The sequence below is a fragment of the Actinoplanes sp. NPDC049668 genome (assembly GCF_044465445.1).
In the GTDB taxonomy this organism is placed as follows: Bacteria; Actinomycetota; Actinomycetes; order Mycobacteriales; family Micromonosporaceae; genus Actinoplanes.
This window is the reverse complement of record NZ_JBITLR010000006.1, coordinates 219,163-276,833: the sequence shown is the minus strand read 5'-3', so window position 1 is coordinate 276,833 and position 57,671 is coordinate 219,163. Positions and strand designations below refer to the sequence as shown.

49 protein-coding genes, 1 tRNA gene and 2 pseudogenes are annotated in these 57,671 nt (G+C 71.8%); 16 read left to right on the top strand and 36 right to left on the bottom strand.

Translation table 11 applies throughout. The annotated features are described in order from the left end of the window. Positions 1–434: 434 nt before the first annotated feature. The 4 genes from ACIBSW_RS25880 to ACIBSW_RS25865 all read right to left on the bottom strand — a co-directional run bounded on the left by ACIBSW_RS25880 (position 435) and on the right by ACIBSW_RS25865 (position 3,155). Positions 435–872 carry a DUF6232 family protein gene (locus ACIBSW_RS25880; protein WP_354718133.1) on the bottom strand — a complete coding sequence of 146 codons (438 nt, stop codon included), beginning with the start codon at positions 870–872 and terminating at the stop codon, positions 435–437. Between the two features lie 565 nt (positions 873–1,437). After that, positions 1,438–2,049 (bottom strand): hypothetical protein, encoded by a 612-nt coding sequence (locus tag ACIBSW_RS25875; RefSeq protein WP_354718135.1) that lies wholly within the window; start codon positions 2,047–2,049, stop codon positions 1,438–1,440. A gap of 156 nt (positions 2,050–2,205) precedes the next feature. Beyond that, complete coding sequence (locus ACIBSW_RS25870; protein WP_354718188.1) at positions 2,206–2,739, bottom strand: DUF3592 domain-containing protein; 534 nt, start codon at positions 2,737–2,739, stop codon at positions 2,206–2,208. Between the two features lie 339 nt (positions 2,740–3,078). Further along, positions 3,079–3,155: transfer RNA gene (locus ACIBSW_RS25865), tRNA-Thr, on the bottom strand. Between the two features lie 177 nt (positions 3,156–3,332). On the opposite strand from ACIBSW_RS25865, the gene ACIBSW_RS25860 reads away from it, so the two are divergent. Next, on the top strand, positions 3,333–5,039 hold the full coding sequence (locus ACIBSW_RS25860; RefSeq protein WP_404799478.1) for a metallophosphoesterase: 1,707 nt from the start codon (positions 3,333–3,335) through the stop codon (positions 5,037–5,039). 219 nt (positions 5,040–5,258) lie between these two features. On the opposite strand, the gene ACIBSW_RS25855 is transcribed toward ACIBSW_RS25860, so the two are convergent. Continuing rightward, positions 5,259–6,095, bottom strand: a complete 837-nt coding sequence (locus ACIBSW_RS25855; protein ID WP_354718138.1) for a regulatory iron-sulfur-containing complex subunit RicT — start codon at positions 6,093–6,095, stop codon at positions 5,259–5,261. A 261-nt stretch (positions 6,096–6,356) separates the two neighbouring features. On the opposite strand from ACIBSW_RS25855, the gene ACIBSW_RS25850 reads away from it, so the two are divergent. Continuing rightward, on the top strand, positions 6,357–7,769 hold the full coding sequence (locus tag ACIBSW_RS25850; RefSeq protein WP_354718140.1) for a hypothetical protein: 1,413 nt from the start codon (positions 6,357–6,359) through the stop codon (positions 7,767–7,769). A gap of 226 nt (positions 7,770–7,995) precedes the next feature. Here the strand turns inward: ACIBSW_RS25850 and ACIBSW_RS25845 are convergent, their stop codons facing one another. The 5 genes and pseudogenes from ACIBSW_RS25845 to tmk form a co-directional block, all read right to left on the bottom strand. Then, a complete protein-coding gene (locus ACIBSW_RS25845; protein ID WP_354718142.1) occupies positions 7,996–8,601 on the bottom strand; it encodes a hypothetical protein in 606 nt (201 codons plus the stop codon). Further along, a complete protein-coding gene (locus ACIBSW_RS25840) occupies positions 8,601–8,897 on the bottom strand; it encodes a hypothetical protein (protein WP_354718144.1) in 297 nt (98 codons plus the stop codon). The genes ACIBSW_RS25845 and ACIBSW_RS25840 overlap by 1 nt, the downstream gene beginning before the upstream one ends. A gap of 1 nt (position 8,898) precedes the next feature. Further along, positions 8,899–9,225: a YbaB/EbfC family nucleoid-associated protein gene (locus ACIBSW_RS25835; RefSeq protein WP_354718146.1), complete on the bottom strand. Its 327-nt coding sequence runs from the start codon at positions 9,223–9,225 to the stop codon at positions 8,899–8,901. A 100-nt stretch (positions 9,226–9,325) separates the two neighbouring features. Continuing rightward, a complete protein-coding gene (locus ACIBSW_RS25830; protein WP_354718148.1) occupies positions 9,326–10,519 on the bottom strand; it encodes a DNA polymerase III subunit delta' in 1,194 nt (397 codons plus the stop codon). 382 nt (positions 10,520–10,901) lie between these two features. Next, a pseudogene (gene tmk, locus ACIBSW_RS25825) lies at positions 10,902–12,956 on the bottom strand (dTMP kinase); the annotation flags it as partial. A gap of 242 nt (positions 12,957–13,198) precedes the next feature. Here tmk and ACIBSW_RS25820 point away from each other — a divergent pair. Next, complete coding sequence (locus ACIBSW_RS25820; protein ID WP_354718152.1) at positions 13,199–14,404, top strand: amino acid deaminase/aldolase; 1,206 nt, start codon at positions 13,199–13,201, stop codon at positions 14,402–14,404. A gap of 4 nt (positions 14,405–14,408) precedes the next feature. Here the strand turns inward: ACIBSW_RS25820 and ACIBSW_RS25815 are convergent, their stop codons facing one another. After that, complete coding sequence (locus ACIBSW_RS25815) at positions 14,409–15,038, bottom strand: TetR/AcrR family transcriptional regulator (protein WP_184998019.1); 630 nt, start codon at positions 15,036–15,038, stop codon at positions 14,409–14,411. A 137-nt stretch (positions 15,039–15,175) separates the two neighbouring features. Between ACIBSW_RS25815 and ACIBSW_RS25810 the strand changes: the two genes are divergently transcribed. After that, positions 15,176–16,489 carry a D-arabinono-1,4-lactone oxidase gene (locus ACIBSW_RS25810; protein ID WP_354718154.1) on the top strand — a complete coding sequence of 438 codons (1,314 nt, stop codon included), beginning with the start codon at positions 15,176–15,178 and terminating at the stop codon, positions 16,487–16,489. Between the two features lie 42 nt (positions 16,490–16,531). Here ACIBSW_RS25810 and topA read toward each other — a convergent pair whose 3' ends face one another. The 6 genes from topA to ACIBSW_RS25780 form a co-directional block, all read right to left on the bottom strand. Further along, positions 16,532–19,354: a type I DNA topoisomerase gene (gene topA / locus ACIBSW_RS25805; protein WP_354718156.1), complete on the bottom strand. Its 2,823-nt coding sequence runs from the start codon at positions 19,352–19,354 to the stop codon at positions 16,532–16,534. A 194-nt stretch (positions 19,355–19,548) separates the two neighbouring features. Beyond that, positions 19,549–20,379 (bottom strand): hypothetical protein, encoded by an 831-nt coding sequence (locus tag ACIBSW_RS25800; RefSeq protein WP_354718158.1) that lies wholly within the window; start codon positions 20,377–20,379, stop codon positions 19,549–19,551. Between the two features lie 16 nt (positions 20,380–20,395). Beyond that, positions 20,396–20,926: a hypothetical protein gene (locus ACIBSW_RS25795; RefSeq protein ID WP_354718160.1), complete on the bottom strand. Its 531-nt coding sequence runs from the start codon at positions 20,924–20,926 to the stop codon at positions 20,396–20,398. 86 nt (positions 20,927–21,012) lie between these two features. Next, positions 21,013–23,379: a sodium-translocating pyrophosphatase gene (locus tag ACIBSW_RS25790; RefSeq protein WP_354718162.1), complete on the bottom strand. Its 2,367-nt coding sequence runs from the start codon at positions 23,377–23,379 to the stop codon at positions 21,013–21,015. 320 nt (positions 23,380–23,699) lie between these two features. Beyond that, complete coding sequence (locus ACIBSW_RS25785; RefSeq protein WP_354718163.1) at positions 23,700–24,140, bottom strand: ATP-binding protein; 441 nt, start codon at positions 24,138–24,140, stop codon at positions 23,700–23,702. After that, positions 24,137–24,508 carry an STAS domain-containing protein gene (locus ACIBSW_RS25780; protein WP_184998025.1) on the bottom strand — a complete coding sequence of 124 codons (372 nt, stop codon included), beginning with the start codon at positions 24,506–24,508 and terminating at the stop codon, positions 24,137–24,139. Before ACIBSW_RS25780 ends, ACIBSW_RS25785 begins: the two co-directional genes overlap by 4 nt. Before the next feature lie 141 nt (positions 24,509–24,649). On the opposite strand from ACIBSW_RS25780, the gene ACIBSW_RS25775 reads away from it, so the two are divergent. After that, a complete protein-coding gene (locus ACIBSW_RS25775; RefSeq protein ID WP_354718165.1) occupies positions 24,650–27,010 on the top strand; it encodes a DEAD/DEAH box helicase in 2,361 nt (786 codons plus the stop codon). Between the two features lie 54 nt (positions 27,011–27,064). Here the strand turns inward: ACIBSW_RS25775 and ACIBSW_RS25770 are convergent, their stop codons facing one another. The 10 genes from ACIBSW_RS25770 to ACIBSW_RS25725 all read right to left on the bottom strand — a co-directional run bounded on the left by ACIBSW_RS25770 (position 27,065) and on the right by ACIBSW_RS25725 (position 33,964). Beyond that, positions 27,065–27,655: an Rv3654c family TadE-like protein gene (locus tag ACIBSW_RS25770; RefSeq protein WP_404799459.1), complete on the bottom strand. Its 591-nt coding sequence runs from the start codon at positions 27,653–27,655 to the stop codon at positions 27,065–27,067. A gap of 128 nt (positions 27,656–27,783) precedes the next feature. Next, complete coding sequence (locus ACIBSW_RS25765) at positions 27,784–28,191, bottom strand: TadE family type IV pilus minor pilin (RefSeq protein ID WP_354718169.1); 408 nt, start codon at positions 28,189–28,191, stop codon at positions 27,784–27,786. Next, a complete protein-coding gene (locus tag ACIBSW_RS25760; RefSeq protein WP_354718190.1) occupies positions 28,188–28,370 on the bottom strand; it encodes a DUF4244 domain-containing protein in 183 nt (60 codons plus the stop codon). Before ACIBSW_RS25760 ends, ACIBSW_RS25765 begins: the two co-directional genes overlap by 4 nt. Positions 28,371–28,389: 19 nt before the next feature. Further along, the gene (locus tag ACIBSW_RS25755) at positions 28,390–29,040 is read right to left on the bottom strand and encodes a type II secretion system F family protein (RefSeq protein WP_404799458.1); all 651 of its coding nucleotides are present in this window, start codon (positions 29,038–29,040) and stop codon (positions 28,390–28,392) included. Then, positions 29,037–29,246, bottom strand: coding sequence for a hypothetical protein (locus ACIBSW_RS25750; protein ID WP_354718171.1), 210 nt, complete (start codon positions 29,244–29,246; stop codon positions 29,037–29,039). The genes ACIBSW_RS25755 and ACIBSW_RS25750 overlap by 4 nt, the downstream gene beginning before the upstream one ends. Then, positions 29,243–30,214, bottom strand: coding sequence for a hypothetical protein (locus ACIBSW_RS25745; RefSeq protein ID WP_354718173.1), 972 nt, complete (start codon positions 30,212–30,214; stop codon positions 29,243–29,245). The genes ACIBSW_RS25750 and ACIBSW_RS25745 overlap by 4 nt, the downstream gene beginning before the upstream one ends. Next, positions 30,211–31,521, bottom strand: a complete 1,311-nt coding sequence (locus tag ACIBSW_RS25740; RefSeq protein WP_354718174.1) for a TadA family conjugal transfer-associated ATPase — start codon at positions 31,519–31,521, stop codon at positions 30,211–30,213. Before ACIBSW_RS25740 ends, ACIBSW_RS25745 begins: the two co-directional genes overlap by 4 nt. Beyond that, on the bottom strand, positions 31,518–32,615 hold the full coding sequence (gene ssd / locus ACIBSW_RS25735; RefSeq protein ID WP_404799457.1) for a septum site-determining protein Ssd: 1,098 nt from the start codon (positions 32,613–32,615) through the stop codon (positions 31,518–31,520). The genes ACIBSW_RS25740 and ssd overlap by 4 nt, the downstream gene beginning before the upstream one ends. Before the next feature lie 212 nt (positions 32,616–32,827). Next, positions 32,828–33,043, bottom strand: a complete 216-nt coding sequence (locus ACIBSW_RS25730; protein ID WP_354718176.1) for a hypothetical protein — start codon at positions 33,041–33,043, stop codon at positions 32,828–32,830. Between the two features lie 348 nt (positions 33,044–33,391). Next, on the bottom strand, positions 33,392–33,964 hold the full coding sequence (locus ACIBSW_RS25725; RefSeq protein ID WP_354718177.1) for a dihydrofolate reductase family protein: 573 nt from the start codon (positions 33,962–33,964) through the stop codon (positions 33,392–33,394). Positions 33,965–34,327: 363 nt separating this feature from the next. On the opposite strand from ACIBSW_RS25725, the gene ACIBSW_RS25720 reads away from it, so the two are divergent. After that, on the top strand, positions 34,328–35,149 hold the full coding sequence (locus ACIBSW_RS25720) for an HAD family phosphatase (RefSeq protein ID WP_184998033.1): 822 nt from the start codon (positions 34,328–34,330) through the stop codon (positions 35,147–35,149). Between the two features lie 313 nt (positions 35,150–35,462). On the opposite strand, the gene ACIBSW_RS25715 is transcribed toward ACIBSW_RS25720, so the two are convergent. Further along, positions 35,463–35,942 carry a PH domain-containing protein gene (locus ACIBSW_RS25715; protein ID WP_354718179.1) on the bottom strand — a complete coding sequence of 160 codons (480 nt, stop codon included), beginning with the start codon at positions 35,940–35,942 and terminating at the stop codon, positions 35,463–35,465. A gap of 48 nt (positions 35,943–35,990) precedes the next feature. Further along, entirely contained in the window at positions 35,991–36,734 is a 744-nt protein-coding gene (locus ACIBSW_RS25710; RefSeq protein ID WP_354718181.1) for an oxidoreductase, read from the bottom strand. 227 nt (positions 36,735–36,961) lie between these two features. On the opposite strand from ACIBSW_RS25710, the gene acs reads away from it, so the two are divergent. The 6 genes from acs to ACIBSW_RS25680 all read left to right on the top strand — a co-directional run bounded on the left by acs (position 36,962) and on the right by ACIBSW_RS25680 (position 46,108). Beyond that, a complete protein-coding gene (gene acs / locus ACIBSW_RS25705; RefSeq protein ID WP_354718182.1) occupies positions 36,962–38,947 on the top strand; it encodes an acetate--CoA ligase in 1,986 nt (661 codons plus the stop codon). A gap of 293 nt (positions 38,948–39,240) precedes the next feature. Next, entirely contained in the window at positions 39,241–41,583 is a 2,343-nt protein-coding gene (locus ACIBSW_RS25700; protein WP_354718194.1) for an immune inhibitor A domain-containing protein, read from the top strand. A 98-nt stretch (positions 41,584–41,681) separates the two neighbouring features. After that, positions 41,682–42,041, top strand: a complete 360-nt coding sequence (locus ACIBSW_RS25695; RefSeq protein ID WP_354727740.1) for a hypothetical protein — start codon at positions 41,682–41,684, stop codon at positions 42,039–42,041. Positions 42,042–42,213: 172 nt separating this feature from the next. Then, the gene (locus ACIBSW_RS25690; protein WP_354727742.1) at positions 42,214–44,598 is read left to right on the top strand and encodes an immune inhibitor A domain-containing protein; all 2,385 of its coding nucleotides are present in this window, start codon (positions 42,214–42,216) and stop codon (positions 44,596–44,598) included. A 106-nt stretch (positions 44,599–44,704) separates the two neighbouring features. Then, complete coding sequence (locus ACIBSW_RS25685; RefSeq protein WP_354727744.1) at positions 44,705–45,169, top strand: hypothetical protein; 465 nt, start codon at positions 44,705–44,707, stop codon at positions 45,167–45,169. A gap of 18 nt (positions 45,170–45,187) precedes the next feature. Further along, on the top strand, positions 45,188–46,108 hold the full coding sequence (locus ACIBSW_RS25680) for an alpha/beta hydrolase (protein ID WP_354727746.1): 921 nt from the start codon (positions 45,188–45,190) through the stop codon (positions 46,106–46,108). On the opposite strand, the gene ACIBSW_RS25675 is transcribed toward ACIBSW_RS25680, so the two are convergent. The 4 genes and pseudogenes from ACIBSW_RS25675 to ACIBSW_RS25660 form a co-directional block, all read right to left on the bottom strand. Next, on the bottom strand, positions 46,105–46,470 hold the full coding sequence (locus tag ACIBSW_RS25675; RefSeq protein WP_354727748.1) for a hypothetical protein: 366 nt from the start codon (positions 46,468–46,470) through the stop codon (positions 46,105–46,107). The two genes, ACIBSW_RS25680 and ACIBSW_RS25675, sit on opposite strands and share 4 nt — an antisense overlap. 635 nt (positions 46,471–47,105) lie before the next feature. Next, positions 47,106–49,271: pseudogene (locus tag ACIBSW_RS25670) on the bottom strand (SseB family protein); the annotation flags it as partial. Positions 49,272–49,535: 264 nt separating this feature from the next. After that, positions 49,536–49,829 (bottom strand): WXG100 family type VII secretion target, encoded by a 294-nt coding sequence (locus ACIBSW_RS25665; RefSeq protein WP_354727752.1) that lies wholly within the window; start codon positions 49,827–49,829, stop codon positions 49,536–49,538. A 25-nt stretch (positions 49,830–49,854) separates the two neighbouring features. Next, positions 49,855–50,175: a WXG100 family type VII secretion target gene (locus ACIBSW_RS25660; RefSeq protein WP_404799456.1), complete on the bottom strand. Its 321-nt coding sequence runs from the start codon at positions 50,173–50,175 to the stop codon at positions 49,855–49,857. Between the two features lie 257 nt (positions 50,176–50,432). Between ACIBSW_RS25660 and eccE the strand changes: the two genes are divergently transcribed. From eccE to rarD, 3 genes are all read left to right on the top strand, one after another. Continuing rightward, positions 50,433–52,340: a type VII secretion protein EccE gene (gene eccE / locus ACIBSW_RS25655; RefSeq protein WP_354727756.1), complete on the top strand. Its 1,908-nt coding sequence runs from the start codon at positions 50,433–50,435 to the stop codon at positions 52,338–52,340. A gap of 236 nt (positions 52,341–52,576) precedes the next feature. Further along, positions 52,577–52,960, top strand: coding sequence for a phage holin family protein (locus ACIBSW_RS25650; protein ID WP_354727758.1), 384 nt, complete (start codon positions 52,577–52,579; stop codon positions 52,958–52,960). Positions 52,961–53,126: 166 nt separating this feature from the next. Then, positions 53,127–54,071 carry an EamA family transporter RarD gene (gene rarD / locus ACIBSW_RS25645; protein ID WP_354727760.1) on the top strand — a complete coding sequence of 315 codons (945 nt, stop codon included), beginning with the start codon at positions 53,127–53,129 and terminating at the stop codon, positions 54,069–54,071. Positions 54,072–54,086: 15 nt separating this feature from the next. Here rarD and ACIBSW_RS25640 read toward each other — a convergent pair whose 3' ends face one another. The 3 genes from ACIBSW_RS25640 to ACIBSW_RS25630 form a co-directional block, all read right to left on the bottom strand. Beyond that, positions 54,087–54,794: a zf-HC2 domain-containing protein gene (locus tag ACIBSW_RS25640; protein ID WP_354727762.1), complete on the bottom strand. Its 708-nt coding sequence runs from the start codon at positions 54,792–54,794 to the stop codon at positions 54,087–54,089. Continuing rightward, on the bottom strand, positions 54,791–55,306 hold the full coding sequence (locus tag ACIBSW_RS25635) for a sigma-70 family RNA polymerase sigma factor (RefSeq protein ID WP_354727764.1): 516 nt from the start codon (positions 55,304–55,306) through the stop codon (positions 54,791–54,793). The genes ACIBSW_RS25640 and ACIBSW_RS25635 overlap by 4 nt, the downstream gene beginning before the upstream one ends. An 82-nt stretch (positions 55,307–55,388) precedes the next feature. Then, a complete protein-coding gene (locus ACIBSW_RS25630) occupies positions 55,389–56,183 on the bottom strand; it encodes an IclR family transcriptional regulator C-terminal domain-containing protein (RefSeq protein WP_354727766.1) in 795 nt (264 codons plus the stop codon). Positions 56,184–56,336: 153 nt separating this feature from the next. Between ACIBSW_RS25630 and ACIBSW_RS25625 the strand changes: the two genes are divergently transcribed. Continuing rightward, a complete protein-coding gene (locus tag ACIBSW_RS25625; protein ID WP_354727768.1) occupies positions 56,337–57,548 on the top strand; it encodes an MFS transporter in 1,212 nt (403 codons plus the stop codon). Positions 57,549–57,671: the final 123 nt, after the last annotated feature.

Here is a 57,671-nt window from a genome sequence, read left to right as displayed (position 1 = left end):
GTTGACCTGGTAAAAGACCCCCACGAGGGTTCGGCCTAGTCGGCCGCCCTCGGCTGAACTCGGCGCCGATCCGGGTCGCGGCAGTGCCCCAGGCGAAGCTGACCGTCGGCATCAAGGGAGTCGCGCATCCGGCAGTGGGTTCGCATCTGAGGGCTCCTTCCGTGCTCCTCTGCGAGGAAGGAAGGGCCGCGGCCGGCGACTCGAGAGAATTCCCGCCTCGCACTCCCGTCCGGACCCCCGGGAGGCAGTAACGGCACCCGGTTGCCGCCGGGTGCCGTCTGGTTTCCCCCTCGAACTCCGACCACGGTGCTCGTTTCGAAGTACAGCATGGCCACTAGTCTGCCCGCTACTGCTCAACATGCCATGTCGCAGATTGCGAACAAGCTGACTGCGTCCGGCGGCATGCGGCGCGGGGTTTCATCGCGCCGCATGAATCACGAAGCGGTCAGCCGATGCGGCGCCGCCGGCGACCGCGCATCCCGAATGGCGCGACTGAGCGCCCGGGTGACCTGGTTGAAGACCCGCTCGTCAGCGGTGGCGTAGATCGTCACCCGCGATCCGCGATAGGTGGCCTGAACCTCCCACCGCGAGACCTTCCGCCGCCCGCCGAGGACCACTGTGGTCACCGCGGCGGCGAGCGCGACCGGGATCACCGAGTAGGCGGCGGAGGGCGTGACCATCAGCCAGGCCGTCGCGAACGCCAGTATCGCGCCGACGACGAGCACCGTGCGGATGCCGAGCCCCGTGGCATCACGGCGGACCCGGCCGACCTCGCGAAGACCGCGGATGTTGAAGTCGGCGCGCACCGGACCGTTCCAGGTGAATTGCTCATCGGTGAGAAATGCGTCCGGGCCTCGGTAATAGATGCGCACTGCGATATCCCTTCCGGAACTCCCGCGAGAGGGAAAGGGGTCGCGTCGGCCCTGAGAGAATTCCCTGCCTCGCCCGTCAGGACGGAAACCCCGGAGACAGTGCGGCACCCGGTTGCCGCCGGGTGCCGTTGCCTTCCTCGGGACCTGCCCGTTCTGCCTGATGACAGTTCAGCATGTCCACCAGGCTTGTCGCTACCCCCCAAGGTGCTACCTTGCAGATTGCGAACAAGCACCTTCTGCCGACGTGGCCGCGGGCGACTCGGGGATCTACTAGGCACCCGTTCCGGACCGGAGATCGGGCCGCGTCATGGCCTGGCCAGTGCCAGCCAAACCAGGCACACGCCAGCCGCGAAGTAGGCGCACGCCGGTCCAAGCCGCCAGCGCCGACTCGGTGAACCGGCGACCCAACACGCCGCCATCTGGCCGAAGCCGGCGGCGGCTCGGTGGCGCCGACGAACCAGGAGCTGATCCCCGGCCCGGCGGCGGAGGTGACAGTTGCCGCGGTCTTCGTCCGTCAGGAGTCGGGAGGTCCCGGACCCGGCCACCGTCCCGGCCGGACCAGGCGCTACGCGATGAAGCGGGCGCGACGGCGACGCGCGGCCAGCACGCCCCCCACGCCGGCGCCGACCAGCAGCAGGCCGATCCCGCCGATCAATCCGGCCACAGGGCCGGTGACCGGCAGCCCGGAGCCGCGAATGACCCGGACCTCGCTGGTGCCGGCGATCGGTTCCAGCCCCTTGGCGGAGAACGTGATGGCCACCTTCCCGGTGTCGCCGACCTTGGCGGTCGCGTCGGCCTTCACCAGCACGGACAGGTACTGCTCGATCGACTCGCCCTCGAACGAGAGCTCTCGCGGATCGGTGCAGACGACCCGGGTCGGCGACTTTCTGACGCATTCGCCGCCGCTGGCCTCGTTCGGGACGAGCCGAACCCCGGAGACCCCGCTCAGGTCGTAGCTGACCTTCGCCTCGGTCAGCTTCGTGGGGCCGGTGGACCAGAGGACCGGCCCCAGTGGATCGATGGCCGTGCCGCCAACGGGTACCTCGATGTCCGGGAAGCCCGCCGAGACCGGGTCGCCCCGGTGGATGTCCTCGGCCCGGGCCGGGCCCGCCACGGTGGTGAGGAGTGCCCCGGCCACCGCCAGCACGCCCATCAGGCGCCGCGCGTACAGCTGCATTGAATGTGTCTCTCTGCCGATAGTGGATCCAGGCGACCGAACGTCACTAGCCGTTCGTTATCGCGTGCGCAGCGTACGCATCCGGTGCCCAATTACCCTTGCATTTCGGCATGAAGGTTACAAAATGAATGCCGTCGCTGTGTTAGGCCGGGCCCCTCATCGTCGGCCGTTCCGCTTGTGTTTCGAGCGGCTCGTGAACGCGCCACCGCGATCGACCCGGGCGGCAGAGCGGCGCCGCCGAGCGGACGGGATGCGGGACAGCAACGGAGGAACCGCCAAGACCAGCAGGACGAACCCGGCGACACCCAGCCCGCCCTGCGTGCGGCCACGGTGCCCACTGAGCTGGTCGAAGTCCGTGACGAAGTCACCCGGGTCGGCCGGGTTCACCCAGATCGACACCTCGTCGCCGACAGGCCGGCACACCTCGACGCAGCCGACCTCCCGCTCGTACGCCCGGCCGGCCAACTCGTACCGGAAATACATTGTGGTCGACGGGCTTGCCCGATTGCCGCCTTCCTTCCGCACCCGGTCGTGCACAAGCGCCCGCGCCGGGACGCCGGTGGCCCTCAGTTCGGCCGCCCAGTCGTCGAGCGCGAGCTGGGTATGAAACGGCAGCCACAGCAGCGCGCTGCCGGCCACAACCAGCAATGCGCACCCGAGAGTCACCCAGCCTGACGAGCGCCACGGCATGATCACGCGGCAATCCTGGCGCGCCCACGCAACCACGGCCGGCGACCGAGGCCGGGCCAGCGAGTGCGAAGCCCACCGCCCGACCTCCAGCCGGTCAGGACTTGCTCCTCGGCCGCGATCAGCGCGCCGAGTTCCTGCGGGCGACAGGCCCGGCATCCGAAGGCCGACTCCACGCAGGAAGTCTTCGGGCAGCTCGACGTGGTAGCGCTCGCGGTGGCCTCACGCCTGGACGAGGCGTTCGCTGCGCGGCAGGCGGACCAGGTGCGGACGGTGGGCTCTCCGGCCTCCGTCGTCGACCGCAACAAAGAAGAAGCCCAGGCCTATGACCTGGGCTTCTTGTGGAGCCGCCTGACGGAATCGAACCGTCGACCTACGCATTACGAGTGCGTCGCTCTAGCCGACTGAGCTAAGGCGGCAACGGTCACTGAGTGTACGGCATCGGCGGGCGTGCGCCCGAACGGGTCCGGCGATCGCGCGTCACAACCGGACACCCGGCGTCATACCCCCGGACTAGTCTCCCTGTCGTGAACGACCAACACCCTCCCGGGCGGCCGGCGGAGGCTGAGCCCTCCCGTGCGCAGCGACCGGTGAGCATGGATCCGCAGCAGCTCGGCTTCACGCCGCAGCGACCCGTGGGGTGGCTGGCCCCGTTGCTGCTGCTCAGCACCGGTCTCCGCACCCTGATGGCGATCCTCTTCGGCGCCTACCTCGACAAGCGCGAGCTGCAGAACGCGCTCTCCGCCGACTCCTTCGCGCACCCCGGCATCGACGGTGAGCTGTGGTTCGACTACGTCGCCGACCTGGGCGACGGCTTCCACGCCACCTACTCGGTCGCGTACCTGCTGGCGCAGCCGCGGCTCGAGATCGACGGCCGGGTGCTGCCGCGCGGTCAGCTGCTGCTGATGGGCGGCGATCAGGTCTATCCGCTCGCCAACGGCGACGGCTACGAGAACCGCACCAAGGGTCCCTACCGCGCGGCCCTGCCGGAACCGCCGACCCAGGGGCCGCGACCCACGCTCTTCGCGCTACCCGGCAACCACGACTGGTACGACGGTCTGACCGCATTCCTCCGCCTCTTCGCGCGCCGCAAGGACGGGCATATCGGTGGATGGCGCACCCAGCAGAGCCGGTCCTACTTCGCGGTGGAGCTGCCCGCCAACTGGTGGTTGTTCGCGATCGACGAGCAGTTCGGTGCCTACATCGACGATCCGCAGCTGGTCTACTTCGAGGACGCGGCCCGCGATCTCGGCCCCGAGGACCGGATCATCCTGATGACGCCGTCGCCGACCTGGGTCAAGGCCGCGAAGAAGCCCGAGGCGTACGACGCGATCGACTACTTCATCCGGACGATCCTCGCGCCGACCGGGGCGCACGTGCGGGTGCTGCTCTCCGGCGACATGCACCACTACGCGCGCTACACGGGCGAGGACCGCGAGCTGATCACGTGCGGTGGCGGCGGGGCATATCTCGCCGCCACCCACAACCTGCCGGAGACCCTCACCGTGCCGCCCCGGGAGACATTGACCCGCAACGCGAGCCGGAGCCGGAGATATTCGCTGGCCTCCCGCTTCCCGGGTGCCGAGGAGTCCCGGCGGTTGAGCTGGGGCGTGTTCGCCCGGGTACCGAAGCGCAACCCGGGCTTCGCGACGATGCTCGGCATCATCCAGACGCTGACGATGCTCGCGATGGCCGGCGCGGCCGGCCAGGCGGGGACGCTGCAGCGGCTGTTCAGCATCCCGCTCGTGATCATGATGTTCCTGGTCCTGGCCGGCACGGTGCTGTTCGCCCAGCCCCCGAAGGCCAACGCCGCGGCGCATTCCCGGCACTGGATCATCGGGCTGCTGCACGGGTTCGCGCAGCTCGTGCTCGCGGCCTGCGGCACCTGGGTCTGGCTGCGGTTGCCGTTCCACGACTGGGCATGGCCGGGACCACCGGTGGTCGCGGCGGTGCTGTACGGGCCGGTGATCGCCTACCTGGCCACCACGCTGCTGTCGCTCTACCTGCTGGTCGCGAGCCGCTTCGACGTGAACGTCAACGAGCTGTTCGCGGGGCAGGGCATCGAGGACGCCAAGAGCTTCCTCCGGATGCACATCGCCGCGGACGGCACCCTGACCGTGCACGCGATCGGCGTCGACAAGATCTGCCGCCAGTGGGTCGCGGACCCGAACGCCGCACCGGACGCCTCGTGGCTGCGCCCGCAGGAGCCACTGACCCCCCACCTGATCGAGCCGCCCATCGCGGTCGGCAACCCAGCGCCCCGACCCGGCGTCGCCGGCCCCGGGCAAGGCACCGCCCACTAGCTTTCGGGCGCGTTGTCAATCTTGATCTCGGGCATGCCGACGCGCGCCGGTTGTCACGAGCCGGTGCTCGGCAGGAAGCGCAGGTGTCGGGGCAGGCGGGGCCGCGGTGGTCGGACTCGCTGATCAGTCACCCTCGTGGTGCAGTCTTCGCGTCCGCCGTGAGCGGCCCCGAGCGGGCGGGCGGCCGGCAAGCTAGGTTGCGCCGTCGAACGGTGCGGGTCAGGTGTAGCGCTCCTCGTGGGCCTGGCGGGGTGCGCAGACCGATGCCCGGCTGCACGAGCAGCGGGAGCCGTCGGCGTCCATCCGGACCACCACGGCATCCTTCGGAACGCTGTGCGCCACCACCCGGCCGTCGCCGTCCGGGGTCGAGACGCGGCTGCCTACCGACGGCGCCGCGGCCTGGAACTTCTGGTACAGCGGATGTTCGTACTTGAGGCAGCACATGAGGCGGCCGCACGCGCCCGAGATGCGTAGCGGGTTCAGGGGCAGGTCCTGGTCCTTCGCCATGCGGATCGTCACCGGCTCGAAGTCCGTCAGGAACGTCGCGCAGCACAGGTCCCGGCCGCAGGAGCCGATTCCGCCCTGCACCCGGGCCGAGTCGCGGGCCGACAGCTGGCGCAGCTCCACCCGGCAGCGCAGCGTCGCGCCCAGGTCCCGGACCAGGGAGCGGAAGTCGACCCGGTGCGGCGCCGTGAAGTAGATCGTCGTTCGCGCGCCGCCGGCGCCGCCCTGTTCCAGGACGTGGTCGACGGCCACGACCTTCATCGGGAGCTCGTGCGCCTTGATCAGCTTCTTGGCCGCGACCTTGGCCTCGGCCTTGCGCTTGCGCAGCATCTCGTCGCGGCGCAGGTCGTCGTCCGCGGCCAGGCCGACGACCTTGGGGAATCCCTCGGTGTCCTCGCTGACCCACTGCGCAGCCCAGACGCACTCCGCCACCTCGGGGCCGTCGTCGGTCGGGACCAGCACACGGTCGCCGACCTTGGGCGAGAACTCGCCCGGGTCGAGGTAGTAGAGGCGGCCGTACCTGTTGAAGCTGACCGCGCACAGCATGCCCATGAACACACCCTACGGCGACGGACCCGTGGTGCGAAGTGGCGCAGAACTGCATAGATCCGCGCAACCCGCAGCATCGACTCTCGTTGGGCCATCCCGTAGACGTCGCTCTTTGCGGCAATCCTTGGGGGAGGAACCTTCATGATGCCCGCCGTGCCAGCACGGGTTGATCTTGTGACACCGGCCGAGCCCGCCCGGGCCGCTTCACAGACGACCAGAAGACGCACAACCGCCGCCGCGTTCGGGCTGGTGGGGGCGCTGTTCGTGCCGCTGCCAGTTGCCGCCGCGCCGGCGCCGTGCGAGCAGGCCCAACGGTACGCCGCCCAGTCCGGCGCCGAGCTCCTGCGGATCGGGAAACTCGACCTCGGCCCCGCCGGCAAGCCCGGCAAGCCGATCACCGACATCGGGATCGGCGAGGGCAAGTCCGCCCTGGTGGCCCAGTCGAACGTCAATGCGGCGGCGCTGAGCCGGATGCTCAACGGCGGATCGGCGAACCGCCGGAACCTGTCGGAGATCCTGCAGCAGACTGCGCCGCCGAGCCATCGGGAGCCCAACCGGCGCGCCGTCGGCGCCACCGACGTCGGCCCGTTCAGCCTCGGCCGCGGCGAGCTGACCGCGCACGCCCGGTGGGAGGCCGGCATGGCCTGCGGGGCCACCGCCGGCGAGGCGACCCGGGCGCAGGCCCAGCTGAACCGCGCCGGGTTGCTCGAGGACGGCGACGACGCGCTGGTCCGCGTACCCGGGAGCATGTCGAGCCGGAGCACGACGGCGGTCGAGCGGCGCGGGTCGGCCGCGCGGACGGTGGCCTCGGCCACGATCACCGGCGGCAGCGCCGAGGTGCTCGGGGGCGCCGTGCGGATCAAGGTGCTCAAGGCGCCCTCGCTGCTGGCCGCGATGTCGACCGGCGGCGGCGGGGAGGTCCGCTACCTGCCGGCGGTGCTGGAGGTCTCCGGCGAGGGCTTCGAGACCGCGCGGCTGGACACGGCCGGCGACAACGTCGACGTCGTGCTGGACGAGGGCGACGACCGCCGGGGCCGGGAGGGCGACACCGACGACGGCGGCGACGTCGTGAGCCAGCGTTCGGGCAGTGCGAGCGGCGCTGTCGAGCGCAAGCCGAAGGGCAAGACGAAGAAGCCGGGGCTGCTCAGCGGGCTGCCGGACATCGGCAAGCTCACGTCCGCCGCGCCGATCCCGGTGCCGGGCGTGTCGAGCCTGCCCGGCCTGCCGGTGATCAGCGATCCGCCCGCCGAGTCCGCGCCGGCCACCGCGCCCGGCACCCGGGTCAGGGTCTCGCTGGGCGACGTCCGCCAGGCCACCTCCGGACACGCCGTCGCCGCGAAGGCGACCGCGATCCGCATCGTGATCACCAAGGGCAAGGACCGCTCGGCGTACGGGCAGGGCAAGGGCGGCGTCGTCCTGGACTTCGAGATGGGGCGGCTCGAGGCGGCCGCGGTCTCTCCCGAGCCGGGCGGCCCCGGTCAGGGCGGCCCCGGCGGACCGGACGGACCGGGTGGATCGGGCGGGCCGGGTGACCCGCGCGGCACGGTCGACGGCATCGGCGGCGGCCTGCCGATCACCGGCCCCCGGGTCGACGTGATCGCGTTGACCGGGCTGGCGCTGCTGATCGCCGGCACCGGAGCCCTGGTGTTCGGCATGCGGGGTCGTTCACGACGCTGACCGACTTCGATATGGCCGTCGAGCCGAAAGGTGCCGACCTAAGGCTCGATCCGGCTACCCCGCAGGTACCGTCCTACTTCGACCGAGCGGCCGAATCCCGGCCCACCCCGGCGACAAAGGCCGGTCGGAGGCGTTGAGTGTGACGTAAGCCTGCGGGGGGTGCAGGAGGTCGCGGCGCCGCTCTCGAACCGGACTTCGAGTGCGGCGCCGTCGCCGTCTGCATAGGTCAGTGGGTCTCGGCCAGTTCGGCCGAGTTTGGCAACAGGGCCGCACCGGCAAGGCAGCCGTCAGCCACCGCCCGCAGCACCAGCGCGCCGATCTCGGCCGCCGCGTCGAGCTCACGGGGTGAGGGCGGGCCGGGCCCGCCTCCCGCGAGAGCCACCGCCTCTGCCGAGCTCAGCGCCTGGGCCAGCGCGTCCGCCACCGCGTCGCGCGCGTCCACCATCCAGGCGGCGAGCCCGTCCGCGAGGTCGGCCGAGGCCTCCAGCCGAGCGCTCAGGCTCTCCCCGCCGCCGCTCAGGTGCGCGGCGGTGCGCCGCCGGACGGCGTCGTAGGCCTCCGCGGCCGCGCCGGTCCACTCGCCCGGCCCGGGCAGCGCGGCCGCGAGCGCCCCGTAGGCGCGGGCGTTCCCGCGCAGCTCAGGGGCCGCGTCGAGCAGCTCCCGAGGGCTCAGCGCGGCCACGCCGCGGGCCGCGTCGCCAGGCAGCAGACGCACCCGGCGCAGCTCCGCCCAGACGCGATGGTCCGCGGGGGCACCGCCGGCGGCGAGGAGGTCGTCGATCCGGCGCAGCAGCGGCGCCGCCGCGGCCAGGACGCGATCCAGCCGGTCCATCAGGCCTCCCGCCGGATGCGGCGCGCGGCCTCGTCATCGGTGTCCGCGTAGCTGACGGCGACCGCGCGGACGTCGGCCGCCAGGGTCGTCAGCCGGGCGGCCGCGTCGGCGGCCTCGCGGGACCGGGCGGCCAGCACGGCCGTCCAGCGCTCGTGCAGCCGCAGGCCCAGGCGGCCGGGGGCGCCCTCGTCGCCGGCGCCGAACGCGCCCGGCGACGAGCCGTGCGCGGGCAGGGAACGGTCCACGGTGCTCAGCGCGGCGGCGACGGATTCCAGGCGCTCGGCGAGCCGCTCCATGTCAGCGCTCCCCCAGCGATCGGAACTCACCGAAGACCTCGTCGTGCAGCTTCTGCCGCGCCCAGCGGGCCGCCTCGTTCGCGGTCGTCACCACCGCCTGAACCTCCCGGGACAGCTCGGCCGCGCTGCGGTGCTGCAGGCTGCCACGGATGTGCACGCCGGTGATCTCGCCGGCCGCGGTCACCTGGACCTCGATCGAGTCGTCCGGCGAGTGCACCGAGACCACGTGCGCGGCGACCGCCTTCTCGAACTCGCCCCGCAGCGCGTCGAGGCGGCGGTAGCGTTCGATCGCCTCGTCGATCCATGCCTCGTCGATCTCGCGGGGCATCCGCAGGCTCCTTACCGGGCGTGTCGCCGCGGTCGCGGTGCGACACCGAACCGTACCCGGTCGGGTGACCCCCGCGCAGCCCTTGTTCGTCCCCTGTGGATTACCCGCGCCAGAGGTTGAGCATCATCGCCTCGACGGCGATCCTCGGCTTCACGTTCAGCTCGATGGCGTCGCGGCAGGCCAGTACCGCCTCCAGCCGGCGCAGGGTGCTCTCCGCCGTCCACTTGCCGGCCGCGGCCGAGGACGCCCCCGCGGTGTCGGTGTGCACGACCGCCACCGGGGCGCGCAGGTTGGTCACCAGCACGTCGCGGTAGAAGCCGGCCAGGTCGACCAGGGCGCGGTCCAGGGCGTCGCGCTGCGAGCGGGTCGCCCGGGACTTCTGCCGCTTCTCCAGCTCCTTGAGCTGCCCGGCCGCGCCGCGCATCGCGCCGGCCGCGCCCCGGCCCGTGCCGCCGGCGCCCAGGGCCTGCTCCAGCGCCGTGCGTTCCGCGGTGTTGCTCTCCGTGAACGCCGTGGCCGCCTCCGCCTCCGCGGCCTCGATGAGCGCGGACGCGGCGTCGAAGCACGCGCCGACGCCGGTCAGCCGGCGCGGTACGGCCAGCACCGCCTCGCGGCGCCCGCGCGCCTCCGGGTCGTTCGCGAGCCGCTTGGCGCGGCCGACGTGGCCCTGCGCGGCGGCCGCGGCCCAGGCGGCGACGTCGGGCGCGATGCCGTCGCGACGTACGAGAACCTCGGCGACGGCCTCGGCGGGCGGCTGCCGCAGCGCCACGACCCGGCAGCGCGACCGGATGGTCACCGAGATGTCATCCGGGTGCGTCGACGGGGTGCAGAGCAGGAACACGGTACGCGGCGGCGGCTCCTCGATGGCCTTGAGCAGCGCGTTTCCGGCCGCCTCGGTGAGCCGGTCGGCGTCCTCGATCACCACCGCCTGCCACCGCCCGCCCGAGGGGGCGGTGCCGGCGCGCAGCACGAGCGCCCGCATCTCGTTCACGCCGATGGAGAGGCCCTCCGGGACCACGAAGCGCACGTCGGCGTGGGTGCCGCCGAGCACGGTGTGGCAGCCGTGGCACTCGCCGCAGCCAGTGCCCTCGCGCTCGCACTCCAGCGCAGCGGCCAGGGCGCGGGCGGCGACGGAGCGGCCGGAGCCCGGCGGGCCGGTGAAGATCCAGGCGTGGGTCATGGCGCCGGTCGCCGCGGCGGTGTCACCGGCGACGATCCGGGCGGCGGCGGCCGCGGCCCGGCGCATCGTCTCGACGGCCTCGTCCTGCCCGACCAGGTCCGCGAACACACTCATGGCGTCGATTCTCGCTCGCTCACGGCCGCGTGCCCACCCGCGGCGGCTCGTCGTCACCCTCCGAATCGTCATCGGCGGCGGCCGGCGAGGCGGCGGCTGGGGAAGCGGCGGCCGGGGAGATGTCGTCGTCGCGGGCACCGAGCGGCACGATCATCGTCTCGTCCGGCGCGGCGCCCGACAGGATCACCATCGTCTCGTCCGGCAGCGGCGACCCGGAGGCCGGACGCATCACTACCGTCTCGTCCGGCCCGGCAGCGGCGGCGGGACGCACGATCATCGTCTCGTCCGGCCCGGCGCCGGGCCGGACCACCATCGTCTCGTCGGGGTTACCCGGGGTGTCCTTGCCGATCACCATGGTCTCGGCGGGATCCGCGTTCGGCGCGATCACCGCGGTATCCATCAGGTCCGGCGCGTTCAGGTCCGGCCCCGGCGGAACCGCCGTCGACGCCGGCGCCGGGTGACTGTCGTCCCCCGAGCTGAGCAGCCCGTTGATCCGCGCCGCCACCACCCCGGCGATCTCGTCCGCCGGCCGCGCCGCGTCCAGCACCAGGTAGCGCTTCGGGTCCGCCGACGCCAGGTCGAGGAACGCGTACCGCACCCGCTCGTGGAAGGAGCGGGACTCGCTCTCCAGCCGGTCCGGGCCCAGGCCACGGGTGTCGACCCGGCCAAGGCCCACCGTCGGGTCGACGTCGAGCAGTACGACCAGGTCGGGCTTGAGACCGCCGGTCGCCCAGGAGGACAGCCAGGAGATCTCCTGGACCGGCAGCGTCCGGCCCGCACCCTGGTACGCCAGCGACGAGTCCACGTACCGGTCGCTGACCACGACCGCGCCGCGCCCCAGCGCCGGGCGCACGACGGTGGCCACGTGGTGTGCGCGGTCGGCGGCGTAGAGCAGCGCCTCGGCGCGCGGTGACGGCGCGTCCGCGCCATCGCCGTTGGAGAGCACCAGGCTGCGGATGCGGGAGCCGACGTCGGTCGCGCCCGGTTCGCGGGTGACGACCACGTCGTGGCCCGCCGACAGCAGCGCCTCCGAGAGCCGGTTCACCTGCGTGGACTTGCCGGCGCCCTCGCCGCCCTCGAAGACGACGAAGATGCCCTGCCGGGTGAACTCCTCGGCCGCGGAGAGCGGGCGGCCCCGGATCGAGCTCCACAGGTCGGCCAGGATCGGCACGCCGCGCTTGTCGTCCATCTGCCGGAACGCGCTGATGCCGGTCCAGACGCCGATGACGCCGGCGACCAGCAGCAGGATGCGGGTCGACGAGATGTCGACGGAGACACTGCCCGCCGAGATCGTGCGCGAGCTGCCGAGGCCGACCAGGAGGCCGGCGAGCGAGATGGCCAGCAGCAGGACCAGCCGGGCGCCGATCTGCACCACGGAGAAGACCCGGCCGCGCACCTCGTCGTTGACCTGGCCGCCGAGCAGGGTGACGCCGGCCAGGAACGCCATGCCGGCGCCGGCGCCGACGAAGAGCGCGCCGAAGAGCGCCATGGACAGGTGGAACGCGACGGACAGGAAGCCGACCGCGCCGCTGGCGAGCACGATGCTCATGCCGAACCAGCGGCGCCGGGACAGCTCCTTGACGACCATCGGGCCCAGCCCGATGCCCGCCGCGAGGCCGATGAAGAGCGTCGCGAAGAGCAGGAAGAAGGCGGCGTCACCGGCGCCGAGCGAGGCGGTGAAGAAGCGGGCGGTGCCGATGACGATGCCGGCGCCGGCGAACGCGCCGAAGATGCCGAGCACCAGGCCCCGCACGAACGGGGTGCCGCCGATGTACTTCCAGCCCTCGACGAACTGCCGGAACATGCTGGTCTCGGCGGCACGCTCGCGCCGTTCGCGGTGACCCGCGCTGATCTCCTTGATGCCGAAGAAGACCACCGCCGCGGTGGCGGCCCGGGAGAACGCGTTGATCCAGAGCGCGATCTGCACCGGCTCGGCCCAGTCGGGCAGGCCGCCGATCGGCCCGCGGACGACGCCGTCCAGCGCGGCCAGGGCGAGCGCGGCGAGGATCGGCGTGATGCCGTACGTGGTGATCAGGGTGAGCTGGTTGGAGACCTCGAGGCGGGCCGCGGGGATCAGGTTGGGTACCGCGGCCTCCTTGGCCGGGATCCACATCAGGGTGATGGTCTCGCCGATGAAGGTGGCGATGACCGCCCACGTGACGACCAGCCCGCCGGAGTCGCTGATCAGCGCGACGACCGGAATCGAGCCGTAGACGAAAAAGCGCAGAATGTCGCAGATGACCATGGTGTACCGCCGGTCGAACCGGTCGGCGAACACGCCGGCGATCGGGCCGAGCAGCAGGGCGGGCAGCAGGCGGATCGCGATCGTGCTGCTGAACGCGCTGCCCTGCGCCACGCTGCCGGTCACCTGCTGAGAGGCGAACAGCGCGGTGGCGAGCGTGCCGATCCAGTCGCCGAACGATGCCACGCTGAGCACGAGCCAGAGCCGCCGGAACGGACGGATCCGCAGGACGGAACGCAGCGCGGCCGCGCCGGACAGGTCCACGGGACCCGTTTCCGTGCGCGCCGTACTCGTTTCGGTGTCGATGGCCGTACCTCCCCGTGGTCACTGCTCGAAGCACTCTAACGGGCGGCAGCAGCTCACCGTGGCTGCGCTCATCCGGGTGGCGCGAAAATGAAGGTGTTTCGCATACGCTCGCCAACGGTTAGGTTGCTGGCGTGATCGTCGAACGCAGCACCCTGCACGAACGCCTCGAGCGCGCGACCAGTCGGCTGGAAACGCCGCTCGCCGTGGTCGACCTGGCCGCCTTCGACGCGAACGCCGCCGCGCTTTCGGTGCGTTCGGCCGGCAAGCCGATCCGGGTCGCCAGCAAGTCGGTACGGGTCCGCGCCCTGCTCGAGCGCGTGCTCGCCCGCCCCGGCTGGTCCGGCGTGATGGCCTACACCCTGCCGGAGGCGATCTGGCTGGTGCGCAGCGGCGTCACCGATGACGTGCTGGTCGCGTACCCCAGTGTCGATCGGACCGCGATCGCGGAACTGGCCGCAGATCCGCGACTGGCCGCCGCGATCGCCATCATGGTCGACGACCCCGCCCACCTGGACGTGGTGGATGCCGTCGTGGCGCCGGGCGGGCGTCCCGATATTCGCGTCTGCCTGGAGCTGGACGCCTCCTGGAAGCCGGCCGGCCCGCTGCACATCGGGGTCCGGCGCTCACCCGTCCACTCCGCGGCGCAGGCCGGTGCGCTCGCCGCCAAGGTGGTCAAGCGGCCGGGCTTCAAGCTCGTCGGGATGATGGCCTACGAGGCGCAGATCGCCGGCCTCGGCGACAAACCGCGCGGGCAGGCCGTGCTGGCCCGCGGCATCCGGATGATGCAGCGCCGCTCCCTGCCCGAGCTGCTCAAGCGCCGGATGGCCGCGGTGCGGGCCGTCCGCGAGCACGCCGAGCTCGAGTTCGTGAACGGCGGCGGCACCGGCAGCATGGCGGCCACCGCCGCGGACCCGTCGGTCACCGAGGTCGCCGCCGGCTCCGGGCTCTTCGGTCCCACGCTTTTCGACACGTACCGTAACTGGCAGCCCACACCGTCGGCGTTCTTCGCACTCTCGGTGGTCCGGCGGCCCGCGCCGCGGATCGCGACGGTGCTCGGCGGCGGCTGGATCGCCTCCGGGCCGACCGGACCGTCGCGGCAGCCGATGCCGTGGCTACCCGAGGGCCTGCGCCTGCGCGGCGACGAGGGCGCCGGCGAGGTGCAGACGCCGCTGCTCGGCGCCGCGGCCGACGCGCTGCGGCCCGGGGACCGGGTGTGGTTCCGCCACGCCAAGGCCGGCGAGCTGTGTGAGCACGTCAACGAGGTGCACCTCATCGACGGCGACACGGCCGCGCCGGCCCCGACGTACCGGGGAGAGGGACATGCGTTCCTCGGTTAGGGCCTCACGCCGGAACGTGACGGTGCAGGTACTCCCTGATGAGCGCCTTGGCCTCGGTGAGAACGGCCTCGTCGCCCGTCACGTCGCGGCGGAACGCCAGCTTGATCAGCGCGTCCGACGCCTCGACCGCGATCAGCAGCGCGAAGCGCAGGCGCGCGCGGTCCATCAGCTGGAACTGGTCGACCAGCAGCTCGGCGAGCCGGTCGGCGATGACCGCGTTGTTGTCGCGTTCGGCGTCGAGCAGATGCAGGTCGACCACGTCGCCGAAGTGCAGCGTGCGGAAGCCCGGCACGCTGCGGTGCATGTGAATGTAGGCGTCTATCGCCGCATCGACGCCGTCCCACCAGTGTGCGAACGTCTCGTTGGCGAAGCGTGCCGACAGACTCTGCAGGTACGCGTCCATGTTGCGCATGGCGAGGGCCTGGACGATGGCCCTCTTGTCGGGGAAGAACTGATAGACCGAGCCGATGGCGACCTCGGCCCGCTCGGCGAGCAAGGTCGTGGTCAGTCCTTCGTACCCGACCTCGTCCACGAGCTCGGCGCAGGCGTCGAGCATGCGCTGGACCCGGGCAACGCTTCTGCCCTGCACCGGAACCCGGCGCAGTGGTCCGGTGGTGACGGTTGGTGTCGACACGCGTCGCCACTCCCTCTCAGCAGTATTAATCGGAACGTTACTCGGATCAACGAGCGAGGAGCATCGACGGGACGCCGACGACACCCGGCATTCCCGGTTTTGTGCGACTGTCCGCTCGTCGGGAGGACTCAGCCGTAATGACCAGTGACAATTCACCCCCCGTAGCCGCCCGTCACTGGCGCAATTGGGGAGGCAACCAGGAGTCCGTCGCCGCCGAGGTGTTGACCCCTGGCAGCGTCGACGAGGTCGCGGCCTGCGTCAAGGAGGCGTCCGCCACCGGACAGAAAGTCAAGGCCGTCGGCAGCGGACACTCGTTCACCGACATCGCGGTCGCGGACGACCGCCGGCTCCTGCTGCATCGCATGGGCGAGCTGGTGGAGATTTCCGGAAATCTGGTCACGGTCCAGGCCGGAATGCCGCTGCACCGGCTGAACCAGATCCTGGCCGAGAACGGCCTGGCGATGCCCTATCTCGGCGATATCGACCAGCAGACCGTCGCCGGCGCGATCTCCACTGGTACGCACGGCAGCGGCCGAAATCACTCGACCCTGGCCTCCTGTGTGGAGTCCGTGACACTGGTCACGGGCACCGGCCAGGTGCAGAAGATCGACTCGACCTCGCCGCACTTCCCCGCCGCGCGGATCGGCCTCGGCGCCCTCGGCGTGCTGGTCGAGGTGACCCTGCGCTGCGTCGAGGCGTTCACGCTGCTCGCCGACGAGCGGCCGATGCGCCTGACCGACGTGCTCGACGGCCTGGACGAGCAGATCGCGACCAACGACCACGTCGAGTTCTACTGGTACCCCTACACCGACCGGGCTCAGCTCAAGCGCAACAACAAGGTGGCGGCCTCGGATCGGCCGCTGTCGAGGTTCCGCGGCTGGCTCGACGACGAGTTCCTGGCGAACACCGTCTTCCAGGGCGTCTGCCGGCTGGGCCGGGCGATCCCCGCCACCGTGCCGGCGATCAGCGCGGTCTCCGCCCGCGCCCTCACGGCCCGGACCTACACCGACCGCTCCGACCGGGTCTTCTGTACGCCGCGCCGGGTCCACTTCACCGAGATGGAGTACGAGATCCCCCGCGAGTGCCTGCCCGAGGTGCTCTCGGCCCTGCCGAGGATCATCGAGAAGCTGCCGTTCAAGGTGCAGTTCCCGGTCGAGGTGCGGTTCACCGGCCCGGACGACGCCTGGCTGTCGCACGGCTACGGCCGCGACTCCGCCTACCTCGCCGTGCACCAGTTCAGCGGCAGCGAGTACGAGCCGTACTTCCGGGCCTTCGAGGCGGTCTGCGAGCCGCTGGGCGGACGCCCGCACTGGGGCAAGCTGCACTATCGCGACGCGGATTCGCTGCGCCGGGCGTACCCGAAATTCGGCGACTTCCTGGCCGTCCGCGACCAGCTGGACCCCGGACGGGTCTTCGCCAACGCCTACCTCGACCGGGTGCTGGGAGCCTGAGGAACGGGCCTGAGGAAGTTATCCACAGGCCCATCCACAGGACTACTCGGCGTTGGCCCTGGCCTTCGCCGGGGTGGCCTTCTTCGCCGCCGGGGAGGCGTTGGCGGCCCGCTTCGCGGGGGTGGCCTTCTTGGCGGCGGCCTTTTTGGCCGGCGCCTTCTTGGCGGCGGCCTTCTTCGCCGGCGCGCCCTCGGCGGCGGTCGCCTTCTTCGCCGGTGCCTTCTTGGCGGCCGCCTTCTTGCGCGGGGCCGGGCCCTTCGCGCGCTTCTCGGCGAGCATCTCGGAGGCCTGCGCGACGGTCAGCTCCTCGGGCGTCTGCCCGCGGCGCAGCGAGGCGTTGAACTCCCCGTCCGTCACGTACGGGCCGAAGCGGCCCTCCTTGATCACCATCGGCTTCTCGGTGAGCGGGTCCGGGCCCATCTCGCGCAGCGGCGGTGCCGCCGCGCGGCGCTGCCGGATCTTCGGGGCGGCGAGCAGCGCGAGCGCCTCGTCCAGGGTGACGGTGAAGAGCTTGTCCTCGCTCTCCAGCGAGCGGAAGTCGTCGCCGCGCTTCACGTACGGCCCGTAGCGACCGTTCGCCGCGAGGATCTCCACGCCCTCGGCATCCTTGCCGACCGTGCGCGGCAGCTCCAGCAGCCGCAGCGCCTGCTCCAGGGTCAGCGTGTCCGGCGTCTGCGTCTTGAACAGCGAGGACTTGCGCTCGCCGCTGGAGACGTACGGGCCGTAGCGGCCGGACTTGAGCTGCACCGGCTCGCCGGTCGCCGGGTCGTCGCCGAGGCTGCGCTCGCCACCGCCGCCGAGGAAGAGCTCGTTGACCTTCTCGACGGTCAGCTCGTCGGGCGCGACCCCCTCGGGGATCGAGACCCGGTCCTCCGGCGCCTCCTCGGTGACGTCGGGCAGGGCCCGCTGCAGGTAGGGCCCGTAGCGGCCGACGCGGACCACCACGTTGCGGCCCGAGTCGTCCTTGAAGAGCGGGATCGAGTTGACCGCGCGGGCGTCGATCTCGCTGAGGTTCTCGGTCACCATCTTCTTCAGGCCGCCGGCCTTGGCGATCGAGTCGTCCGCGCCCAGGTCGCTACCGAAGTAGAAGGAGGTGAGGAAGTCCAGCGCCGCGTGGTCGCCACCGGCGATGTCGTCGAGCTGGGTCTCCATCGCGGCGGTGAAGTTGTAGTCGACCAGCCGCGGGTAGTGCCCCTCGAGCAGGCCGACGACCGCGAAGGCGATGAACGACGGGATGAGCGCCTGGCCGCGCTTCTCCACGTACCCGCGGTCCTGGATCGTCCGCATGATCGACTCGTACGTCGACGGGCGGCCGATGCCCAGCTCCTCCAGGGCCTTGACCAGCGAGGCCTCGGTGTAGCGGGCCGGCGGCGAGGTGTGGTGGCCGACCGCGTTGAGCTCCTCGGGCGTCAGCGGCTGGTCCTTGACCAGGTTCGGCAGGCGGTGCTCGGTGTCCTCGGACTCGGCGTTCTCGTCGTCGGACGACTCGACGTAGGCGCGCAGGAAGCCGGGGTCGGTGATCGTCTTGCCGCTGGCGCCGAAGTCGGCCTCCTCGCCCGCGGTGGAGATCGCGCGGATGCGCACCGAGACGGAGTTACCGACGGCGTCGGTCATCTGCGAGGCGACCGTGCGGCGCCAGATCAGCTCGTAGAGCTTGAACTCGTCGGCCGACAGCTCGTTGGCGACCTCGCCGGGGGTGCGGAAGTTGTCGCCCGCGGGGCGGATCGCCTCGTGCGCCTCCTGCGCGTTCTTGACCTTGCCCGTGTAGCGGCGGGGCTGCGGCGGCACGTTGTTCGGGCCGTACAGGTCGGCGATCTGGCGGCGGGCCGCGGTGATGGCGGTCTCGGACAGGTTCACCGAGTCCGTACGCATGTAGGTGATGTAGCCGTTCTCGTACAGCCGCTGTGCGGTCCGCATCGTCTGCGACGAGGAGAAGCGCATCTTGCGGGCGGCCTCCTGCTGCAGCGTCGAGGTGATGAACGGCGCGTACGGCCGGCGCCGGTACGGCTTCTCCTCGACCCGGGTGACCGTGAACGGCCGGTCCTCGAGGCGCGCGGCGAGCCCGCGGGCCCCGTCGCCGTCGAGGTGCACGACGCCGGCGCCGGGCTTGACCCGGCCGGTCGTCGGCTCGAAGTCGCGGCCGGTGGCGATCCGGTCGCCGTCCAGCGCGATCAGCGTCGCCTGGAAGTTGCGGGTGCCCTCGACCTTGCCCTGCACCGAGAGCTGGGCGTTGATGTCCCAGTACTCCGCGGAGCGGAACGCCATCCGCTGCCGCTCGCGCTCGACCACGATTCGAGTCGCCACGGACTGGACGCGCCCGGCGGACAGGCGGGGCATCACCTTCTTCCACAGGACGGGGCTGACCTCGTACCCGTAGAGGCGGTCCAGGATGCGCCGGGCCTCCTGCGCGTCGACCAGATCCCGGTCGATCTCGCGCGGGTTGGCGACGGCGGCCTGGATGGCCGACTTGGTGATCTCGTGGAAGACCATCCGCTTGATCGGGACCTTGGGCTTGATCGTCTCGACCAGGTGCCAGGCGATGGCCTCGCCCTCGCGGTCCTCATCCGTCGCGAGCAGGATCTCGTCGACTTCCTTGGCCAGCTTGGTCAGCTTGGCGATCTGCTGCTTGCGGTCGGAGGAGACCACGTAGAGCGCCTGGAAGCCGTTGTCGACGTCGACGCCGAGCCGCGCCCACGGCTCGCCCTTGTACTTGGCGGGGACGTCGGCGGCGTTACGCGGCAGGTCACGGACATGGCCGAAGGAGGCCTCGACGAAGTAGTCGGGCCCCAGATAGCCGGCGATCGTCTTGGCCTTCGACGGGGACTCGACGATGACCAGACGGGTCGTCCTGGCTTTCTCCGGCACGGCGCTCCCATACTTTCTCGCTCGGCGTTCCGCCGCGGACGACGGAGGTGCGGACGTTCAACGTAACGCGCCGGACGAGCTGACATTCCCCGGGCATGCAGAAGTCGGATGGTAACGGTCCGGCCACCGCATGCGTCCGACGGCGACACCGTACACCGGGAACATGGCGTCGTGTCGTACACAATCGGGGAAGATCATGCACGCGCGCCGCCCGGCCACAGCCGTTCGGGCGCCGCCGCGGGCCGCTCGCCGACCAGTTCCGCGAGTCGGGCGAGGCGCCTGTGACCTGCGATCACGTATGCCGGACCGGCCTGGATCGTGCCGGCGAGTCCGGCCCGGGTCAGGGCGGCGTCGGTCGCCTTGTCAAGAAATCCGTCGGGATCCAGACCAAGTGCGTATCCCTGAGGCCGCGGCTCGCCCGCGGCCGCGACCCAGAGCCGCAGCCGCGGCCCGCCGAGGAAGAGCTTGTCGGCGGCCGGCGGCCAGGCCCGGGCAAGGGCGTTCAACCTGCTGCTGTACGCGGTCCGCACCTCGAAGGCGTTCTCCTTCTTACCTACCGGCGCCTCGTCGGTGTCCTCGTCGTCGGTGTCCTCGGCCGTTTCCTCGCCTGATTCCTCGTCGGGGCGCTCCGCCGCGGGCGCCTCCGGTGCGTCCGCGGCCATCGTCTGCTCGACCGGCTCCGCCGTGAGCTCGGCGACCGGCTCGTCGCGTTCCTCGCCGGCCACCGGCGCCCAGGTGACCACCAGGCCGCGCGCGACCAGCTCCTCCGCCAGCACGTGCACCCGCCAGGCGGCGTCGACCCGTACCGAGACCCGCGCCGTGCCGCCCATCCGGCCCAGCCGGCCCGGGCCCGCGAGCAGGCCGACCAGGTCGAACAGCGACGGATCCGCCGCCTCGACGCCGAAGATCGACAGCTGCCGCCCGGCCCGCGCTGTCGCGACCGTGCGGCGCCTGCCCCGCTGGGCGGGCTGAACCGGCGCGGGCAGCACCTCGCGCGGAATCAGCGGCCACCCGGGTTCGGCCATGGTCAGCGGCCCTGTTTCATCGACACTCGGGCGCCTCGTCGAACGCCTTCTTGAGCTCCTCGGAGTCCAGCCGGCTGGTGTCCAGCTCGCTGGCCCGGTACTCGGTGTTGAGGACCTCGACGACCGACGCGACCTTGGCGTAGAAGTCCTTGGACGGGCTGGTCGCGAGCGCCTCGACCCCCGTCTTGGCCCGCCCGTACGCGTCGCGCATCGCGCCGAGCGACGCGGTGAAGCCGTCCGCGACCTCCTTGCCCTCGTCCACGTCGGGCACGCCGGCCCGCTGCACGCCGGCGCGGGCCTTCTCGCTGGCCGACTCCGCGCCGCCGAAGAGCCGCATGAGGTTCTCCTTGGCCTGCGCCGGCGTCGTCTCGGCGGTCATCTGCTGCTGGGTGCGGGTCGCCAGGGTGCCGATCTCGCTGCGCCAGGGCGACAGCACCGTGCAGACCGAGGCGGCCCAGGCACGGGGCGCCGGACCGCCGGCGCAACCACCCAGTGTCACGACGAGCGAAAGAACGATGAGTGAGGATGCGGAGCGGGCCGTGCGCATGGTTTGCAGCGTACGGCCATCACGCGGCGGAGGGCACCCGGCGAGTGCCGGATGCCCTCCTCCTACGTCGATCCGATGAGACTCGGTCAGGCGCTGATGCGCTCCGACTGGGTCTCGGCGGCCGGGGCGTCCTCGCCCATCGAGATGGGCTTGCGCTTGCTCCAGACGACCGCGCCCGCCACGATCAGCGCCGCGACCACGGCGAGGGTGATCCGCGCCGGGGTGTTCGCGTCGTCGCCGACGCTGAGCGTGATCACGGCCGGCGCGATCAGCAGCGACACCAGGTTCATCACCTTGAGCAGCGGGTTGATGGCCGGGCCGGCGGTGTCCTTGAACGGGTCACCCACCGTGTCACCGATGACCGTCGCGGCGTGCGCCTCGGAGCCCTTGCCCCCGTACGCGCCGTCCTCGACGAGCTTCTTGGCGTTGTCCCACGCGCCACCCGAGTTGGCCAGGAAGACGGCCATCAGGGTGCCCGCGCCGATCGCACCGGCCAGGTAGGAGGCCAGCGCGCCGGCGCCGAGGCCGAAGCCGACCGCGATCGGCGCCAGGATGGCGAGCAGGCCGGGGGTGAGCAGCTCGCGCTGCGCGTCCCGGGTGCAGATGTCGACGACCTTGCCGTACTCGGGGCGCTGGGTGCGCTCCATGATGCCCGGGAACTCGCGGAACTGGCGGCGAACCTCCATCACGACCGCGCCCGCGGAGCGGGAGACGGCGTTGATCGCCAGGCCGGAGAAGAGGAACACCACCGCGGCGCCGATCAGCAGGCCGACCAGGTTGCGCGGGTTCGACAGGTTCAGCATGTTGAGGATCTCGGTGCTGATCTTGTCGGGCGAGATGCCCGCGTCCGCCAGCGACGACTGCAGGGTGTTCGTGTAGGAGCCGAACAGCGCCGTCGCGGCCAGCACGGCCGTGGCGATCGCGATGCCCTTGGTGATCGCCTTGGTGGTGTTGCCGACCGCGTCGAGCTCGGTCAGGATCCGCGCGCCGTTCTCGTCGATGTCGCCGGACATCTCCGCGATGCCCTGCGCGTTGTCGGAGATCGGGCCGAAGGTGTCCATCGCGACGATGACGCCGACCGTGGTCAGCAGGCCGGTGCCGGCCAGCGCGACCGCGAAGAGCGACAGCGTGATGGACGTGCCGCCGAGCAGGTACGCGCCGAACACGCCGGCGCCGATGAGCAGCGCCGAGTAGACGGCCGACTCGAGGCCGACGCTGATGCCGGCCAGCACGACCGTGGCCGCGCCGGTCTGCGACGACTTGCCGATGTCCTGCACCGGGCGCTTCTCGGTCTCGGTGAAGTAGCCGGTCAGCGCCTGGATGGCCGCGGCCAGCACGATGCCGATGACGACCGCGCCGATCGCGACGTAGCGCGGGTTGGCGCCGCTGGCGATCACGCCCGCGTCGATGCCGGCGTCGGCGCCGAAGCCGGCGAAGGTGTCCGGCAGGTAGACGAAGCTGACGATCGCGACGATGACCGCGGAGAGCACGGCCGAGATGTAGAACGCCCGGTTGATGGCGGTGAGGCCGTTCTTGTCGGAGGCCCGCAGCCGGGTGATGAAGACGCCGACGATCGCGATCACGACGCCGATCGTCGAGACGATCAGCGGGAAGATCAGACCGTCCTGACCGAACGCCGCCTGGCCCAGGATCAGGGCCGCCACCAGCGTGACCGCGTACGACTCGAAGAGGTCGGCCGCCATGCCGGCGCAGTCGCCGACGTTGTCACCCACGTTGTCGGCGATCGTCGCGGGGTTACGCGCGTCGTCCTCCGGAATGCCCTGCTCGACCTTGCCGACCAGGTCGGCGCCGACGTCGGCGGCCTTGGTGAAGATGCCGCCGCCGACCCGCATGAACATGGCCAGCAGGGCGGCGCCGAAGCCGAAGCCCTCGAGCACGGTCGGCGCGTCGCTGCGGTAGATCAGCACGACCAGCGCCGCACCGAACAGGCCGAGGCCGACGGTGAGGAAGCCGACCACGCCGCCGGTGCGGAACGCGATGCCCATCGCCTTCTCGCGGCCGCCGGCCTCGCCGGCCGCCGCGGCGACCCGCAGGTTGGCCCGGGTGGCGAGCGCCATGCCGGCGCCGCCGATGAACGAGCTGAAGACCGCGCCGACGATGAAGAACAGCGACCGGCCGACCTTCACCGCGGTTTCACTGTCGGTGTTGTGCACCGGCAGAAGGAACAGCAGCACGACCGCGATCACCACGAAGATGGCGAGGGTCTTGAACTGCCGGAACAGGTACGCGGACGCGCCTTCCTGCACCGCCCCCGCGATGTCTTGCATGTTGGTCGTGCCACGACCGGCAGCGAGCACCGACTTGACGAAAACAGCGGCGAACGCCAGCGCCACCAGCGCAAAGGCGACCGCGACGATGACATACGTGACGTTTTCACTGCTGAGGGACACCCCGCCGCTTTCCGCGGCGAGATATACGGAGGTCCCGGACATCAATGTCCTCCTGTACGCCGAACGCACCCGACAGCGGACGAAACCGCGGGCGCACTCCCTGCTCGGGGAGACGACACCCGGGCCCGCGGAGTGCGGGACCAGGGAGCAGTAGCTGATTACCGGCGTACTGTATCGGCCAGACGTGTCAGTGGTCACACCCGGATCCGGCCGTGTCGTGGTGATGTTTACCGCTGTGTTAGCGGTTGGCGCGGGAATCGGTTACGGCCTAGGCTCCGCGACTTGCCCGGGTGTCACCGCGCCCCGCGCCCAACGTGGATTAAGCGGACATTTTCACCCGAGCGGTCGGTCCTCGTTCGAGGTCAGCGGCGGTGTACGGGCCAGACCATGCGGACCTCGGTGCCGGCGCCCTCGTCCACCGGGCGTACCTGAAGATCGTCCACGAAGCCCGCGAGCAGCGCGAAGCCGACGCCGGTGGTCAGCGCCTCGTCGGTCAGCGACTCGTCCGCCAACTCGTCCGGGGGCAGCTTGGTCAGGCCGACGCTCGCCTCGATCGGTGCGCGGTCGACGACCCGGACCGTGTAGGCGTCGGAGTCGGACATCTCCACCATGACCAGATCCGGCAGGCCGTACTGGCGGTGCAGGGCCACCGCGCGGGTGCAGGCCTCGCCGATCGCCAGCCGGACCTCATCCAGCAGCTCCTCGGCGACCCCGGCGCGCCGGGCCACCGCGACGCCGACCAGCCGGGCGGTGCGGACATGCACCGGCGCGGGAGAGAACGACAGCCGAACCGTTGCCATCACGCCGACGGGTTGAGGTCGTCGCCATCTCCGGCCGACGTCGAGATGGCCGCCTCGACGGAGGGGAAGATCGGAAACACCTGGTCCAGCGCGGTGATCCGGAAGATCTTGAGCAGCGGTTCCTTCGAGCAGACCAGGCCGAACGTGCCGTTCGCGGCGCGCAGCCGCTTCAGGGCGCCGACCAGCACACCGAGGCCGGTGGAGTCCAGGAAGTCGACGCGCGCGAGATCCACGACGACGTGCCGCGACCCGCCGTCGACCAACTCGACGAGGCGCTCACGCAGGCGGGGCGCGGTGTACACATCGACCTCACCGCCGACATCGAGCACCGTGTGCTCGCCGACAGCCCGGGTCGTCAGCGACAGCTCCATCGGTCCTCCTCCCTCGGGGTCAAGCCTTCAGGCAGCCGATCTCCACAGCGAATCTAACCACCGCCGGTCGGAGCCCGGCGCGTCGGCACCTCCGTGGTACCCGTTTGAGGTTCGGTGTATCGCGGTGTCACAGTGCAGCACGTGACCACGACCGTCCCGGGCATTCCGGCCGCGCGCGGCGCGCCTCCCGGGCTCGGACCCGCCGAACTGCTGCACCGACTGCACGCCCGCGCCGCCGCCCCCGCGGGCGAATCACCGCTCACCCACGTGCGGCGAGAACCGGCCCGACCTGGGCGTACGGTCCCCTGGCCCGGCTGGGCGGCGCCCGCGCTGATCTCCGCGTACGAGGGCCTGGGCATCACGGCGCCGTGGGAGCACCAGGCCGCGGCGGCGACGCTGGCGCACCAGGGACGCCACGTCGTCCTGGCGACGGGCACCGCCTCGGGCAAGTCGATGGCGTACCAAATGCCCGCATTGACCAAATTGCTGGACGATCCGCGAGCGACGGTGCTGTACCTGTCGCCGACCAAGGCGTTGGCGGCGGACCAGTCGCGCGCCCTCGCCCGGCTGGGCCTCGACGGGGTACGGCCGGCCACATACGACGGTGACACGCCGCGCGAGGAGCGCGAGTGGATCCGCCTGCACTCGAGGTTCGTGCTGACCAACCCCGACATGCTGCACCACGCGCTGCTGCCGGCGCACGCCCGCTGGGCCACCTTCCTGCGCCGGCTCTCGTACGTGGTCATCGACGAATGCCACACCTACCGGGGCGTCTTCGGCTCGCACGTGGCACACGTCCTGCGCCGCCTGCGCCGGTCGGCGGCCCGCTACGGCGGCGCGCCGACCTTCGTCCTGGCGTCGGCGACCTCGGGCGACCCGGGCGCGGCGGCATCCCGGCTGACCGGCCTGCCGGTGACCCCGGTGACCGAGGACGCCTCGCCGCGCGGTGCGGTGACGTTCGCGCTCTGGGAGCCGCCGCTGCTGCCCCCGTCCCTCGAAGACCTGGAAATCGAGATCCCGCCGGTACGCCGATCGGCGCTGCGGGAGACGGCGGACCTGCTGACCGACGCGGTCGTCGCCGGCATCCGGACGCTGGCGTTCGTCCGCTCCCGGCGCGGCGCGGAGGTCGTCGCGACGATGACCCGGCGCGGCCTCGACGAGGCGGTACCGGGCCTGGGCGAGCGGGTGGCGGCATACCGCGCCGGCTACCTGAAGGAGGACCGGCGGGCCATCGAGCAGGCTCTGCTCTCGGGCGAGCTGCTGGCGCTGGCGTCGACGAACGCGCTGGAACTCGGCGTCGACCTGGTCGGCCTGGACGCGGTCCTGATCTGCGGCTACCCGGGCACGAGGGCGTCGCTGTGGCAGCAGGCGGGCCGCGCCGGCCGCGCGGGCGGCGAGGCCCTGGCGGTGCTGGTGGCCCGCGACGATCCGCTGGACACCTACCTGGTGCACCACCCGGACGCGCTGTTCGGCCACCCGGTCGAGGCGACGGTCATGGACCCGGCCAACCCGTACGTGCTGGGCCCGCAGCTCTGCCGCGCGGCGTCCGAGGCACCGCTGACGGAGTCGGACCTCGACCTGTTCGGCGGCGAGCCCGCCCGGGCGGCCGTGGCGGGCCTGGCAGCGTCGGGCGCGCTGCGCCGGCGCCCGTCGGGCTGGTACTGGACGCACCGGGGCAGGCCGGAGGTCGACCTGCGCGGCACCGGCGGCGCCCCGGTCTCGGTGGTCGAGTCGGCGACCGGCCGCCTGCTCGGAACGGTGGACCAGGGCTCGTCGCACGTGATGCTGCATACCGGCGCGGTCTACCTGCACCAGGGCGCCTCCTATGTGGTGGACGACCTCGACCTGGAGGACGCGGTGGCGCTGGTCCGGGCGGCGGAGCCGGACTGGTCGACACACGCCCGCGACGTGACGGACCTGTCGGTGGTGTCGGTCCGCGAGTACGTCGACGCCGGCCCGGTCGGCCTGTTCCTCGGCGAGGTGGACGTGACCAACCAGGTGGTGTCCTACCAGCGGCGCCGGATCGGCTCGGGCGAAGTGATCGACACCCGGCCGCTGGACCTGCCGCCCCGCGAGCTGCGCACGGTGGCGGTCTGGTTCACGGTGTCCCCTCCTCTGCTGGCGGCGTCCGGGGTGCAGGCGCCGGACGTGCCGGGTGCGCTGCACGCGGCGGAGCATGCGGCTATCGGGCTGCTGCCGCTGATGGCGACGTGCGACCGCTGGGACATCGGCGGCCTGTCGACGGCGAACCACGCGGACACCGAGGCACCGACGGTGTTCGTCTACGACGGGCATCCGGGCGGAGCGGGCTTCGCGGAACGCGCATACGGGACGGCGGCCGCCTGGCTGTCGGCGACCCGGGAGGCGATCGCGTCTTGTGGCTGCGAGACGGGGTGCCCGTCGTGCGTGCAGTCGCCGAAGTGCGGCAACGGCAACAACCCACTGGACAAGACCGGCGCAGTCTCCGTCCTGGACGCAGTCCTGACCAACCTCCCAACCTGACCCACCCACCCGGCGAAGGAACCTGACCGCGCCGAGTCCGGCCCGGCGGGTCGGTCAGCCGGACGGGGCGGTGATCGGGCCTGCTCGGGCGGCTGCGGTTGCGAGGCGGGTGAGGCCGGGCAGTGGTGTCACGGCGACCTCGACCTCGATCACGATGTCGAGGCCCTGCAGGCGGCACGAGGCCAGCCGGCCGCCGTTCGCGGCCACAAATTGTGCGGCTCTGTCGCACGCCGCATCCCGGCCTTCGACGGTTCGGACCGCGCCCGCGAGGGCGCCGAGGTCGGCCGCCGTCCGGGCGATGTGCCGGCCCGTTCGTGCCGCACCGACGGATGCACCGGCAACACCGGCCGCGACCAGCACCAACCCGACCGCCAGCACGAAGATCGAGGCCGCACCGCGATCCCGTCCGGCCTTTCCCGGGCCAACCCACGCCAGGCCGTCCCACGCCAGGCCGTCCCACGCCAGGCCGTCCCACGCCAGGCCGTCCCATGCCAGGCCGTCCCGCGCCAGGCCGTCCCACGCCAGGCCGTCCCATGCCAGGCCGTCCCGCGCCAGGCCGTCCCGCGCCAGGCCGTCCCGCGCCAGGCCGTCCCGCGCCAAGTCGTCCCGCGGCAGGCCGTCCCGCCCCAAGCCGGCCCACGCCAAGCGGGCCCACGCGAAGCCGACCCACGCCAAGCCGACCCACGCCAAGCCGACCCACGCCAAGCCGACCCACGCCAAGGCGACCCACGCCAAGCCGACCCGCACCAAGCCGGATCTCATCGGGCCGGATCTCATCGGGCTGCCGCCGCGCCCGCTCCGCCGGACCCCGTGCCGTCCGGCTCCCGGGCGGCGGTCGCGGATGCCTCGACCGTGATGGACGGAAGGTGAGCGCCGAGGATCGGCACCGGGGCGCGGACCGTCACCGTCACGGCGTCCGCGTCGCCGGAGAGAGTGATCTCCGCCCCGGCGGGTGCGATCCGGGCGGCGTTCTCGGTGCCGGGGCCGCCCCGGGCGGCGAGCAGCGCGCCCTCGCGGGCCGCGTCGACGCATCGGCCCTTCGTCGTCACGGCGCCGACCGCGGTGAGGCCCGCGAACAGGAGCAGCATGAGCGCCGGCAGCCCGGCCGCCAGCTCGGCGGTGAACGCCCCACGATCGCGCCCGCGCGCCGGCAGGCGGACGGGCCACCGGCGCCCTTTCACTTCAGGGCCCCGTTGATGACCCCGGTCAGCGCCGCCTGCACACTCGGGCTGCTGACCACCTTGTAGAGGACGCCGGCGAACGCGACCGCGGCGAGTGTGCCGACCGCGTACTCGGCGGTGTTCATGCCTTCGTCGCCTCGCAGGGCCGCGAGGCGGGCGATGAGTCTGCGCACGTGGATCTCCTTCTTTGTCGGGTTGTCAGAGGACGTCGCCGAGGACGGCGACCACCACCGGCACGAGGCCGGCGAGCACGAAGGCGGGCAGGAAACAGAGCCCGAGCGGCAGCACGATGAGGACGCCGGCGCGACGCGCTGCGGCATCGGCGGCCGCCGCCCGGTCGCCGCGCAGGTCGTCGGCGAGCCGGGTCAGTGCCCGGGCGAGCGCCCCGCCGCTGGCGCTGGAGCGGACCGCGGACGCGATGAGCCGGTCCGCGCCGGCGACGTCGGCCAGATGCGCCCACGCCTCCGGGTGATCGGCACCGAGCCGAAGCGAACGGCCGACCCGGTCGAGCCGCTCACCCAGCGGACCGCCGAGCGCCTCGGCGACGGCCGACACCGCCCGGTCAACGGGAGCGCCCGCCCGCAGCGCGGCGGCAAGGAGGTCGCAGCTCAGCGGCAGGTCGGCGACGGCACGCAGCCGCGCGTCCCGCACCTGCGCGGGCTCCCGGCGGCCCAGCTGCCGCTCGACCGCGAACCCGACGGCGACCCCGATGACGACCGCCCACCAGCGCCCGGCGAACGCCGCAACCCCACTGCCGGCGGCGACCGCGACGAGAATCCGCGTAGCCCGGCCCGAGGATGCCGGCGGCGGCCCGTCCAGCCGGGACAGGCGCCGGGCGACCCCGCTCAAGGACGCACCTCGCCCGCGAGCGGCGCCATTTCGGGCAGCGAAGCCACCTTGTGCGGACACGCCACGGCGTCCCGGCCCGCCGGTGTCGCGTGCCCGGGCGTCCGCGCGGCGAGCAGCAGCGCGGCCGCACAGCACGGCCGGAACGGCACCCGTGTCGGCCCGCCGGGGCGGAGCACCGCGGCGGCGCCACACGTCGGCTCGTTCATCGCGCCGGTCCGTTCGCGAGCCGGTCCGCCCAGAGCAGCCCGGCCGACTGCAACAGCACCGCGCCGACCGCGCACGCCGCACCGAGCGGCGTATGCAGCAACACCTGGAGCGGATCGGCGCCGACGCTGTAGCCCAGTCCGATCCCGCCGACCGGCAGCGCTGCCAGCAGCAGGGCCGTGGCCTGTGCGCCCGCGGCCTGCGCGGCCGCCGTCGCCCGGGAACGGTCGGCCGCCCGCGCGTCGGCCTCGATCCGCTCGACCAGGTCCGCGGCGGGTGCGCCGGTGCGCTCGGCCAGCCGCCACACGGCCGCGACCAGCTCGGCGAGCCGCCGGTCCGGCGGCAAGGCCCCCGCCGACCCGGACGACCCAGCAGCGCCAAACGAGCCCGAGGTGCCGGGCGACCTCGAGGTGCCGGGCGAGCTCGAGGTGCCGGGCGAGCTCGAGGTGCCGGGCGAGCTCGAGGTGCCGGGCAAGCCCGAGAGGGCGAGCGAGCCCGAGGCGCCGGACGAACCCAAGAAGCCGGACGAGCCTAAGGCGGCGGGCGAGCCCAAGACGCTGGGCGAGCCGCCCATCGACAGGCCCGCGCGCAGGTCGGCCGCGAGGGCGGTGAGCTCATCAAGGCTGCGGGACCGTTCCGCCGCCGCCCGGCGACGGGCCGCTCGCCGCAGCGCCGCCCGCGTGCCGAGCACGCCGCCGGCCGCCAGAACGAAACCCGCCACCGGCCCCGCCGCGATCAGACCCGCCGTCGCCCCGGCCAGCGCGGCGGCGCCCATGACCCGCCTCGGCCGGCGCCCCGCGACCTCCCGGGCCCGCTCCCGCAGCGATCCGAGGTCCACTCTGGGCACCGCCGGCCGCCGCGCGGGCCGCCGCTCCTCGAGCCGGCGAACAACCGTGCGCGCGGGCCAGACCGCCACCGCCGCGGCAGCGGCGAGCAGCGCGGCCGCCAACACCCAGACCGTCCAGCTCACGGCCGCGCCCCCAAGACCGGCGGCACCGCAACACCGCGCTCGGCGAGCTGCCGCGCCAGCGACTCCGCACCCGGTCCCGCCCCGCGACCCCGCCGCCAGGCCGGCACCACCGTCACCAGTCGCTGCTCTCCCTCGGGCAGCAGCACCCCGACCGACTCGAGGACCCGGCCCCGATCGGTGCGCCGGACCTGAAGCACGACCTGCAGAGCCGCCAGCACCTGTGCGTGCAGCGCGGCCCGCGGCAGCCCGCCGAGCATGCCCAGCGCCTCCAGCCGGGCCGGGACGTCGGCCGGCGCGTTCGCGTGCAGGGTTCCGGCGCCGCCGTCGTGCCCCGTGTTGAGGGCACCGAGCAGGTCGACGATCTCGGCGCCCCGGCACTCGCCGACGACGAGCCGATCGGGCCGCATCCGCAGCGCCTGCCGCACCAGGTCGGTGAGGCCGACCGCACCGGCGCCCTCGACGTTCGCGGTCCGCGCCTGCAGCGCGACCACGTGCGGGTGCAGCGGCCGCAGCTCGGCCGCGTCCTCGACCAGCACGATCCGTTCCGTGTGCGGCACCAGGGCGAGCAACGTGCCGAGCAGCGTCGTCTTGCCCGAGCCCGTCCCGCCCGTGACCAGGAACGCGAGCCGCGCACCGACCACGGCGGCCAGCAGCGGGGCCAGCTCCGGCGGCACCGTTCCGTGCTCGACGAGCTCACCCAGGCTGAACGGCCGCTGCCGGAACGTCCGCAGGGACAGGTACGGCCCGCCGGTCGCCACCGGCGGCAGCACCGCGTGCAGCCGGGTCCCGTCGGGGAGCCGCGCGTCGGCATAGGGCTGGCCGTCGTCGAGCCGCCGGCCGCACGCCCCCGCGAGGCGCTGCGCCAACCGGCGTACGTCGTCGAGGCCGCCGAGGGCGACGGCCGCGCGCCGCAGGCCGGCACCGCGGTCGACCCAGACTTCCACGCCGTTCACGAGGATGTCGGTGACCTCTGGATCTTTGAGCAGCGGCGCCAGTGGACCGGCACCGATGAGCTGGTCATGCACCCGGTCGGCGAGGCGAAGCACGGCCGTGTCACCTAGCACCGCCGCACCCGGCTCGCCCCGAACCGCGGCGACCACGGCGGCCGGCGTGGCGTCGACCCCGTCGACGGCGAACCGGCGCCGCACCCGCTCGGCGACCCCGGCCGACTCCGGCCCACCCGGCCCGGCTCCCCGCAGGGCATGCCGCCCGGCCGAGGCGGACCCGACAGCGGGCCCGGCCGGACCAACCCGCCGGGCGACCGGGGCCCCTGCGGCCGTACCCGGGATGAACGGCGTCGCGGTCATGCCGCGACCCCGGCCCGCTCGTCGGTCGTCAGCTGCCTGAGCAGTCGCTTGCACAGCTCCGCGAGCGGTCCGCGCCCGTCCGCGGCCGGCGCGTCGCCCTTTTCCAGCGCCCGGCACACCGCAGCCTCGGGCCGCAGCGAGCCTGCCAGCGGTAGTCCGATGGACCGGGCCACCTCGCGCGCCTTGAGCTTGCCCGGCGCGGGTCCGCGCACCACCACGGCGAGATTCGGGCAGTGCAGCCCGGCGACGGCGGCGACCCGGGAGGCCGCCGCGGTCGCCCGCAGCTCAGCCGGCACGATCAGGATCGCGCGGTCGGCCGCCTCCAGCGCCAGCGCCGCGGCGTCGTCCAGCTGGCGCGGCAGGTCCGCGATGATCACGTCGCGGCCGCGCCGCGCGGCGTCCAGGGTCGCGGCCATCGCCTCGCCGGGCACCGCGAGCACCTCGTCGCGGGCGAACGACAGCAGCACCAGGTCACCGCGGTGCGGCAGCGCCGTGAGCAGCGCGGGCGGGTCGACCCGGCCGCCCGCGCCCGCGAGCGCCGGCCAGCGCAGTCCGTCGACGCCCTCCCAGCCCAGCACCAGGTCCAGGCCGCCGCCGACCGGGTCGGCGTCGACCAGCAGCGTGCGATGGCCGGTGCGCACCGCGGTCACCGCCAGGGCACCCGCCAGGATGCTGGCGCCCGCGCCGCCGCGGCCGCCCATCACGGCGAGGATCCGGCCCGGCGGGGCCGCGTCCGGGCGCTCGGCGAAGCGGTCGACGAGCCAGGGCTCGGCCGCGGGCAACTCGGCGACGTGTTCGGCGCCGAGGCTCTCGGCCACCTCCCACGCGGCCACCACCGCCGGGGTGTGGCCGACTATGACCATTCTCGGTCGGCGCGGGAGCCGGGCGCGCAGGCAGGCCGCCGCCTGGTCCACGCCGATCATCACCAGCGGGGCGGCCGCGAAGCGTGCTCGGGCCGCCACCGGGTCCGGTGCGACGTCGACCTCGGTGCCGCCCGCCGCAGCCAGGCGCAGCAGGTCGTCGAGGAGGTCCGGATCGGCGGTCACGACCAGCGGCAGGCGCTGTCCGGTTCGGACGGAGGTGCGGGCTGACATCGCGGCTCCACGGGTACGGCGGGCGGTTGGGCACCCACCGTTCCGCTCCTCCGAGGCCCGCTCAACCGGCCGGTACTCGCCTGTGGATAACTCCCCTACCTGTGGACATCTCCCGCCAACCCGGCCGATCTGCTATCGGCGTACACAAAAAAGTCTCGGACGCCCGAGGTGGCCGGGCGTCCGAGATCTCGAATTCGTAAGGGGGTGCTGCCTTATAGCGTGGCCAGCGCGAACAGCATTCCGGTGGCCAGGACGCCGACGACCACCGCGAAGACGGCCCGCCCGCGGCCGTGGCCGTGGCCGCGCGAGGCCTTGGCGAGCGCCCAGATGCCGAGGCCGAGCGCTACCGGGCCGAGAAACCAGAGCACGATGGCGAACAACGCCACATAGCCCGCGGCGATCGACTGCCAGGACCGCCCGGTCGGCAACACCCAATGCGCGGCGCTGCCCGGCGACTGCCCAAAACCCGCTGGTGGCGCACCCTGGAATGACCCCGCCGGGTAGTGGCTAGGTGCGGGCGGATAGGCCGAACCCGGGTACGGGCCGGACACATATCCATTCGACGGCACTCCCTGAGAGGGATCCGGAGCATACTGCCCATCCGGGTGGAAACCGGCCGGAGCGGGCGGGTAGTGATGCGCCATATGCGGACCCTTTCCGTATCGGCCACCAACGTGACCGAGGCCGGAACAGGTGGCCGGCACTCCCCACGATCGGCCCGGCCACCCGGCAACTGAGAGACCGGCGCCCGCCCGGGAAGGTCGGGCCCATACGGATCAATGCAGGGTGGGCCGGTAGATCAGCTCCTGCATGCGGCCGTCAAGCGTCCGGCTCTCGAGCAGTTCCAGGTCGAAATCGGCCGCACCCTGGAAGATCGGCTCCAGGCCGTTCTGCCCGGTGATGACGGGAAAGACCGTCACCTGTACGCGGTCGACGAGCCCGGCGGCCATCAGCGCCCGGTTCAACGTAAGGCTGCCGTGCGAGCGCAGCGGCACATCCGACCGCTCCTTGAGCCGGGCCACGATGTCGACGGCGTCGCCGCTGACGACGGTCGCGTCCGGCCAGTCGAGCGGTTCCTCCAGCGTCGTCGACACCACCGTCGCCGGCATGTTCACCATCCGGGTGACCCATGGGTCACGCACGGCCTCCTCGGTGTTCGAGGCCAGCAGGCCCGCGAACGTCCGGTACGTGTTGGCCCCGAAGATCATCCGCTGCTTCACGTCGTACAGGGCGAGGCGGTGTTCGAGCAGCTCCGGACCCTGCTTGCCCCAGTAGCCCGTCCAGTCGCCGGTGGCGGCGCCGTAGCCGTCAAGGCTGGAGAAGATGTCGAAGGTGTAGGTAACGCCCATGTCGTTCACCTCGAAAGTTCGGTGGCCGCCCGTCGGGCCGCCTCTCACTTCCGCTACGAACGCCACCGCCCCGAATCGACACGACCGGGCCGGGAAAGGGAACGACCCCCGACGGGGGAGTCGGGGGCCGTCCTGAGATTCGGCTCCGGGGGGGTCGAGCCGAATCGGACCCGGTGATCGCGGGGGGCGCAACCACCGAGAATCCGTGTGGGAATGTCGCGACAGCCGCCGACAACATGAATCCCTGTCGCAACATAAGCATGCCTCAGTACCGCCCCACCGTCGAGTACCCAGGGTGACCGTCTCTCTCATGTCGCGCATCCGTGACCACACCGTGCGCCTCCTGGACCGCCGCAATGCGCCATGCGGCTACACTTTCGGCCCGTGGGCCAGAGTGCCGCGTTCTTCGACCTCGACAAGACCGTCATAGCCAAGTCCAGCGCGCTGGCCTTCGGACGGCCTTTCTACCGCGATGGGCTGATCAGCCGCCGCGACGTAGTGAAGTCCGCCTACGCCCAGCTGATGTTCCGGCTCGGCGGCACCGACGAGCAGACCATGGCGCGCACCCGCGACTACCTCGCCGCCCTGTGCAAGGGCTGGAAGGTCGAGCAGGTTCAGCAGATCGTCGCCGAGACCCTCGAACAGCTGATCAACCCTTACGTGTACGCCGAGGCCGCGGTCCTCATCGGCGAGCACCAGGCGGCGGGCCGCGACGTGGTGCTGGTGTCGGCGTCGGGTGACGAGATGGTGCGTCCGATCGGCGCTCAGCTCGGCATCGACGACGTGATCGCGACCCGGATGGGCATCGTCGACGGGCGCTACAGCGGCGAGGTGGAGTTCTACGCGGCCGGCCCGAGCAAGGTCGCCGGCGTCCGCGCGATGGCCGCCGAGCGTGATTATGACCTAGCGGAGTGTTACGCCTATTCGGACTCGAGCAGTGACCTCCCGCTGCTGGAGGCCGTCGGCCATCCGAGTGTGGTCAACCCGGACCGGACGCTACGCCGGGTGGCGCTGGAGCGCTCGTGGCCCGTGCTGGAGTTCCGCCACCCGATCCCATTGGGCCGCAGGCTGCGGGAACGTCCCGCGGTGCCGGTCGCCGCGGCCGCGATCGGCGTCGGCGTCGGCGTGGCGATCGGCCTGGCCATCTACGGGCGGCACCGCCGGACCCGCGCCGCCATGGCGTGACGGGCCGCGCGACGGGCGGGAAGCTGACCGTGAGGCCCTAAGCGCAAAGCGTCTGACGGATGACGGTAAGTAACTTTTTCCCGCCGGAACCCTGGCGATCAAGCGCTGACCGGCGTAGAAAGAACTGGCGGACCTCGGAGCAGGATCCGTGCACGGCCACCGGGAACCCACGCGCGATCAGCCACGGCAGGCACGTTGCGGCGGCACCTCATCAGGACTGTCGACAACGACCCAGGTGCACGCTTGATAACCCGGTCCGGACGTGCGAAGCGGCGGCGCCTCCTCGGAGGCGCCGTCCTCATGTCCGAGGTGTTCAGGCCGGCGCGATCGCGGCCCGGTGCCGGTTGCGCAGCTCCTGATAGACCGCGCGGAACACGTGCGGCCGGGAGTGGAAGTCGACACCCTGGGCCCACAGCTCCGTGTTGACGGTCGTCCCGTCGTGGCGCTCGATCAGGACGGTCATCCCGCCCTCGATCTCCCACCCGCCGATCCGGTGGGTGTGCCGGTGCAGCCGGACCTGCGCGATCTCCGCCCAGCTCAGCGTCCGCGACCGGAGCAGCCCTCGGATCCGCACCCCGCCCGGGCCGACGTAGACACCCATCTCGCAGATCCGCCAGCCGCCCACGACCCAGCCGGCCGCGATGGCGCCGGCGACGATGCGAAGGACGGGCCCGGCAAGCCCGAACTGCTCGACGGTCGCCCAGCCGAACAGGGCGAGCGCGATCGCCTCCCAGCCGATCACGAGCCACCGGCCGGTGCCGGGCGTGTACGGACGGATCCACTCGTTACCCACCACGCGAGTATGCCCACGGCGCGTGGGCCGCAGGCAAACGCATCGTGATTATCCAGCCGCGGGGGCGAGCACCCCGTCGCCGATCGCCGCGATCTCGTCGGCGCCCGCCGAGACGGCCGCGGCGTAGTGCCGCAGCCAGGACCGCACGCCGTCCGGCGTACCCGTGGCGTATGCGCCGGCCGAGCCGACGTACTCGGGCTCGCGGGCCAGGTGGCCGGCCTCGACGCCGACCAGGCCGCGCGGGTCGAAGCCGCGGCCGATGAGCGTCAGCCGCGCGGCCGCCCGCGCGACGACCCCGGAGGGGCCGGCGAACGGCCTCAGCGTGATCAGCTCGGCGTGCACGATCGCGGCGAGCAGCATCGGCGGGGTCCGATCGTTTCCGGCCACGAGCCCGGCCAGCGCGTCGATGCGATCGGCGCCGTTCTGCAGCCGCCCGAGCGCCTCGGCGGGCACCACGCCGTTGGCCGCGAGCATGTGCAGCCGGGCGAGGACCTGGCGCGGCGCGCGGGGCCAGAGGTCGACCAGCCCGCCGAGCCCCTCGGCGACCCGCAGGGCGCCCTGGAGCACGGGATCGGTGACCGTTCCGGCGCGTACCTCCTCAAGGTCGTACCGGTGGTCCTCGAGGGCCGCGCTGGCGACCGAGGCGCGCAGGCTGACCTCGGCGGCGACCTGGCCGCCCTTGCGGCGCAGCGAGCGATGCCGCAGCGCGGCGTCGACGCGTTCGCGTGCGGCGGTGAAGGCGGGCTCGACGTCGGCGAGCGCGAGCAGCGGGGCTAGTGGATCCGGAGTCACGGGGCAACGGTAGCCGGAAAAAGACCCGGGCCACGGGATGCGCGAAGTGGCTCAGAAATGGCAGGATTCGCGCAGCACCGAGCACGCCGTGCCCGATTGGCGCGCACCGGGCGCCGCTCGGCGCGGCCAGCAGGCGCTACCTCGCCGGGTACCCCCGGCAGAACTAGTGTTCACACAAGCCCTCATGAGCGAGCGAATCATCAATAACAGGGAAGCGGAGCCCCGGCATGAGTGAGACGTTGGAGAACCTGTACTCGGAGACGCGGACGTTCCCGCCGCCGGCCGACCTCGCCGCGAGCGCCAACGTCAAGGCGGAGGCGTACGACGAGGCCGCCGAGGACCGGCTGGCGTTCTGGGAGCGGCAGGCCGAGCGGCTCAGCTGGGCCGAGCGGTGGAACCAGGTGCTCGACTGGTCCAACGCGCCGTTCGCCAAGTGGTTCGTCGGCGGCAAGCTCAACATCGCCTACAACTGCGTGGACCGGCACGTCGAGGCCGGCAACGGCGACAAGGTCGCGATCCACTGGGAGGGCGAGCCCGGCGACAGCCGCACGATCACCTACGCGGACCTGCTGAAGAGCGTCTCCCAGGCGGCGAACACGCTCACCGAGCTCGGCGTGACCGCCGGCGACCGGGTCGCCATCTACCTGCCGATGATCCCGGAGGCCGCGGTCGCGATGCTGGCCTGCGCCCGGATCGGCGCGCTGCACAGCGTCGTCTTCGGCGGCTTCTCCGTCGACGCGCTCGCCACCCGGATCCAGGACGCCGATGCCACGCTGGTCATCACGGCCGACGGCGGCTACCGGCGCGGCAAGCCGTCCGCGCTCAAGCCGACCGTCGACGAGGCCGTCGCGCAGTGCCCGAGCATCGAGCACGTGCTCGTCGTCCGCCGTACCGGCGAGGATGTCGCCTGGGGCGAGAAGGACGTGTGGTGGCACGAGAGCGTCGAGCGGGCCGACGACCGGCACGAGGCGCAGGCCTTCGACGCCGAGCACCCGCTCTTCATCCTCTACACCTCGGGCACGACCGGTAAGCCCAAGGGCATTCTGCACACCACCGGCGGCTACCTGACCCAGGCGTCGTACACGTTCAACGCGGTCTTCGACATCAAGCCGGAGAGCGACGTCTACTGGTGTACCGCCGACATCGGCTGGGTCACCGGGCACTCGTACATCGTCTACGGCCCGCTCTCCAACGGCGCCAGCCAGGTCATGTACGAGGGGACGCCGGACACGCCGCACAAGGGCCGGTTCTGGGAGATCGTCGACAAGTACAAGGTCAGCATCCTCTACACCGCGCCGACCCTCATCCGGACGATGATGAAGTGGGGCGACGACATCCCGGCCAAGCACGACCTGTCGTCGCTGCGCCTGCTCGGCAGCGTCGGCGAGCCGATCAACCCAGAGGCCTGGATGTGGTACCGCGAGCACGTCGGCCGCGACAACTGCCCGATCGTCGACACCTGGTGGCAGACCGAGACCGGCGCCATGATGATCTCGCCGCTGCCCGGGGTGACGGCGTCCAAGCCCGGCTCGGCCATGACCCCGCTGCCGGGCATCTCCGCGGACGTGGTGAACGACGAGGCGGAGTCGGTGCCGAACGGTGGCGGCGGCTTCTTGGTGCTCCGCGAGCCGTGGCCGTCGATGCTGCGCACGATCTGGGGTGACGACAAGCGCTTCCTCGACACGTACTGGTCGCGCTTCGGCAAGGGCGCCGGCGTGGGCGACGAGTGGGTCTACTTCGCCGGCGACGGCGCCAAGAAGGACGACGACGGCGCGCTCTGGCTGCTCGGCCGGGTCGACGACGTCATGTTGATCTCGGGCCACAACATCTCCACCACCGAGGTGGAGTCGGCGCTGGTCTCGCACCCGTCGGTCGCCGAGGCGGCCGTGGTCGGCGCGACCGACCCGACGACGGGCCAGGCGATCGTCGCGTTCACCATCCCGCGCGGCAATGTGGACACCTCCGGCGATCTGGGCGAGAAGCTCATCCAGGACCTGCGCAACCACGTGGCCAAGAAGCTGGGCCCGATCGCGAAGCCGCGCCAGATCATGCTGGTGGCCGAGCTGCCGAAGACCCGGTCCGGAAAGATCATGCGGCGCCTGCTGAAGGACGTGGCCGAGCACCGCTCGCTCGGCGACGTCACGACGCTGCAGGACTCCGCCGTGATGGACCTGATCTCCTCTGGCATGCAGGAGAGCAAGTCCGAAGACTGAGACAACCATCTATTAACGGCGGCAGACCTGGGATCGTAGGGTCTGCCGCCGTTTCAAGGCTACGGCCCATTTTTTGGCCATTTGCCGGTGCTTGCAATATGGAAAAACCATAGCGGGTCTCTATCGTCCATCAATGTCGCCAACCCCTTCCTACGCATCGGTGCGTTTGCATACGTTCACGTGAGCCCCGAATCCGGGGCCGAAATACCGCCGTCCGCTGCACCCAGCGTGCGGTCACGTCAACGGAGGTACACGTAGTGCGCAAGGTGGTCGCAGGACTGCTGGGCGCCGCGATGGTCACCAGCGTCGGGGCCTTGTTCCCCGCCGGTGTCAGTGCGGCCCCACCGGTCGATCCCGCCCCAGCCGCCAAGCCCAGCTCGGCGCCGGTCGACGATCTACCCAACCCGCTGGAGGACAAGCGCCGTTCGCTGCGCGAGGCCGCGGTCGCGGACGTCGTCAGCGGCAAGGCCACGGCGGTGACGAAGAACGGCAGCACGGTCGTCAAGGTCGGTCGCACCCAGGGCTCGGGCGCGACGAACCGGTCCGTGCCCAAGGCGGGCAAGGACCAGTACGTCGAGATCGCCCGCGAGCGGACCGACCGGATCTTCGTGATCCTCGCCGAGTTCGGCAACGACCGGCACCCGAGCTACCCCGATGTGGACAGCAACCCCGCGATCCCCGGACCGACCACCTTCGAGGGGCCGCTGCACAACAAGATCCCGGCGCCGAACCGCGCGGTCGACAACTCGACCGTCTGGCGTTCGGACTACTCGCCCGACTTCTACCGCCAGCAGTACTTCGGCGAGGGCAGCGGCGTCGAGTCGGTAAAGACCTACTTCGAGAGCCAGTCGTCGGGCCGCTACTCGGTCGACGGCGAGGTCACCGACTGGGTCAAGGTCAACTACAACGAGGCCCGCTACGGCCGCGACCTCTGCGGCAGCAACGTCTGCAGCAACACCTGGGCGCTGGTGCGTGACGCCGCGAACAAGTGGGTCGCCGACCAGCAGGCCGCGGGCCGCAGCGACGCCGACATCGCCGCCGACATGAAGTCGTTCGACCAGTACGACCGCTACGACTTCGACGGCGACGGCAACTTCAACGAGTCCGACGGCTACATCGACCACTTCCAGATCGTCCACGGCGGCGGCGACGCGGCCGACGGTGACCCGCAGCAGGGCGAGGACGCGATCTGGAGCCACCGCTGGTACGCGTACGGCACCGACCAGGGTCGCACCGGCCCGAGCGGTAACCTGCTCGGCGGCACCCAGATCGGCACCACCGGCATCTGGATCGGCGACTACACCATCCAGCCGGAGAACGGCGGCCTGAGCGTCTTCGTGCACGAGTACACGCACGACCTCGGCCTGCCGGACGACTACGACACCTCCGGTGGCGGCGACAACAACAACGAGCACTGGACGCTGATGGCGCAGAGCCGCCTCAGCGCCAAGGAGGACCAGGGCATCGGCACCCGCCCGGGCGACCTCGGCGCCTGGAACAAGCTGCAGCTCGGCTGGCTCGACTACGAGACCGTCGTGGCGGGCCAGTCCAAGACGCTGAACCTCGGCCCACAGGAGTACAACACCGCGAAGGCTCAGGGCGTCGTCGTGGTGCTGCCTGACAAGGAGGTCACGACCGAGCTGGGCGCGCCCTTCGCGGGTGCGGGCCAGTTCTTCTCCGGCAACGCCGATGACCTGAACAACTCGATGAGCAAGAGCATCGACCTGACCGGCAAGACCACCGGTGCGGTCACGCTCAAGGGCCGTTACGACATCGAGGCCGACTACGACTACCTGTACTTCGAGGCCTCGGAGGACAACGGCGCGACCTGGACCCGGCTGAACGGCACGCTCAACGGCGCCGCCTTCCCGACCGACGCCAGCGGAACGCCGGCGCTGACCGGCAGCACCGGCGGCGCCTGGGCCGACATCGCGGTCCCGCTGAACGCGTACGCGGGCAAGAAGATCACCTTCCGCCTGCACTACCTGACGGACGGTGGCGTCTCCGACGGCGGCTTCTTCGGCGACGAGGTAACCGTCACCGCGGACGGCGCGACGGTTTCGACCGACGGTGCCGAGGGTGCCAGCACCTGGACGCTGAGTGGGTTCACGATCGTGGGCGCCACCTCGACCAAGCTGTTCGACAACTTCTACATCGCGGGCCACCGCAGCTACGTCTCGTACGACAAGTACCTGAAGACGGGCCCGTACTTCTTCGGCTACCAGCCGGCGAAGCCCGACTACGTCGACCACTACGCGTACCAGGAGGGTCTGCTGATCTCCTACTGGGACACGTCGCAGGTCGACAACAACACCAACGTCCACCCGGGCTCGGGTCGCAACCTGATCATCGACAGCCGGCCGGCGCCGTTCTACAACCTCGAGGGCCTGCCGTGGCGCGCCCGCATCCAGGTGTACGACGCGCCGTTCAGCCTGAAGAAGGCCGACTCGTTCACGCTGCACATCAACGGCAAGGCCAGCTACATCCGGGGCCAGGCCGCGCAGCCGACATTCGACGACACCAAGAAGTACTTCTACGCCGAGCTGCCGAACCACGGAGTCCTGCTCCCGGCCGTCGGCGTGAAGATCAAGGTTGTCGACGTGAACGGCACGTCCATCAAGGTCAAGATCAGCTGATCCATCGCTGAAACCGCGCGGCGCCCGGGGAGTGACTCCCCGGGCGCCGCCTCATTGGGGAACCACCCGTTCCCGGGTGGCGTCGGAGGGTAATGGCCATGAACCGCGCCCCGATCGCCGTGCTGTTGATGACGACACTCCTCGCCGGCTGCTACCAACCAGACCAAACCGGACAGGATCCACTGCCCATTCAGTCGCGCCCGACCGCGCCGCCGAGTGAGCCGACCGACTCGTTCCAGCAGGACGACCTGATCGTCGGAACGGTCAACCGCGGCGGCTCCGGCCCCTGCTACGGCCTGATCACGGACGACGGCCAGCAATTCGCCCTGTACGAGAATCAGGGCCGCGAATTGGTCAAGGGCACCCGGATCCGGGTACGGGCCGAGCCGTCGCTGCTGCGGATCGACTGCGGAACCGGCGACCTCTACCAGGTGACGGCCCTGGACGTGCTCGGCTGACCCGTTTGTCCATAGACACAGAGTCACATCATGTAAAGATCTACTTTCATTTGCGACAGGCACTTCCATAGATCGGAGTGTTTGCATACCTTCACGTGAGCCCCGAATCGTCGGGGCCGTTTACCGCCGTTCCGCTGCACACAGCGATCGGTCACGTCAACGGAGGTACGTAGTGCGCAAAGTAGTCGTGGGACTACTCGGCGCCGCGATGGTCACCAGCGTCGGGATCATGCTCCCGGCAGCGGCGACGGCGGCGCCCCCGGTGGATCCGGCTCCGGCGAAGGCCAGCAAGAAGGCCCCGGTCGACGACCTCCCGAACCCGTTCGAGGACAAGCGCCGCGAGCTGCGCGAGGAGGCCGTCAACGGCATCCTCAAGGGCACCGTCAAGACCCAGAAGCGCGGCGGCAGCACAGTCGCCAAGGTCGGCAAGACCCGCGGCGGCGGCGAGACAAACCGCCGCGTCAGCCGGAGCGGTCAGGACCAGTACGTCGAGCTCGGCCGTGAGCAGACCGACCGGCTTTTCGTGATCCTCGCCGAGTTCGGCAACGACCGGCACCCGAACTACCCGGACGTCGACAGCGACCCGCTCACCGCGGGCCCGACGACGTTCGAGGGACCGCTGCACAACAAGATCCCGGCTCCGGACCGCGCCAAGGACAACAGCACGGTGTGGCAGGCCAACTACAACCGGGACCACTACCAGAAGCTCTACTTCGGTAAGGGCAAGGGCGCCGAGTCGCTCAAGACCTACTACGAGACCCAGTCGTCCGGGCGCTACAGCGTCGACGGCGAGGTCACCGACTGGGTCAAGGTCAACTACAACGAGGCCCGCTACGGTCGCGACTGCGACATCAACGGCGTCTGCACCGACACGAACATGTGGGCGCTCGTCACCGACGCCGCCAACAAGTGGGTCGCGGACCAGAAGGCCGCCGGGCGCACCGACGCCCAGATCAAGGCCGACGTCGCGAGCTTCGACGTCTGGGACCGTTACGACTTCGACGGCGACGGCAACTTCAACGAGGCCGACGGCTACATCGACCACTTCCAGATCGTCCACGCCGGCGGCGACCAGTCCGACGGCGACCCGCAGCAGGGCGAGGACGCCATCTGGGCGCACCGCTGGTACGCGTACAACACGTCGGCCGGCATCACCGGCCCGGTCACCAACAAGGCCGGCGGCACCCAGATCGGCAACACCGGCATCTGGATCGGTGACTACACCGTCCAGCCCGAGAACGGCGGCCTGAGCGTCTTCGCTCACGAGTACGGCCACGACCTCGGTCTGCCGGACGACTACGACACCTCCGGTGGCGCGAACAACAACAGCGAGTTCTGGACCCTGATGGCGCAGAGCCGGCTCTCCGGCGCCGGCGAGGCCCTCGGCACCCGCCCGGGCGACCTCGGCGCCTGGAACAAGCTGCAGCTCGGCTGGCTCGACTACGAGACCGTCGTCGCTGGTCAGAAGAAGACCATCGAGCTCGGCCCGCAGGAGTACAACAGCAAGAAGGCGCAGGCCGCGGTCGTGGTCCTGCCCGACAAGGAGGTCACCACCGACCTCGGCGCGCCGTTCGCCGGCGCCAGCCAGTACTTCTCGGGCAACGACGACAACCTCAACACCACGCTGACCAAGTCGGTCGACCTGACCGGGGCCACCTCGGCGTCGCTCGGCCTCAAGGGCCGCTACAACATCGAAGAGGGTTACGACTACCTCTACTTCGAGGCCTCCACCGACGGCACCACCTGGACCGCGCTCGACGGCACGGTCGACGGTGCCCCGCTCGGCGTCGACGGCGCGGTGCCGCCGCGTCCGGCTCTCGGCGGCGACAGCGGTGGCGCGTGGAAGGACATCAGCCTCCCGCTGAACGCGTACGCCGGTAAGAACGTGCAGGTCCGCCTGCACTACATCACCGACGGCGGCCTCTCCGCCGGCGGCTTCTTCGGCGACGACCTGACCGTGACCGTCAACGGCACCCCCGGTGCCGCCGACGGCGCCGAGGGCACCCCGGCGTGGACCGCGGCCGGCTTCAGCGTCCAGGGCGCGTCGATCACCGACCTGTACGACAACTTCTACATCGCGGGCAACCGCACGTACACCTCGTACGACCGGTACCTGAAGACCGGCCCGTACAACTTCGGCTGGGCGACCGCCAAGCCGGACTGGGTCGAGCACTTCTCGTACCAGCAGGGTCTGCTGATCTCGTACAACGACACGTCGGTGGCGGACAACAACGTCAACCAGCACCCCGGCTCCGGTCGTAACCTGATCATCGACAGCCACCCGGCGCCGTTCTACAACCTCGACGGTGCTCCGTGGCGCTCGCGGATCCAGCTCTACGACGCGCCGTTCGGCACCACCAAGGCGGACTCGTTCTCGCTGCACCTCAACGGCAAGGCCAGCTACATCCGCGGCCAGGCCGGGCAGTCGACGTTCGACGACACCAAGAAGTACTTCTACGACGAGATCCCGTGGGCCGGCGTCAAGCTGCCGGCCGTCGGCGTCAAGATCAAGGTCGTGTCGCAGAAGGGCACCTCCCTGAAGGTCAAGTTCTCCTGACCGACCCGCACCACAGCGACGCCCGGGCGCCTCGGCGCCCGGGCGTCGCCCCTTTCCGGCGGGAACCCACGGCGGAAAAACCGGGTCTCACTCACGGAGGTGCACCATGATCCATTTTTCCCGTACGGCCACAGCAACGCTCCTGGTCCTGGGGTCGCTCACGGCGTGCTCCGGCCCGACCGTGACCCAGGGCAACTCCGTGCCAGTCCCGCCCAGCGGCGCCACCTCGGCGACCCCCACGACCCCGGCGGCCTCGCGCGTCCCCCGGAGCCCGGCGGGACCCGACGTACCCACCGGCGCCCCGCCGTCCCGGCCCGCCGGCATCCCCAAGACCCCGACGGACATCGTCCACTCCGCCGGCTGGACCGAGGGCACCATCACCCGCGGCGGCTCCGGCCCCTGCTACGGCATGGTCACCTTCGACGGCGTCGCATACGCGATGTATTCGGACACCGAGATCAAACTGTCCGAAGGTGATCACATCCGGGCCCGGCTCACCCCGGCAAAACTGCGGATCGACTGTGGCGAAGGCATCCCGGTCAGCGTGGGTGCCGTCCAGCACTTCCCCTAGACCCGTACCCTGTTTCGCATGAGTGCCCAGGTGGACGAGGCGTGCGTACTGACGGAGGGTCCGTGGACCCACCGTTCTGTCGGCGCCAACGGCAGCCGCTTCCACGTCGTCGAGGCGGGCACCGGGCCGCTCGTGCTCCTGCTGCACGGCTTCCCCGAGTTCTGGTGGACCTGGCGTGACGTGCTGACCCGGATCGCCGACGCCGGCTTCCGGGCCGTCGCGATCGACCTGCGCGGCTACGGCGCCAGCGACAAGCCACCGCGCGGCTACGACGGCTACACGATGGCCGCCGACGTCACCGGCCTGATCCGGGCGCTCGGCGAGCGCTCGGCGATGATCGTCGGCGCGGGCGCCGGCGGCATGATCGGCTGGGCGGCGGCGGCGTTCCACCCCAAGATGGTGAGCCGCCTGGTGGTGCTCGGCGCGGCACACCCGCTGCGGCTGCGCGCGGCGCTCTTCGCGGACCCGCGCGGCCAGCTGTCCGCCAGCGCCGGCCTGCTGCGCTTCCAGGTCCCCCGCTACGAGCATGTGCTGACCAAGGACGACGCGGCCCTGGTCGGCGAGCTGATCCGGCAGTGGAGCAGCCCGAGATGGGCGGAGACGCGCGAATACGCGGAATTCGTGGCCCGGTGCCGGGAGGCCATGCAGATCCCGCAGGCGGCGTTCTGCGCGCTCGAGGCCTACCGCTGGGTGTTCCGGTCGGCGCTGCGGCTACAGGGCTACCGCTTCGTCAAGCTGATGCAGAGCCCGCTGATCACCCCGACGCTGCAGATGCACGGCGCCCTGGACACCGCGGTGCTGCCGCGCACGGCGCAGGGCTCGGGCCGCTACGTGATCGCGCCGTACGAGTGGCGCCTGATCCCCGACGCCGGCCACTTCCTGCACCAGGAGGCGCCCGACATCATCACGGGCGAGATCCTGCGCTGGCTCAAGACCTAGACGCGGTGCTCGTAGAGCTCGCTGACCTCGTGCGCCGGCGCCCAGCCCTGGTAGACCCCGAAGTCGAACTCTTCCAGGCCGAGGTCGCGGGCGACCGGCGCCCGGCCGCCCGTGTACTCGACGCGTAGCCAGGAGTCGGCCTCGGCCAGCACTATGAACGGTTCGCCGCGCCACGAGCAGGTCGTGCGGACGTACACCAGGTCGGTGAACTCGCCGGGCTGAAGCACGCGGACGTACCGGCCGGGACGGGACTCCTCGAAGCCGTCACCGGGCTCAGGTGCGTAGATCCGCACGTTCTCGCCGTCGGGGGCTGCGTCGTACTCCCGGCCGTGCCAGGTCACCACGTAGCCGTCGCGCATCACTGTTCACCGACCCGGCGCCACACCGGCGCGTCACAGTCGAAGACCGCGACGAGCTGCCTGTCGCCGTCGGCGTCCATCCGCCACAACTCGGCGCCGTGCGGCAGCCGCACACTGTCCACCTTGAACTCCGCGATGACGTCCTTGCCCTCACCGGGGGCGAAACCGTTGCCCCGGAACGGCGACCGCTCGATGACCCAGCCGTCCATGGCCCGCAGCGCCTGCTCGCTCTGCCCGCCGTACGGGATGCGGTAGAGGCTTGGCCGGTGTGCCGGCCAGCTGAGCACGAAGGCCTCCTTGGCATCCGGCTGGTAGGGCGAGCCCTCGTAGATCAGGCCGAGCGCCGCGAAGAGCTCGCCCGGCGAGTTCAGGTGCTCGACCTCCCCGGCCCGGTGCACGAAACCGGCGACCCGGTCGTAGCCGCGCTCCAGGTAGTAGTCCACCTGCTCGGCGGGCACCGCCTTCTGCATGGTGGTCAGCGACGCCGACGGCTCGGTCGGTCGCGGCGACGGCGACGGCGCGGCGGACTCCGCGGGCGCGTCGGCGGGGTCGCCGCCGAGGCCGGCCTCGACGGCCCAGCTGGCGAGGGCGATGACCTGCGGTCCGGGGTACCTGGCGCCGATCACCGACGTCGGGTTGACCGCGAACGACCAGGCCGGGTCGGGCCAGTTGCGGATCAGGTCAACGAACCGGACGGCGACGGTGCGGGCGGGCTCGGCGAAGTGCTCGGCGAGCCGGTCCTTGCTGGTGAAGACGACGAGGAACCGCTCGCCGTCGATCTCCTCGGTCCGGAACGCGAAGCCGGACTCGCCGGGCGCGCTGCCGGGCCGCGAGTTGGGCGCGACGGGCACGAGCACCGTGGCGAGCAGCAGGGTGGAGAGGAAGGAGTCGGTGCTGGCGTCGTCCACGGCCTGGATGAGGTCGCGCTCGACCTCGTTCGCCGGGATGAAGTCGTCCTCTTCCGGCGCGGCGCCGGCCGTGAGCGCGGCTTCGGCGGTCGGCGGGACGATGCGGCGCTCCAGCACCACGGGCACGGCCGGGCCGGCGTCCGTCGAGCGGCCGGCGCCTGCCGCGCCGGGGATGACCGGCGGGGCGAGACCGGTCCGCGGCGGCGCGGCCGCGGACTTCGGGGCCGTCTTCGGCGACGCCTCGTCGGGGGTGTCCTGGTCCGTCGCGTCGACGTCCTGCCCCGGCCGGTCCGGCGCCTCGGCGTCCAACGGCGGCCGCTGAGCGTCGTCGTCCGTGGGCGGCGGGATGTGCGCCGGCAGCGGGGGCGTCTGCGCCATCGGGGTGCGCGTGGGCAGCGGGGAGTCCGGGCGCTGCGGCGGGGCCGCCGGTTCGCCGGAGCCCGCGCCCCGGCTCGTCGACGTCGGCGAGCCCGGGCGGCCACCGAGAGTGCTCGGGGTGCCGGTGCGGCCCGCGAGGGCGTCAAGGGCGCTGGGCATGCTCGGCGGGCGGGTGGCGCCGCCGGGCGGAACGGTCGGCGGCGCGTAGGCGGCCGGCACGTCGCCGCTCGCACCGCCGGTCTCGCCGCCGGGACGGTGCGGGGGTCCGCCGGGCTCGCCCGCTAGGCCGGTGGGCTGCGCCGCGCCGGCGCGGTCGGGCACGCCGAAGCCGTTGAACTGGCCGCCGGGGATGCCGTTGCCGCCGCGGCCGCCGCCGCCCGGGCCCTGCGGGGTGCCGGGCACGCGCGCGGGAAGCCCGCTGGGCAGCACGCCGCCGGGGGTACGCAGCGGCAGGCCACCGGGGCCGACCTCGCCGCCCGCCGGGTCGGCCGGGAGGCCCGGCGAGCCGGAAGCGGGTGCCGGACGTCCGGCGGGGTGCGCGCCGGCCGGGGCCGCGCCACCGACGCCCGCGGGCGCAGAGCCACCCGGGGGCGGGCCGTAAGCAGAACCACCCGGGGGCGGGCCGTAAGCAGAACCGCCTGGGGGCGGGCCGTAGGCAGAGCTACCTGGAGGCGGGCCGTAAGCAGCGCCACCCGGGGGCGGGCCGTAGGCAGAGGTACCCGGGGGCGGGCCGTAACCAGAACCGCCCGAGGGCTGGCCATGCGCAGCACCGCCGGGGGGCGGGCCATAGGCAGAACTGCTGGCCGGCGGGCCAGAAGCAGAGCCACTCGGCGGCGGGCCGTAGGGAGTGCCGCTGTAGGCGGGGCTGCCAGCCGGGTCGAGCGCCGGAGGGCCGGAGGAGCGCACGCCGGACACCGGAGTACTCGCCGGCGACGCACCCGGCGCCGGAGCGCCCGACATCGGCCGGTCGGTCATGGGGCCGCCTGGCTGGGCGGCCGCCGGGTAGGCCTGTGCGGCCGCGGCCGCCGAATAGCCCTGCGCCGCCGCGTTCGCCGCCAGGGTCGCGGCCGCGTGCAGGTCCTGGATGCGTTCCGGCGCGTTGCTGCCCTCGCGGCCCGGGCCGCGGGTCGGCAGGCGCAGGTCACCACGGGAGAGCTGGGCGACGAACCAGGCCGGCAGGTATCCCTCGATCGGCAGGCCGGGGTTGACCGCCAGCCACCACTCGAGGTTGGGCCAGGTGTCGGCGAGCTCCGAGTAGGCCACCCGGCGGGCCGAGCCGGTGTAATCGGCCAGGCAGGCCTGCAGCGCCGCCGGGGAGGTGAAGGCCAGCACGTGTGTGCGGCCGCCGGTGCTCCACGTGCCCCAGCCGAGCGGGGCGAGGCCGGCAAGGGCGTCCGCCGAGACCGGCAGGAGCAGGTCTACCCCGGCGAGAATACGGAAATAGGACTCCTGGTCGTCGGTGCGCAAGGCGTTGCGCATCGCGACTTCGGCGTCCGTAGCCGGTTCCCACTCGGTCACGTCCACCTCTCCCTTCGCGGCGAACGGGCCACCTCAACGCGTACAACCTACAAGGTCAGGCGGCGATCACAATGGGCGGATGGATGCATACAGCCAAGAAGTGGTCCATCTGCGTGATCAAAGGCTGCCCATACTCACTTGTGTTACGCAGAGACATCGCCCGATGACTGAAGGTAGCCGGATGGCGGGAGAAACAGCAACGGCCGGAACGACGCCCTTTCGGGCGTTCCGGCCGTGCCGCGAAGATTCGGCGGTACGCGAAGTTCAGCTGAAGCGCTTCTCCGCATTGCCCTCGGTCGCGGCGTAGTCCTGCGCGGACCGGTCGACCGCGATCTTGATGCCCCGCAGGATGCCCTTGAGGTCGGTGGACGCCTTGGTCCACCGCTGCTGCCGCACGGCGTACGCCGTCTGCGCCTTGCCCTCCCACGTCGCCACCAGCGGACGCGCGTCGGCCTCGAGCTGATTGAGCTGCGATTCGAGCTCGTTCAACGCCTTCTGGATGTCGGCGGCGGCCCGAGCCAGGGCCCCGAAGTTGACCTTCAGCAAACCGTCGTCCATGAAGTGATCCCTTCCCCGCTTGGTTTTAGAGCGGCAGTGTGTGGCCACCGCCACCGGACTTGGTCACCATGTCGGCCGCCGAGTCGTCGGTGCTGGTGTAGCTGACACCCGAGGTCCGGATCGCTTCCGCGGTCTCCGCCAGGGCCTTGTTGAGGTTCGAAAGGTCGTTCTGATACTGGATCTTGACGGTCTCGAACGCCCGACCACCCCGGCCGACCCAGGCGGTCTGCAGATGGGAGAGCTCGGACATGAGCTTGTTCAGCATTGACGTCAGCGAATTGTTGACCTGATCGAACTGCGCGGCGGTCTTGGCCATCACCGCGGCTTCTGCCTTCGTCTCGGACACCCCGGACGTCACCCCGCTTTCTTGATCGTCTTTCGCTGCACCGGATCCTGAGTGGACGGGTCGTGCTGGACGACCACCGGAGCATGTGGCGTGACTCTCAGGTTAGCCCTTAACAACAGACAGTGGGGGGCGCCATTGAGCAGCCAATTGTCCATTCCCATCGCCGACGGTAATGACTTGGTGTCGGTCCCGGTAGCCCCGCGAGACAAGCTGTGGATAACCACGCCACCCCCTGCCCAGGCCGCCCGAGTCCTACGATGGGGCCGCGCGGTCAGGGCGTACTACGGGAGAGGCGGGCCCACGTGGCGGCAGATGTGTCGGGTGGCCGCGGCTTCCCTGAGCTCGGCGGCGCCGGCCGGCCACTGCCGAAGATCCGCCGGCAACATGTCCGACATGGACGATTATTCGGTATTCGCACGGGCCAGTGGGTCAGCACTCAGGTGGCGACCGCCGCCTTACTCGTCGGCGCGATCAACGGCCCGATCGGGCTCGGCGCCGGCGTGCTCCTCGCGGCGATCCTGCTCGCGGTCACCTGGCTGCGGCTGCGCGGCCGGTGGGCGTTCGAGTGGCTCGGCACCGCGATGCGCTTCGCCGGCCGGCGGCACGGCGTCTCCGCCGCGGCCGCACCGGGCGCGCTGCTCGAGTTCGTCGCGCCGGGATCCCGCATCGAGCAGGCGGACCTGGCCGGTGACCCGGCCGCGGTCATCGTCGACGGGCACAGCATCACCGCGGTGCTGGAGCTCGGCGACCCGAGCGGCCTGCTCGCCGAGGAGACCGTCATGCTCCCGTCGCCGGTCGGCCTGCTGCCGCCCGCCGGCGGCGAGCACCCGCCGTGCCGGGTGCAGCTCCTGCTGATCGGCGTGCCCGCGCCGTCCCTGCACGCCGGCGGCGGCACCCCCGCCAACTCCTACCGCCAGCTCACCGAGGGCCGCCTGCTCGGACACAGCCGGGCGCTGCTTGCCGTACGGGTGCTGCGCGCGGAGGGCTGGCCGGAGCAGGACCTGCGGCGCGCGCTGTCCGGCCTGGTCCGCAAGCTGTCGCGCCGCCTCGGCCCGGTCCCGGCCCGGCCGCTCGGCGAGGCCGCGGCCCTGCGGGTCATCGCCGAGCTGGCACACGACGACGGCGTCGGCGCCGCACACGAGACCTGGCCGGGCCTGCGGGTCGGCAGCCTGACGCAGGCGACCTTCCGGCTGCGGCGCTGGCCCGACCTACGGATCGAGACGGCGCGGCGGCTCGTGCCGCGGATACTCGCGCTGCCCGCGTCCGCGACGACGGTCGCGCTCAGCGCCGGCCCGCGCCCCGCGACGGGCACCGAGGCGGCGATCGACCTGACCGTCCGCCTCGCGGCGCCGGACGCCGCCTCGCTATCGGTCGCGACGCAGGCGCTGCACAAGCTGATGGCCGCCGAACGGGCCGCGGCCCGGCGCCTGGACGGCGAGCACCTGGACGGCCTCACCGCCACCCTGCCGCTGGCCATGCCCGCCACGCCGGGGCTGCCCGGCGCGCCCGGCCTGGAGGCGGCCGGCGCCGACCTCCTCGACGACCTGCAACTGCCGATCGGCGGCGCGGGCCTGATGATCGGCGCCAACCGCAAGGGCGAGCCGGTCATCGCGCGGCTGTTCCGCCCCGAGCAGACCCGGGCGTTGCTGGTCGGCGGCGTCCGCTGCGCCCAGCTGCTCGCCCTGCGGGCGATGGCTCTCGGTGCCCGGGTGGTCGTGCAGACGGCCCGGCCGCAGGCCTGGGAGCCGTTCGTCCGGGGCGCGGCGGTGCCGGGCGACTCCATCGCGGTCATCCCGCCGGGACGCACGATGGAGATCCCGCCGGGTTCGGCGCTGCACCCGTTGCTCGTCGTGGTCGACATCGGCCCGGTCGGCGCCGACAACCGCCCGGGCGCGGGCTGGCAGGCCACGCTCGTGGTCCGCGACGACTTCGGCCCGGCCGACGCCGACGTGGCCTCCCGGGCGGACCTGCTGCTGGTCCAGCCGCTGCGCGCGGAGGAGGCGAGTCTGGTCGGCGCGGCCCTCGGCCTGGGCGAGACGGCGAAGTGGCTGACCCAGATCCGCGCGGACATGGTCGGCGTGATCAACAGACGGGCGGTCCGCTGGGCCGCCCTGTCGCAAACCCCGATCGAGGCCCAGCTCATCGGCCCGCCGGTCCGCGGCTGAGCCGACCGGGGCCGCACCGGCCCATGGAGGGGGCGCACGGCTGAGCCAGGGCCGCACCCGGCCCCGGAGGGTGAGGGCCCCGATGCGCGGCTGAGCCGATTAGGGCCGCACCGGCCCCGGAGGGGTGAGGGCTAACTGGGGATTGGCCGGTTTTGTCGCGCTCTGTCGGCAACGACCGGGAAAAGAACGGGGGTGTTCCCCGCACAACTGGACTGATCATGGCACCATCCCGTGCCATGGGCATCCTCATCCGGCTGGTGATCACCGCCGTCTCGCTGTGGATCGCGACTCTGGTGATCGACGGCATCCGCCTCACCACCGAGTCCATCGGCGATCAGGTCCTCACCCTGCTGATCGTCGCGGCGATCTTCGGCATCGTGAACGCGGTCCTGCGCCCGATCATCAAGGTGATCGGCTGCGGGCTGTACGTGCTGACCCTCGGCCTGATCTCCGTGGTCGTCAACGGCCTGCTGTTCATGCTGGTCAGCTGGATCGCGGGCCAGTTCGACCTGGCGTTCCACGTGGATAACTTCTGGCCGAGCGCGGTCCTCGGCGCGCTGCTGGTCGGCGTCGTGAGCTGGCTGCTCAACATGCTGGTCCCGGACCGCGGGGAGAAGTAGGCGGCGGTACGCCACCGGGCTCGGCCCGCGTTGACTCCAACGCGCGCCGAGCCGTCGTCGCGCCCTGCGACGGAGTGCGATCTTCAGGCCACCGCCGGAGGATTGGTCCGGTGAGCTGGGACATATGCAAGGACCGGAGCCCCGGCATGAACCTTACGGTGGGTGCATGGGCGAGGAACGGCGCGGCTATCTATACGGCCTCACGGCGTACGTGCTGTGGGGCTTCTTTCCGATCTACTTCAAGCTGCTCGCGCCCTCGCCGCCGCTGGAGATCCTCGCCCACCGGGTGATCTGGTCGGTCCTCTTCGTCAGCCTGGTGCTGCTCGCCATGCGCAACTGGCGCTTCCTGTCCCGCATCCTGCGCGACCGGCGGCTGCTCGGCGGCATCACCCTGGCCGCGGTGCTGATCGGCGCGAACTGGGCGACCTACATCTACGGCGTCAACTCGTCGCGGGTGGTCGAGACGGCGCTCGGGTACTTCATCACGCCGCTGGTCGTCGTGCTGCTGGGCGTGACCGTGCAGAACGAGCGCCTGCGGGGGTGGCAGTGGGCCGCCGTCGGCATCGGCGCGCTGGCCGTCGCCGTGCTGACGATCGACTACGGGCACCTGCCGTACATCGCGCTGGTGCTGGCCGCGAGCTTCGGGTCGTACAGTCTGATCAAGAAGCGGCTCGGGCTGCCGCCCGCCGAGGGCCTGTTCGTCGAGTCGGCCGTGCTCGCCGTGCCCGCGCTCTGCTACCTCGGCTGGCTCAACGCGACCGGCGACGCCGAGTTCGGGCACGTCTCGACGACGCACACGATCCTGATGCTGCTGTCGGGGCTCGCCACGGCCGTACCGCTGCTGCTCTTCGCCGCCGCGACCAACCGGGTGCCGCTGGTCGGCATCGGGATCCTGCAGTACGTCGCGCCGATCCTGCAGCTCGCCTGCGGGGTGCTGATCTTCCACGAGCCGATGCCGGCACCCCGGCTGGTCGGCTTCGCGCTGGTCTGGATCGCCCTGATCATCTTCACCGTCGACGGCATCCGGGGCGCCCGGACCGCAAGAGGGAGGACGGCGGCCGCCCCGGCGGCCGCCACCGCCGAACCAGCCGCCGTCCTTCCGCCACGCTGACGAGAGAAGCTCCCGTCAGGGGACGTCGTAGGAGAGCAGCGTCCTGTCGTCGTTGCGCACCAGCGCCAGCCGCGACAGCTCGCCGCCGGTGAAGTGCGTCACGCCGGACATGGTGAACTCCTTGCCGGGCGACGCGACCCACGAGCCGAGCTGCTCGCTCTCCCGGTTCGGCCCGTACGCCATCAGCCGGATCCGGTAGGGCTCCGACTCCTCGTTGCCCCGGTTGTAGAAGCAGACGAGGCTGATCTTCGTGCCGCCGGCGGCGCCGGTGAGATTGATGTTCGCCGTCACCGGTACCCGGTCGCTGGCCGGCGTCATCGCCACGGTCGGCCCGTTCACCGACGGATCCGCGACGCCGCGGCCCATCCAGAACACCGCGCCGACCCCGACGACCAGCGCGAGGCAGGCCGCGGCCAGCGCCGAGCCGAGCACCCGCCAGCGGACCCGCCGACGTTCCTGGCGCCGCGTCGACTGCGCGGCCATGACCAGGTCGGGCACGCTGGTGCGCCGGTTCGGGGGCGGCGGCAGCAGGTCGGGGGCGAGCAGCTTCTCGAACTCGGCGGGGTCCAGCCGGCCGAGTAGGCCCGGCAGCACCGCGATGTCCGCGACCGCCTCCCGGCAGAAGGAGCACGTCGCGAGGTGCCGTTCGTAGGCGGCGCGCTCCGCGGGCGAGAGGGCACCGAGGACATAAGCGCCGTCGTCGTGTTCGTGATCGCACCTCATCCCGTCACCCCCATCTCGTCCAGAACCATGCGTAGTGAGCGCAGCGCGTAGTGCGTGCGCGACTTGACCGTGCCGGGCGGGACGCCCAGCCTCGCCGCGGCCTCCGCCACGGATCGGCCCTGGTAGAAGCACTCCACCAGGACATCTCGATGACTCGAGGAGAGCCGGCCCAGTGCCTCCGCGACCGTCCAGGCCTCCACGGCCCGGTCCGCCTCGTCCGCACTCGGCGGTGGCTCGGGAATCATGTCGGTGACCACCTCGCCAACCCGGACCGACCGGCGCCGCCAGGCGTCGATCGCCAGGTTGCGCGCGGTGGTGAAAAGCCATGACCGGACTCCGCCGCGCTCGGGGTCGAGCACCTCCGGATAGCGCCAGGCCCTCAGCAGCGTCTCCTGCACGAGGTCCTCCGCCTGCTGCCGATCCCCGCCGGAGAGGCGAACGGCGTGCGCGAACAGAGCATCCCCGTGCTCTTCCTGCAGAGCGCGCAAGAGCTCGGCATCCTGATCCTGCAAGCCTGCCGACCTCCCTCGCGCGTTCCAACCCGTATTACGTGCGCTCGGGTCGGGCGGTTCAAAGGGGTCTTTACGGAGGCGATCAGGCGGTGACGGCGTCGCCCGCGGACAGCGCCTCGGCGACATTACGGGCGGCGGCCGTCAGCTTGGCGCGGACCACCCGGGCGGACGTCAGCATCTCGGCGGCCGGCAGGGCGCACGCCAGAACCAGCCGGCGCTCCATGTCCCGGTCGGAGACGACGTTGACGGCGGCACAGGCCAGCCCCTGCCGGAACTGGCCCATCTCCAGCTGCATCCCGCGCCGCTCCCCCGCGGCCAGGTCGGCCTCGAGCGCCTCCGGCGAGGTCAGCGTCGCCGGGGTGAACGCGCGCATGCCCCAGTCGCGCAGGTAGCGGGCGCGCTGATCGGCGGTCAGGGTGGCGAGCAGGGCCTTGCCGAGCGCGGTGGCGTGCCCGCCCTCGTCGAAGCCGGGCACCATCTCGTCCATGAACGGCGACCGGGCGCCCTCCGCGCAGGCGGTGACGGCGATCCGGCCACCGACGAAGCGGCCGAGGTAGTGGCTGTAGCCGGTCTCGACCGCGGCCCGGCGCAACGCCTCACCGACCGACGGCGGCCCCCGGAACGCGGAGACCAGCTCGCGGTAACGATCCGCGATCTCCAGGCCGACGATGTATGTGCCGTCCTCTCTGCGGATCACATAGCCCTCGTAGGCCAGGGTGCGGACGAGGTGATAAGTCGTCGCGACGGTCAGCTCGCACCGCCGGGCGATCTGTTTCACGGTGAGTCCACGCGGGGCCCGACCCACCGATTCGAGCACACGCAGGGCGCGTGACACGCTCCGGATGAGATCTGACGGCTCCGCCAGGGGGTCGCGCACAGCCACCTCCGACGCCGGGGACTTACACCATATGAATAATCTTCCCCCGACGGAATGCCTCAAGCGTGTCGACCATGACCGATCTTTACGGCACGTGTGGTCATTAACACTCACCGTCTCGCATTCGGCGCCGCTGGGCATAACCTCCGACTGATGGCCGAGCCGCGGATCCTGCCCGCCGAGAACGCCGCTACCAGCGCGTACTCGGTCAGGCCCTGGCGCGCGGCCACCGGCGCACTTACCACCACCATCGCCTGTTCGGTTCCCGTGTTCCTCGTCGGCGGTCTCGCGGTCCAAATCGGCGACGAACTCGACTTCACCCCGGCGGGGCTCGGATTGGCGGTCTCGGCGTACTTCGGGGCAAGCGCGCTTGCCTCCGTGCCCGCCGGCGCGCTCGTCGAGCGGTACGGGTCGACGACGATCGCCCGGGCCGGCATCGCGCTCGCCTCGGCGACGCTGCTGACGATCGCGGTCGCCGCGACATCACTGTGGACCCTCATCGCGATCCTGGCGCTCGGCGCGGGCGCGAACTCGATGGGCCAGCTGGCAAGCAACACGAGCCTGTCGCGGCACGTGCCGGTCCGCCGGCAGGGCCTGTCGTTCGGCCTGAAGCAGGCGGCGATCCCGGTCAGCACCCTGCTGGCGGGCGCGGCGGTGCCGGCGGTGGCGCTGACCGTCGGCTGGCGGTGGGCGTTCGTGCTGGCGGCGGCCGGTGCGGCTGGCGCGCTCTTACTCGTACCGTCGGAGCGGGCCGCGGCGAAACGGCCTGAGACGGGCAACGGCGAGCGGGCCACCGCGGCCCTGGTCGTGATCGGTGCCGGCGCGACGCTCGCGGCCGGCTCGGCCAACGCGCTCGGCACCTTCCTGGTCGACTCGGCGGTGGCCCGCGGGCTGGCACCCGGTGCGGCCGGACTGGCGCTGACCCTTGGCGGCGCGGTCTGCGTGCTGACCCGACTGCTCGGCGGCTGGCAGGCCGACCGCTTCCCGGCACACCAGATCGCCGTGATCGCGGGCCTGCTGGTCGCCGGGGCGGCCGGGCTGGCCCTGATGGCGGCGCCGAGCCCGGTGACGCTGGTCCTCGGCGTGGTCCTGGGCTTCGGGCTGGGCTGGGCCTGGCCGGGGCTGATGAACTTCGCGGTGGTCCGCCTGCACCCACAGGCGCCGGCGGCGGCGACGTCGATAACGCAGACCGGGGTGTACGCGGGCGGGTGCCTCGGGCCGCTGTGCCTGGGCGCACTGGCCGCCACGGCGGGCTACCCGGCGATGTGGACGGCCGCGGCACTCGCGATGCTGTGCGCGGCGGCGGCAATGGTAGCGGGAAGCCGAATGCTGACCCGCCACGCACTCACCACCGCACCGACCTGACCCGCCAGCTTGTGCGGTCGGCCCAGCTTGTGCGGTCGGCCCAGCTTGTGCGGTCGGCCCAGCTTGTGCGGTCGGCCCAGCTTGTGCGGTCGGCCCAGCTTGTGCGGTCGGCCCAGCTCGTGC

Excerpts from the sequence above, each read along its gene's own strand:
- ACIBSW_RS25685 (WP_354727744.1), top strand. The coding sequence starts at position 44,705 with ATGATCCATTTTTCCCGTACGGCCACAGCAACGCTCCTGGTCCTGGGG.
- ACIBSW_RS25725 (WP_354718177.1), bottom strand. The coding sequence starts at position 33,964 with ATGGGCGTTACCTACACCTTCGACATCTTCTCCAGCCTTGACGGCTAC.
- ACIBSW_RS25625 (WP_354727768.1), top strand. The coding sequence starts at position 56,337 with ATGGCCGAGCCGCGGATCCTGCCCGCCGAGAACGCCGCTACCAGCGCG.
- ACIBSW_RS25830 (WP_354718148.1), bottom strand. The coding sequence starts at position 10,519 with ATGAGTGTGTTCGCGGACCTGGTCGGGCAGGACGAGGCCGTCGAGACG.
- ACIBSW_RS25870 (WP_354718188.1), bottom strand. The coding sequence starts at position 2,739 with ATGCCGTGGCGCTCGTCAGGCTGGGTGACTCTCGGGTGCGCATTGCTG.
- ACIBSW_RS25740 (WP_354718174.1), bottom strand. The coding sequence starts at position 31,521 with ATGACCGCGACGCCGTTCATCCCGGGTACGGCCGCAGGGGCCCCGGTC.
- ACIBSW_RS25795 (WP_354718160.1), bottom strand. The coding sequence starts at position 20,926 with ATGCGCACGGCCCGCTCCGCATCCTCACTCATCGTTCTTTCGCTCGTC.
- ACIBSW_RS25780 (WP_184998025.1), bottom strand. The coding sequence starts at position 24,508 with ATGGAGCTGTCGCTGACGACCCGGGCTGTCGGCGAGCACACGGTGCTC.
- ACIBSW_RS25840 (WP_354718144.1), bottom strand. The coding sequence starts at position 8,897 with ATGGAGCGGCTCGCCGAGCGCCTGGAATCCGTCGCCGCCGCGCTGAGC.
- ACIBSW_RS25665 (WP_354727752.1), bottom strand. The coding sequence starts at position 49,829 with ATGGACGACGGTTTGCTGAAGGTCAACTTCGGGGCCCTGGCTCGGGCC.
- ACIBSW_RS25860 (WP_404799478.1), top strand. The coding sequence starts at position 3,333 with ATGGATCCGCAGCAGCTCGGCTTCACGCCGCAGCGACCCGTGGGGTGG.
- ACIBSW_RS25695 (WP_354727740.1), top strand. The coding sequence starts at position 41,682 with ATGAACCGCGCCCCGATCGCCGTGCTGTTGATGACGACACTCCTCGCC.
- ACIBSW_RS25800 (WP_354718158.1), bottom strand. The coding sequence starts at position 20,379 with ATGGCCGAACCCGGGTGGCCGCTGATTCCGCGCGAGGTGCTGCCCGCG.
- ACIBSW_RS25875 (WP_354718135.1), bottom strand. The coding sequence starts at position 2,049 with ATGCAGCTGTACGCGCGGCGCCTGATGGGCGTGCTGGCGGTGGCCGGG.
- eccE (WP_354727756.1), top strand. The coding sequence starts at position 50,433 with ATGGGGCCGCGCGGTCAGGGCGTACTACGGGAGAGGCGGGCCCACGTG.
- ACIBSW_RS25640 (WP_354727762.1), bottom strand. The coding sequence starts at position 54,794 with ATGAGGTGCGATCACGAACACGACGACGGCGCTTATGTCCTCGGTGCC.
- ACIBSW_RS25845 (WP_354718142.1), bottom strand. The coding sequence starts at position 8,601 with ATGGACCGGCTGGATCGCGTCCTGGCCGCGGCGGCGCCGCTGCTGCGC.
- acs (WP_354718182.1), top strand. The coding sequence starts at position 36,962 with ATGAGTGAGACGTTGGAGAACCTGTACTCGGAGACGCGGACGTTCCCG.
- ssd (WP_404799457.1), bottom strand. The coding sequence starts at position 32,615 with ATGTCAGCCCGCACCTCCGTCCGAACCGGACAGCGCCTGCCGCTGGTC.
- ACIBSW_RS25810 (WP_354718154.1), top strand. The coding sequence starts at position 15,176 with ATGACCAGTGACAATTCACCCCCCGTAGCCGCCCGTCACTGGCGCAAT.
- ACIBSW_RS25750 (WP_354718171.1), bottom strand. The coding sequence starts at position 29,246 with ATGAACGAGCCGACGTGTGGCGCCGCCGCGGTGCTCCGCCCCGGCGGG.
- rarD (WP_354727760.1), top strand. The coding sequence starts at position 53,127 with ATGGGCGAGGAACGGCGCGGCTATCTATACGGCCTCACGGCGTACGTG.
- ACIBSW_RS25835 (WP_354718146.1), bottom strand. The coding sequence starts at position 9,225 with ATGCCCCGCGAGATCGACGAGGCATGGATCGACGAGGCGATCGAACGC.
- ACIBSW_RS25720 (WP_184998033.1), top strand. The coding sequence starts at position 34,328 with ATGCGGCTACACTTTCGGCCCGTGGGCCAGAGTGCCGCGTTCTTCGAC.
- ACIBSW_RS25680 (WP_354727746.1), top strand. The coding sequence starts at position 45,188 with ATGAGTGCCCAGGTGGACGAGGCGTGCGTACTGACGGAGGGTCCGTGG.
- ACIBSW_RS25855 (WP_354718138.1), bottom strand. The coding sequence starts at position 6,095 with ATGGGCATGCTGTGCGCGGTCAGCTTCAACAGGTACGGCCGCCTCTAC.
- ACIBSW_RS25650 (WP_354727758.1), top strand. The coding sequence starts at position 52,577 with ATGGGCATCCTCATCCGGCTGGTGATCACCGCCGTCTCGCTGTGGATC.
- ACIBSW_RS25790 (WP_354718162.1), bottom strand. The coding sequence starts at position 23,379 with ATGTCCGGGACCTCCGTATATCTCGCCGCGGAAAGCGGCGGGGTGTCC.
- ACIBSW_RS25700 (WP_354718194.1), top strand. The coding sequence starts at position 39,241 with ATGGTCACCAGCGTCGGGGCCTTGTTCCCCGCCGGTGTCAGTGCGGCC.